The following is a 54,839-nucleotide window of genomic DNA, read 5'->3' as shown; positions in this document are numbered from 1 at the left end:
CGAAGCCGGTCAGGCTGCCGTTGCTGCCGATCACCCGGTGGCAGGGGACGATGACGGCGATGGGGTTGGCGCCGTTGGCCGTACCCACCGCCCGGATCGCCCTGGGTCGGCCGATGGTTCGTGCCAGTTCGGCGTATGTGGTGGTGGTGCCATAGGGAATGTTCACCAGAGCATGCCAGACCTCCTTCTGGAAGGGCGTTCCCCGCGCCGCCAGGCGCAGGTCGAAGCGCTCGCGCTTGTTGGCGAAATATTCGTCCAGTTGCCGCGCGACATCGTCCAGTTGGTTGTCCGCCTCGCGCCAGGTCGGGTTCAGTTCCCAGGGATGGGCGCTGTCCAGGTGCAGCAGGTGCAGCCCTTGCTCGTCGCCCGCCAGCAGCAGTTGGCCGATCGGACTGGGGTGGTAGCGGTAGAACATGAAGCCGGGCTCCTTGCGGGTGAGGGCAGTAAAGATAGCCTGATCCGACGCCTGGGTGTCCTCAACAGAATTTTCACAAACGATTGAAGACAATCCGCGCTCGCAATTATCCATTCGCCTTATGGCCCGGCTCGGGAGAGAATCGCCTCCTCGTTGCCGCCGCTTTGCGTCAACACTCCAATAACCAGAACCTCAGGGACCCTCCTTTTCATGGCTAAAACGGACGCCACGCGCCTGTCGCAACCTACGGTCAAATCACATCTGCTCTACACCTTGCTCTGTGGCCTGGCGATCATGGTCATGCTCAGCCTGGTGCGGCTGGCGCTGCTGGTCTACAACAGCGACATGATCGGCGATACGCCCTCGTCGACCGTGGCGGAGGGCTTCTTCAACGGCCTGCGTTTCGACTTGCGGGTGGTGGTCTACCTGAGCATCCCGCTGCTGCTGGCCATCCTGAGTGCCCGGGCCATGGCCGCGCGGGGCCTGTTCCGTCTGTGGCTGACCCTGACCTCGAGCATCGTGCTGTTCCTCGGTCTGGTGGAGATGGACTTCTACCGCGAGTTCCACCAGCGCCTGAACGGCCTGGTGTTCCAGTACATCAAGGAAGACCCGAAGACCGTCAGCAGCATGATCTGGTACGGTTTCCCGGTGGTGCGCTACCTGCTGGCGTGGGTCGGCGGCACCGTGCTGATGAGCCTGGCATTCAAGGGCATCGACCGTCTGACCCGGCCGCGCGGCCAGTACCAGAGCAACCTCGCCGGCGTGCGCAGCGTGGCGCCCTGGTACGTGCGGGGCGTGGTGTTCTTCATGATCCTGCTGGTGGCGGTGGCCGCCGCGCGTGGCACCCTGCGCCAGGGCCCGCCAATGCGCTGGGGTGATGCGTTCACCACGGACTCGAACTTCGTCAACCAGCTGGGCCTCAATGGCACGCTGACCCTGATCGATGCCGCCAAGAGCCGCATGTCCGAAGACCGCGACAACATCTGGAAGTCCACCCTCGATCCGCAGGTCGCTCTGGAGACTGTCCGCGGCATGCTGCTGACGCCTCATGACACGCTGGTTGACGCCGACAGCGCGGCGGTGCGTCGCGACTTCAACCCGCCGGCCGACAATACGTTGCCGATCAAGAACGTGGTCGTGATCCTGATGGAGAGTTTCGCCGGTCACTCGGTCGGCGCGCTGGGTGCCAAGGGCAACATCACCCCCTATTTCGACAAGCTGGCCGAGGAAGGTCTGCTGTTCGACCGCTTCTTCTCCAACGGCACCCATACCCACCAGGGCATGTTTGCCACCATGGCCTGCTTCCCCAACCTGCCGGGCTTCGAATACCTGATGCAGACCCCGGAAGGCAGCCACAAGCTGTCGGGCCTGCCGGCGCTGCTCAGTGCCCGCGACTTCGATGATGTCTACGTCTACAACGGTGACTTCGCCTGGGACAACCAGTCCGGCTTCTTCGGCAACCAGGGCATGACCACCTTCATCGGCCGTAACGACTTCGTCAATCCGGTGTTCTCCGATCCGACCTGGGGCGTGTCCGACCAGGACATGTTCGACCGCGGTGCCCAGGAGCTGGCTCACAACTACGGCAAGAAGCCGTTCTATGCCTTGCTCCAGACCCTGTCCAACCATACGCCGTACGCGCTGCCGAAGAACCTGCCGGTGGAGCCGGTTACCGGTTTCGGTCGCCTGGACGAGCATTTGACCGCCATGCGCTATTCCGACTGGGCCCTGGGCCAGTTCTTCGAAAAGGCGCGCAAGGAGCCTTATTTCAAGGAAACCCTGTTCGTGATCGTGGGTGACCACGGGTTCGGCAACAGCCAGCAGGTCACCGAAATGGACCTGGGCCGCTTCAACGTGCCGATGCTGATGATTGCGCCCGGCATTCAGGAGAAATTCGGCAAGCGCAACCACACCGTCGGCACCCAGATCGACATCGTGCCGACCATCATGGGCCGCCTGGGCGGTGACACCCGTCACCAGTGCTGGGGGCGCGACCTGCTCAATCTGCCGGAAGGCGACCAGGGCATCGGCATGGTCAAGCCATCTGGCAGTGACCAGAACGTCTTCCTGATCGAGGGTGATCGCATTCTCATCGAGTCGAAGGAGGCGGAGCCGCGCGTGTATCGCTACCAGCTGGGCAGTGAATTCAAGGCCGAGCGGATCGAGCCGGACGACAAGGCGCAGATGGTCAAGAAACTCGAGTCCTTTATCCAGACTGCGACCCAGAGCCTGCTGAACAACACGGCGGGCGTGGTCCACGGCGTTCCGGACTGATCGTCACCGTCTGTAGCGGTTTCACCCGAACCCCGGCCTGGCCGGGGTTTTTCATGCCTGCGCCAGCGTATCGGCCCACTTGAACAATGTGCCGGGTCCAGGGTCAACGGAAGACAGGCTGAAAACACTTTCTACATGCCATCGAGGACACGCCAGATGAAAGAGTGGGTAATCACCTTCGTTGACCAGAAGGGCGAACCTTCTTCCGTGCTGCTCGCTTCCCAGGACCGCCCCAGCATCGAGGATGCTGCCCGGCGGGTCAGGGGGCACCTGTTCCCGATCATGGATGAACTTGATCTCAACGATTTCCAGGACCGCGCCGATTGCCCTACCGCCAAGTGGCTGAAGGAGCAGAACGGGGTGGAAATCACCGCTATCAACGAAAGCTCCTGATTCGCTACCTGGGCTGGCAATGTGCCGCGCCAGCCACTACGCTGCTATGCAAGGCCGTCGGTTTTTCGCACCGGCCTTGACCGTTACTGCGACATCGCTACATCCGCTCTAGCGCCCCTGCGGGGGCATGTGCGTCTGCACTGAGAAGTCTATCCATCGTCATTGAGGAGGACGTTTCATGAGCAACATGTACGAGGACATCAGCAGCGCGGTGTTGCGCCGCATGAAAGAAGGCGGTTTCAACTTCGCCCAAATCCATCCCATCGAGTTTTACGCGGTTTTCCCGGACGAGGACCGGGCGCGCAGGGCAGCAGGCAAATTTCGTGGCGAGTCGTTATGCGCGCAGGTGCATGAAAGTGACGACGGCTGGCAACTGGAACTGAGCAAGATCATGTACGCCACTCATGGCGGCATCGGCGAATTCGAACAGGATTTCGAAGCCGTGGTCGCGCCGCTGGGCGGTGAAGCCCTGGGTTGGGGAGTCAAGCAGGAGCGCCCCGTGACCTGAAGCAATCCCCTGGGGTGGCCTGGCCGCCCCGGGGCCATCACGCTTCGCAATGAAGCGCTTGCCCCACGATAGTCGGCCTGGCTGCACATATCTGGTGCGGCGTCTTTTCAGTCAATCTCCAATCTCCTGATTTATAAGATTTTTTTCCGCTGGCACGGGCTTTGCGATGCTCCTTGGGCACGGGTGACAAGGAGTTCGGCATGATTCGCACGTTCTATGATGAGATGTACGCCGCCGACGGTCAGCTCCGTCCGCATTATCGGGAGTTTGCCCGCTGGCTGGCGGCAACACCGCCTGAACAGCTGGCGCAGCGCCGCCGCGAGGCCGACCTGCTGTTCCATCGCGCCGGCATTACCTTCACGCTGTACGGGGACGAACAGGGCACCGAGCGCCTGATTCCCTTCGACACTATTCCACGGGCCATCCCGGCCAGCGAGTGGCGGGTGGTGGAACGCGGTTGCATCCAGCGGGTGCGGGCGTTGAACCTGTTCCTCGCCGATCTGTACCACGAGCAGCGGATCATCCGCGCCGGCATCATCCCCGCCGAGCAGGTACTGGCCAACGACCAGTACCAACTGGCGATGCAGGGCTTGAACCTGCACCGTGGCATCTACGCACACATTTCCGGCGTCGACCTGGTGCGCGACGGCGATGGCAGCTATTACGTCCTCGAAGACAACCTGCGTACGCCCAGCGGTGTCAGCTACATGCTCGAAGACCGCAAGATGATGATGCGGCTGTTTCCCGAGCTGTTCGCCGCCCAGCGCATCGCGCCCATCGACCACTACCCGAACCTGCTGCTGGACACCCTGAAGAGCGCCAGTCCGCTGGACAACCCCAGTGTCGTGGTCCTCACCCCCGGACGCTTCAACAGCGCTTTTTTCGAGCACGCGTTCCTGGCCCGGGAAATGGGGGTGGAACTGGTGGAGGGAGCCGACCTGTTCGTCCGCGACGAGCGCGTCTTCATGCGCACCACCGGGGGCCCCAAGCCGGTGGATGTGATCTACCGGCGGCTGGATGACGCCTTCCTCGATCCGCTGGCCTTCAACCCCGAGTCCATGCTCGGTGTGCCCGGTCTGCTCTCGGCCTATCGCTGCGGCAACGTGGTGCTGGCCAATGCCATCGGCACGGGTGTAGCCGATGACAAATCGGTCTACCCCTACGTCACCGACATGATCCGTTTCTACCTCGACGAAGAACCCATCCTGAAGAACGTGCCGACCTGGCAGTGCCGCAAGCCCGAGGAGCTGTCCCACGTCCTGGCCAATCTGCCGGAGCTGGTGGTCAAGGAAACCCAGGGTTCGGGCGGCTACGGCATGCTGGTGGGGCCGGCCTCGACCAAGGCCGAGATTGCCGCGTTCGCCGAACGCATCAAGGCGCGCCCGGCGGCCTACATCGCCCAGCCGACCCTGTCGCTGTCCACTTGCCCGACCTTCGTCGAGAACGGCATCGCGCCACGGCACATCGACCTGCGCCCGTTCGTCCTGTCCGGTCGCGAGACCCGTGTGGTACCCGGCGGCCTGACCCGGGTGGCACTGCGCGAAGGCTCGCTGGTGGTGAACTCGTCCCAGGGGGGCGGTACCAAGGACACCTGGGTGGTCGAGGATTGAATCATGCTCAGTAGAACAGCTTCGGATCTGTACTGGATGTCGCGTTATCTGGAACGCGCGGAAAACCTCGCCCGGATGCTCGATGTCAGCTATTCGCTGTCGCTGATGCCGCAGGACGGCCGTGGTGACGGCCTGGACGAAATGGCCCTGGCGCTGCGCATCACCGGCACCCTCGACGACTACCTGGCCCGCCACGGCCAGTTGCACGCCGAACGGCTGTTACACTTCTTCGCCCTGGACCCGGAAAACCCTGCCAGCATCTACAGCTGCCTGGGCGCGGCGCGGGCGGCGGCCCATGCGGTACGCGGGCGGATTACCGCCGACATGTGGGAGAACATCAACGCCACCTGGCTGGAAATCCGTGGCATCGCCGAGCAAGGTCTGGGCCGCTACGGCATGAGCCGCTTCTGCGAGTGGATCAAGGAGCGCTCGCACCTGTTCCGCGGTGCTACCTACGGCACCATCATGCGCAACGATGCATTCCGCTTCATTCGCCTGGGCACCTTCATCGAGCGGGCCGACAACACCCTGCGCCTGCTCGACGCCCGCTACGAAATGTTCGGCGAGGAGGCCGAAACCGTCAGCGACAGCTCCGCCCGTGGTTACTACCAGTGGAGCGCTTTGCTCCGCGCCCTGTCCTCGTTCGAGGCCTATACCGAGATCTACCGCGATGCGCCCACCGCTCGCCATGTAGCCGAATTGCTGCTCCTGCGTGCCGATGTGCCCCGTTCACTGCGTGCCTGCACCGAAGAAATCGACCAGATCCTCGCCAGCCTGCCGGGCAGCAACGGCCGACCGGCCCAGCGCCTGGCGGCGGAAGTGGATGCCCGGCTGCGCTACACCGGCATCGACGAAATCCTCTCCCAGGGCCTGCATCCCTGGCTGAACCATTACATCCCGCTGGTCCGTGAACTGGGCAATGCCATCCACAGTGCTTACCTGGAGGTCGTATGAGACTGACCATTAGCCACGAAACCGCCTACCACTACGAAGACCAGGTGCGCACCAGCATCCAGTACCTGCGCCTGACCCCGCCAGACAACGAGCGCCAGCAGGTATTGCAATGGCAACTGGACCTGCCGCGCCCGGTCCAGGCGCGCCGCGATCCATTCGGCAATATCCTGCATGTGCTCAGCCTGGAGGAACCCCACGCCGACCTGCTGATCGCCGCGCGCGGCGAAGTGGAGATCGACCCCACTCGCGAGGCCGAGCACGAAGCGCAGTCGCCGCTGCCGTTCCTGCGTTTCACCCGCCTGACCGAGGCCGACGAGGCACTGCGTGACTTTGCCGAGCAACGCTGTGGCGCCCGGCGCGACCGCACTGCACTGATCGACCTGATGGGCGGTCTGCACGAGCGCATGGCCTATCGCCCCGGCAGCACCGCCGTGGAAACCAGTGCGGCCCAGGCGTTTGCCGGGGGAGCGGGCGTCTGCCAGGATCACACTCACGCGTTCATTGCCTGCGCCCGCAGCCTGCAGGTGCCGGCGCGCTACGTCTCCGGCTACCTGTTCGACAACGACAACCAGCACATGGCCAGCCATGCCTGGGCCGAAGCCTGGCTGGACGACGCCTGGTACAGCTTCGACGTGACCAACCAGCTTGCCGTACCCGAGCGGCACCTGAAGCTGGCGGTGGGCCTGGATTACCTGGATGCCTGTCCTGTGCGAGGCATGCGCCGTGGCGGCGGATATGAGCAGATGCACGCCAATGTGTTGGTCACCTCGGGGTTCGGTGCCCAGCAGTAGGGCTCAGGACTTGCGCTTGGCCATGTGCGCGAGATAGGCGAGCAGGGCGTCGAGGTCGGCGTCCGGCAGCACGCTCGTGCTGAAGCCGGGCATCCGCGCCTGCGGCCACTGGCGCAGGCTCTGCGGATCACGGATATAGCGGCGCAGGAACTCGGGGCGGAAGTATTCGGTAGGGTTGTGGGGCCGGTTCAGGTCCGGGCCGAACTCGGCATCGCCAGCGCCATTGAGGCGATGACAGGCCAGGCAGTTCTTCTGGAACAGGGCAAAGCCACGGCTGACCGGATCATTCGCCGCCAGCCCCGGCGCCGGACGCAGGGCCGGGAAGCGCTCTGCCACCGGCGCCAGGCGCCGGATGCTGGCAACCTGGAAAGGCCATTGCTCCGGGCTGATATTGCCCGCCTCGGGGTGAGTCCACACCAGGTAGAAGGGGCCGGCGCCGGGTTTGTCCTTGCCCAGTGGTGGCCACGGGTGTGCGGGGTCTTCGATCGCCAGCCAGGCCTTCGCGGGGCCGTTCTTGAGCAACGGTGCCGCAGGCATTTCCGCAGCGAAGCCATCAAGGGCCACCGCCTGCAAATGGTCATCCGGCGTGATGCCTTCGAGCAGGGCGGCCAGGGGCACGGCGCGATAGGTCATGGGTTTCTTGTAGGAGACATCCTGGTCGATGCGGATCGCCTGTGCCTGTGGGTGCTTGAGCAACGCCTCGGTTTGCCACTGTCTGCTGCCGTTGCCGAGGTCGAGGGTCAGTTGTGCCGCCGACAGCGGCAGGCTCAGGACACTGAGCAGCAAGGCGAGGCAAGGGCGCATGGCAAGTCTCCAACCAGTAAGGGTCGGCAGCATACACCAGAGCGGAGAAACGCCGGAAAGACGGGTCTTCAGCCGAACAGACGCGTGAGGTTCGGCAGGATCAGCAGCAAGGTGGTGGCGAACAGGATGAGCCCGGCCTGACGTACTTTGTGTTGTTTGAACATGGCTGACTGCCTTCTTGTTGTTATTCCTGCGAGCGGACGACGTCCCTGTACCGGGTCGCGGTAGCGTCTCTGTCGGACGTGTTTTCCGGACCTGCTGTTATGGGTATACAACCAACATGGCGCCTACGTTACCGCTCTTTTAGAACGCTTTCGTCTCTACTTTAGTCCTGTTAAGGCTTTTGCTTATGAGGCTTTATGCCATGGGTGGAGGACATGGCTGGCTAGACACACTCGTCCAGTACACACACGAATCGAAATGAAATGACCGTTCGTCTGAGCGAGCCCTTGATTGCCGCTCATATTCGCGGCACGCTTCGCCGGTGTTTTTTCACCACTGTCGTTCAGGGCCAAGTCTATGTCGTTACGCATCTGCATCCTGGAAACCGACGTCCTGCGACCTGAGCTGGTCGAGCAGTATCAGGGCTATGGACGGATGTTCGAGCAACTGTTTACCCGCCAGCCGATCGCCGCCGAATTCAGCGTCTACAACGTGATGAATGGGCATTATCCCGCTGCTGACGAAGTCTTCGATGCCTATCTGGTGACCGGCAGCAAGGCCGACTCCTTCGGTGACGATCCCTGGATCCACACCCTCAAGGCGTTTCTGCTGGATCGCTACCAGCGCGGCGACAAGTTGCTGGGGGTGTGCTTCGGCCACCAGTTGCTGGCGCTGTTGTTGGGTGGCAAGAGCGAACGGGCGACCCAGGGTTGGGGCGTTGGCACCCACCGCTATGTGATGGCGGCCAAGGCGCCGTGGATGAGCCCGCAGGTGGAAGAGCTGACCTTGCTGATCAGCCACCAGGACCAGGTGACCGCGCTGCCGGAAAACGCCACCGTCATCGCCTCCAGCGATTTCTGCCCTTACGCGGCGTATCACATCGGTGATCAGGTGCTGTGTTTCCAGGGCCACCCGGAATTCATCCACGATTACTCCCGGGCGCTGCTTGATTTGCGCAAGGAACATCTGGGTGAAGAGGTCCATCGCAAAGGCATCGACAGCCTGGGCGTGGACCACCAGGGCCAGACGGTTGCCGAATGGATGATGCGCTTCGTCGCCCAGCCTAGAGCCAGCCGGAACGCTTGAAACTGCTGTAGAGCGCGGTGCACCCCACCGCGATCACCCCCAGCACGGCGAAATAGCCGTAGTGCCAGCTCAGCTCCGGCATGTTCTGGAAGTTCATGCCGTAGATGCCCGCCACCGCGGTGGGAAACGCCAGGATCGCCGCCCAGGCGGCGAACTTGCGTTGCACGATGCTCTGCCGCGACGACTCCAGCAGCATGCCGATCTCGATGGTCTGGCTGGCGATGTCGCGGATGCCTGCCAGGTCCTCCATCTGCCGGGTGACGTGGATCTGCACGTCGCGAAAGTACGGGCGCATGTTCTTGTCGATGAAGGGGAAGGTCAGGCGCTGCAACTCCTCGCTGACTTCCACCATCGGCGCCACATAGCGGCGCAGCCGCAGAATGTCGCGGCGCAGGCCATGGATGCGGCGGATATCCGCTTCCTGCAGCGAGCCGCTGAGTACGCTTTGCTCCAGCTCCTCGATTTCGCCATGAATGGCTTCGCTCACTGGCTGGTAGTTTTCGGTGACGAAGTCGAGCAGGGCATAGAGCACGAAATCCTCACCGTGCTCGAGCAGCAACGGCCGTGCTTCGCAGCGCTGACGGACCAGGGCGTAGGATTTCGAGTGACCGTTACGGCAGGTGATGATGTAGCCGTTGCCGGCGAAGATATGGGTCTCGATGAACTCCAGCTTGCCCTCGTGGCGCACCGGCGAGTAGGTGACGATGAACAGGGCATCGCCGAACGTCTCCAGCTTGGGCCGGCTGTGCTTCTCCAGGGCATCTTCGATGGCCAGTTCATGCAGGTTGAATTGCCGTTGCAGGTTGGCCAGCTCCTGGGCGTTGGGTTCTTCCAGGCCGATCCAGACAAAATGCCCGGGCTTCCTGGCCCATTCGGCGCCCTCGTCGAGGCTGATATTGGTGATCTTCCTGCCGGCGCTGTACACCGCCGCTGCAACGACTCGACCCATGGTTGTCCATTTCTCCCCGTTAACTGTGACAGACAGCTTGGTCTGACCATGGCGAATCGGCAACTGCTCAGCCGCGGCCGGCCTCGCGATCCAGCAGGTCGATGCACGCCTGCATCTGGCTGCGGCATTGTTCCATCAGTGCAGGAATGTCCTGCTGGCTGAGGCCGACGGTGGGGATCGGCGGCAACGAGCGGATCATCACGCGCTGTCGACGCCAGCCATTGAGATTCAAGCGTCCGGCATAGCGACTGGCGCACACCGGCACGATCGGGACGCCCGCGTCGATGGCCATGTGGAAGGCGCCTTTCTTGAACGGCCTCAGTTGCGCATCGGGGTTGCGCGTGCCTTCCGGGAAGATCCAGATGGAGGTGTCTTTTTCCCGCAGGGTGCGCGTGGTGGTCTGGATGGCGCGGCGCGCCTGCCAGGCATTGCCGCGGTCTACCAGTACATTGCCGCCGAGCCAGAACAGCTGGCCGAACAGTGGAATCCAGCCGAGGCTTTTCTTGCCGATGCACACGGTGCGGGGCGGTACCACATGGCCGAGCACGAACAGGTCGAAGTTGGACTGATGGTTGGCGATGATCACGCAACCGGGTGGCTGGTCGAACAGTGGGCCGACGTCTGCCTCGACCTTCAGCCGCAGCAGCCAACTGGACGGCCAGGCATACAGGCGGGCATAGAGCCGGCTGTTATCGGGGTTGAAGGGGCGGCACAGGCCGATGACCAGACCGATCAGGCCCACCAGGATGAAATGGAGGGCCAGCACCAGCATGCGAGGAAGAAAGAGCATCGTACGACTCACTCGACAAAACGCGAGGCAGTGTACGGTTGTGCACCGACGGCGGCAAACGTCCTGTGTGACGAATGAGCGCAGGAAGGGGCCGGAGCTGTCGCTGCCCGGCCCCTGATGGATTCAGCCGAGGTGTTCCTGGTCGCGGATGATCGCGTCGTCCAGAAGCTCCAGCAGTGCCTTTCGGACTTTGAGCTTGGTGTGTTTGTGGGCGCTCATGTTGATCTTCTTCAACTGCCGTGCGGCGGCCAGGGCAGCCTCGGCCAGTTGCTCGGCAGGCACTACCTTGTCGAGGAAGCCGGCATTGACGGCGCTGGCCGGGTCGAACATCTCGGCGTTGATCACCGAACGCTGGAAGGCGGCGAGGCTCAGGCGGTCACGGGCCAGCTCGATGCCGGCGTGGTGCATGGTCATGCCGATCTGCACTTCGTTCAGGCCGATGCTGAACGGCCCTTCGACGCCGATCCGGTAGTCAGCCGACAACAACAGGAACGCACCCTTGGCCACCGCGTGGCCGGGGCAGGCGACGATGATCGGGAACGGGTGGGAAAGCATGCGCCGGGCCAGGGTCGAGCCGGCGGTGACCAGGGCGACAGCGGCTTGCGGGCTGGCGGTCATCACCTTGAGGTCATAGCCGCCGGACAGGATGCCCGGCTGGCCGGTGATGATGACCACGGCGCGGTCTTCGGCAGCACGGTCCAGGGCTGCGTTGAACGCCGCGACCACATCGGGGGAAATGGCATTGACCTTGCCGTTGTTGAGGGTCAGTGTCGCGATGCCATCTTCGAGGTGGTAGGTAATCAGCTCGCTCATGACAGGGTTCCTTATAAGGATAGAAGTGGCGAAGAAGTGGCAAGACGTTACCCAGCCATTGCAGTCAGGTAAAGCACGAAGACTGACCGACGGGTCACACAAGCGCCTGGCGTCCTTGCGCTGTGGGAAGGGGGAGATAAAAGCCGGTAAAGCGCTCCAGGGATTGGCCGGATCGCCATCTGCCACCGCCTGTTTTCGGGCTTTGGGATAAATATATGAAAATTCTGAAAAAAACCTTTGCCAAGTGAAAAGGTTTCGACTAAATTAGCGCGCCTCGACAGGCTGAACAGCTTGAAGAGATCCGGTGAAGTGTCCGAGCGGTTGAAGGAGCACGCCTGGAAAGTGTGTATACAGGAAACTGTATCAAGGGTTCGAATCCCTTCTTCACCGCCACTTTCGATACAACGAAAAGCCCCTGGAAACGATGAGTTTTCAGGGGCTTTTTGCATTCTGGCGCTGCGGTTATCCACAGCTCCGGCCATTGCGCCTCCGGCTGAACGAAAAGATGGCTGCTGGGTGTCTTTATGCCATTATCTGGGCGGCTGACTTCATCTGACGACGCTGTTCGTCGAGGCGGATGTCAGCCAGAGCGGTTTTTGACAGGCAGGTCGAGATTCGGGGCGTGCGTCATGGCGTGGAGGGCGCGGTGACGAGCAGCGTTCCTGTTGCGAGGCATTGCGCGTCAACGACCGGTGTTCTCCACCCTATAAGAGTCATGCCATGAGCTTTACCGACCAGGACAGGAAAGATCTTCAGCGCGCCAAGAACCTTCTGGAAAATCCGGGGCTGGCCGCCAAGGTCACCAACTTCATCGGTTCTCCAGTGGAAAAGGGTTTGAATCTGCTGCCGGATGACTGGAGCAAGTCAATCGGCGATGTCACCAAAAGCGCATTGCTGAAAGCCTCGGAGGCTGCAATCTTCACCATGAAGGACGTGCCGGGAGAGAGCTCTTCCAATATCTGGCACAAAGTCGGGGTCGCCGTCAGTGGCGGTATCGGCGGGTTCTTCGGTGTGGCGGCGCTCGCGGTCGAGTTGCCCGTCTCGACCACCATCATGCTCCGGTCGATTGCCGATATCGCGAGAAGCGAGGGCGAGTCTATCGCGTCCGAAGAAGCCAAGTTCGCCTGTCTGGAGGTGTTTGCCCTTGGCGGAAACTCGGAGTCCGATGATGCTTCCGAGAGCGGCTACTATGCGGTCCGCTCGGCATTGGCGAAGTCCGTTGCCGATGCCGCAGAGTTTCTGGTGAGCAAGACACTCACCGAAGAAGGGGCCCCGATGCTGATCAAGTTCATCGCGAAGATTGCAGAACGGTTCAGCATTCAAATCACTGAAAAGGCCGCTGCGCAAGCCATTCCCGCTATCGGTGCTGCCGGTGGTGCAGTGATCAATACCCTGTTCATGGACCATTTCCAGGACATGGCCAAAGGGCATTTCACGGTGAGGCGCCTGGAGAGAAAGCACGGCAAGGAAGCCGTTGCGCAACTGTATCGGGATCTGCCGAAACTGGGCTGATACGCTGTGTGCGCCTTCCGCTGAGACGACACCATGATGCGCCAGGCGGCATCATGGTGTTCCTCCTTCATTGTGGCCCGTTGGGGAACCGGTTTCAGAAGTTGACTGAAGCCGACACCCGCGCTGTTCGCGGCGCGCCCTGGAACAGGTAGTTGTCTCCCAGGTATTCGCCGACATCACGCCAGTAGCGGCGGTCGAACAGGTTATCCACGGTCAGGCGCAGCGTGGTGTCGTACCCGGCGATGCGGGTGCGGTAACGGGTGCCCAGGTCGAACACCGTGTAGCCACCTACTTCCACCGTGCCCGCATAGTCGGCGTATTTGCTGGCGCTGTAGCGCACGCCGCCGAGCACTGCCAGGCCGGGAACACCCGGCACGCTGTAGTCGGCCTGCAGCGAGGCGCGCAGGCGGGGGACGTTGAGGGCCTGGTGGTCGTCGTAGGCCTCGGTGCCGCTGCCCTTGACCCGCGCACGAATGGCGGCGGCGCTGGCATTGATCTGCAGATCCGAGGTCACCCAGCCGCTGGCGCCCAGCTCCAGGCCGATGTTCTTCTGCTGGCCTTGCTGCACGTAGGTGAAGTCACCGGCGCTGTCGGGCTTGGCGTACTGGTAGGCCTGGCGCAACTGGAACAGCGCGGCGGTGAAGCTCATGCGCTGCCAGTCGCGCTTGATGCCCAGCTCGATCTGGTGCGAGGTGGTCGGGGCGAGGATCTCGGCGCTGTTCAGGGCGAACCAGGGCGCCGTGCCGCCGGAGGACAGGCCCTTGCTGTAGCTGACGTACAGCGAGGTGTCCTGCCATGGCTTGTAGATCAGCGCGGCGTTGGGCAGCAATTCGTATTGCCGGGTGTGACGGGTCAGGCCGCCATCTTCGCCGAAGGCTTTTTCATCCAGGCGCACCACCCGCGAACCCAGCACGGTCTGCCAGTGTTCGTCGAAGCTGATGCGGTCGCTGAAGAACAGGCCGTACTGACGGCTGTCGAGGCGGCGCTCGCTATGGCCCGGAGTACCGGGTGCCGGGTCGTAGGCTGGTGTGTCCTGATCGATGTTGCCGGTGCCTACCCATTCGTTGAACGTCGGCCGCTGATCCACCGTGCGTCGCTGTGCGCTGCCGCCGACGGTCAGTTCGTGATCCACACCCAGTGCTGCGAAACGCCCGGTCAGGGTCGCTTGTGCTTCGTCGGTGCGACGGGTGTCGTCCGGGCTGCGGAAGTCGTAGATGTCGTAGTCGCCTTCGGCGCTGAAGTAGTTCGGCACCTTGTCGCTGCCGCAACTGGTCGCGCCGTAGCAACCCCAGGCAAACGAGCTGTAGTCATCGATCACCACCCGGCTATGGGATGCACTCAGCGCACCGGTCCAGGCATCGTTGAAGCGGTACTCGAAACGCCCGCCGAGGTTCAGCGAGTCACTTTGCACAGGTTTTGCCCAGTCCTGCCAGGCGAGGCGGTCTTTCGGGTCGATGCCGTGGGGTACCTCGGCATTGCCCAGCAACTGATAGCCGGGTACCGAATACTGCTCGCGGTGCTGGTACTCGACGTCCAGCTGCAGCAGCGCGTCCGGGTTGATCTGCCAGTCGAAGGCCAGGGAGGCGAAGTCGCGCTTGCCGTCGGCGTGGTCGACGTAGCTGCGGATGTCCTCGTGGGCCAGGTTGGCGCGCAGGCCGAACTGGCGCTCGCTGCCGAACCAGCCGCCGAGGTCGGTGGCGAGGTAGCGTTCGCCCTGTTCGTTGCTGGACACCGTTACCGAGCGAACATCCTCGGGGCGCTTGGTCACGTAATTGATCACGCCGCCCGGTTCGGACACGCCGCTTTGCAGCCCCGAAAGCCCCTTGAGCAATTCCACCTGCTGCTTGTTTTCCAGCGCGACGTTCTGCTCGCCCGTGATGGTCTGGCCATTGATCTTGTAGCTGTGCGCCGCATCCAGGCCGAAGCCGCGCACGTTGAAGTTCTCGTAGTAGCCGATAGGCGCATAGCTTTCGCCCACCGACGCATCGCTCTGCAGCACTTCGCTGAGCAGGCGCACCTGGCGGTCTTGCAGCAGTTGTTCGGTGAACACCGAGACCGAGGCCGGGGTGTCCAGCAGCGGTGCGGACGAGAAGCCGGCGACCTGGGCCTGGCGCGGCTGGTAGCCGTCCTGCTGGCTGTCGGAGATGTTGAGCGGGGCGAGGTTGACGTCGCTTTCGGCGAAGGCGGTCGGAGCGCTCAGGGCCAGGCCCAGGCTCAGCAGACTGAAGGGCAGGCGGGGGCGTTGCAGGGACATGCGGCAAAACTCCTTGAGGGCCGGCAGCGGGCGCGCCGTTATGAATCGGCGGTGACCGAGTGCTGGAAGCCCGGTACGGCGACAGGAAGGCGCAAAAAGGGCGCGCAAGTGCGAAGGCTACTGGCATTGCGCCAGAGGGCGCCGGAGCGCGGGCGCAATCTTAGCAGGGGCGACCGCGTTGCGGTGCCCCGATTTGCCATGAGTCTTGCCTGTGGATAAACGAGCGAGGGGCGGCGGGATTCAGTGTTTGGCTTGCACTGGCGTTTGCTGACGGCGCCAGGTGCCGTCCAGTTTCGACCAGGTCTTGCTGTCGGTGACGGCCAGCAGCTTGCGGCCATCCTTGAAGGTGGCCAGGAAGGTCACCTCTTCATCCTTGCCGCCGAGCCAGAGTCCGGCGAGCAGGCCGATGGGGCCGGCCACCAGCGCCCCGGCCATGCCCCAGCCGATGGCGCTGCCGAGATTGCGACTGGATTCCTGGTTGGCGACCTGCATGTCCTTGATACGCGAGAGCGCGATTTTCTCGCCCGGTGAGGGGCTCCTGGCGGTCTTGAGTGTGAGCGATCCATTGCGATACTCCGCTTCACCTTGCAAGAAATCGCCGGACTGAACGGTGAGTCTTGTCATAAGGATGTCCATGTAGTGAGAGGCAGTCGAGCAACCGCTACTGAGCTCTCCAAGGCTGCGGCTAGTCAATCGTCAGGCGACGGAGGGTAGGACATCTGTCAGACGGTTCTGACCTGCATCACTTTCCGTCCAGCCAGCGTCCACAGCAGCAGCGCCAGCGCGCCGATGCCCAGCCCGGCGAAGACGATGCCCGTCCAGCCGAAGGCCTGGAACAGTTGGGTGCCGAGCAGCGAACCCAGCGCGCCGCCAATGAAGTAGCAGGTGATGTAGCCGGCGTTCAGGCGGTTGCGGGCTTCCGGGCGCAGGGCGATCACGGCGTTCTGGTTGCTCACATGCACCAGTTGCACCGCCAGGTCCAGCAGCAGGACACCGATCAGCAAGGCCGTCAGTGACGACGGGGCGAAGGCCAGCGGCACCCAGGCCAGCATCTGCGCCGCCAGGCCGAAGGTGGTGCCCTGTGCGCCCTTGCCTTTGTCCGCCAGGCGACCGCCCCAGTTCGCGGCGAGGGCGCCGGCCGCACCGGCGAGCCCGAACAGCCCGATCACACCGTCGGAATAGTGGTAAGGCTCGGCCTTCAGGAAAAACGCCAGCGGCGTCCAGAACAGCGCGAAGAGGCAGAAGGAAAATGCTCCAAGCAGCGAGCGAAGACGCAACACCGGTTCCTCGGCGAACAGGCGGAATACCGAGCCGATCAGTGCCGGATAGGCCAATCCGGCAGGCTGGTGGCGCTGGGGCAGGGCGCGGGCCAGGGCGATGGCGCTGAGGGCCATCAGGGCGGCGGCCAGCAGATAGATGCTGCGCCAGTCGCCCAGGGTCGCCATGAAACCGGCGGCGGTACGTGCCAGCAGGATGCCCAGCAGCAGTCCGCCCATCAGCGTGCCCACCACACGGCCGCGCTCGCCCGGCTCGCTCAGGCCTGCGGCCATCGGCACCAGCACCTGGGCCACCACCGAGAACAGACCGGTCAGGGTGGTGCCCAGCAACAGCCAGGGCAGACTCGGGGAGAAGGCACTTATCAACAGGCCGAGGGTGCTGATGCCGATCATGGTCACGATCAGCCGGCGTTGTTCGAACAGGTCACCCAGTGGCGCCAGCAGCAGGAGACCGGCGCCGTAGCTCAGCTGTGCGGCAATGACGATCCCGCCGGCACTGGCGGTGCTCAGGCCGAAGTGTTCGGCGATGCTGTGCAGCAACGGCTGGGCGTAATAGTTGCTGGCGACTGCCAGGCCGGTGGCGGTCGCCATCAGCAGGATCAGGGCGCGGCTCAGGGGCGCGTGGGAGGTCATGGCCGTCTCCGGGCAGGGGAAAGGCGTCCAGTATGGGAACTACGCTAGGATGATGCCAATGCATCGTTTTCATCCGATCAATCGTGATAACAGATAGATGAGCATGAACCTGAAACAGATCGAGTACGCCCTGGCGGTGGCCGACACCGGCAGCTTTACTCGCGCCGCCGAGCGCTGCCATGTGGTGCAGTCGGCACTGAGCCATCAGATCGCCCGGCTGGAGGAGCAACTGGGGGCGCAACTGTTCGAGCGGACCTCGCGCCGGGTGCGCCTGACGGCCGCCGGCGAGGCATTCGTGCCCAGTGCCCGCGCCGCGCTCGATGCGGCGCGGCGCATCGGCGACGAAGTGGCGGCGGCCTGTGGCGAGGTGAGGGGACGGCTGTCTATCGGCGAGATCAGTTCGTTGACCGAGCTGGATCTGGTGGACTTGCTTGCCGGCTTTCATCACCAGTATCCGAAAGTGGATATCCGCTGGCTGATGGGCAAGAGCGAACTGATGATTGCCGATGTTCGCGAGCGGCGGCTGGACGTAGCGTTCATCGGCGTCTGGCCCGGCGAGTCGCTGGACGGCGTTGAGTGGCATCTGCTGGCGAAGGAAGAGCTGGTGGCGGTGCTGCCTGCAGCGCATCCGCTGGCGAGCCATGGGCGCTTGACCCTGACGCAACTGGAAGACCAGCCGCTGGTGGATTTCCAGGCCGGCACCGGCGCCCGCCGTCAGACCGATGAAGCCTTTGCTGCCGCCGGCCTGCGTCACCGGGTGCAGTTCGAAGTGGGCACCACCGGCCTGATCGAGAAATTCGTCCAGCGCGGACTGGCTCTGGGGTTGGTGGCCGAGCGCATCGCGGCGGGCTTTTCCGGTGTGACGGTCAGGCCGGTGAGCGATGCGCCGGTGCGTCACCTGTACGCCATCTGGTCGAAGACCCCGACCCCGGCTGCCAGCGCGTTCCTGCAACTGCTGCGGAACACGCTGCAAGCCAGGTTTGGGGGCTGATGCCATCAGGCGGCGAAGCCACCGTCGATGGTCAGGCTGGCGCCAGTGATGTAGGCGGCTTCCGGTCCGGCGAGGTAGGCGACGAAGCTGGCGATCTCTTCTACCTGCCCGTAGCGTCCGACGGCCATGAAGCCCATCAGGCTGTCGGCGAATTCGCCGTGGGCCGGGTTCATATCGGTGTCCACCGGGCCGGGCTGCACGTTGTTGATGGTGATGCCCCGTGGGCCGAGGTCACGGGCCAGGCCGCGGGTCAGGCCCACCAGTGCCGATTTGCTCATGGCGTACGGGCCGCCGCCGGCGAAGGGCATGCGTTCGGCGTTGGTGCTGCCGATATTGATGATGCGTCCGCCCTGACCCATGTGCCGTGCCGCGGCCTGAGTGGCGACGAACACGCTGCGTACGTTCACCGCGAGGGTGCGGTCGAAGTCTTCCAGGCTGAAGTCTTCCAGTGCTCCGACTGCCAGCACGCCGGCGTTGTTGACCAGGATATCCAGGCGACCGAACTGCTCCACCGTCTGCGCCACGGCCCGTTGCACGGCGGCGGCGTCGGCGCTGTCGGCGTGCAGGGCGAGGGCCTGGCCGCCGTTGTCGCGGATCTGTTGTTGCAGGTCAGTGGCCACCGCTTGCGAGCTGACGTAGGTGAAGGCCACGGCGGCGCCTTCTGCAGCCAGGCGTTTGACGATGGCAGCGCCGATGCCGCGCGAGCCGCCCTGGACCAGTGCCACTTTGCCGTTGAGGCCGGATTGATTCGACATGCTGTGTGCTCCCGAAAAGACAAGGCCGGATGCCTTGTTGATGGAGCCAGTATCGGCGCTTGATTAGCGACTGATAATCCACTAATCGCTATAGTCTGAATAAACCAGCGGTTTAGAGTGCACCATGGAAACCTTCAGCAGCATCGAGTGTTTTGTCCGCAGCGCCGAGGTTGGCAGTTTTGCGGAGGCCGCACGGCGCTTGAGCTTGACGCCTGCGGCGGTGGGCAAGAATGTCGCCGGCCTGGAGGCGCGGCTGGGTGTTCGCCTGTTCCAGCGCAGCACCCGCAGCCTGACCCTGACCGAAGCCGGCCAGCGCTTTCTGTTGGAGGTGCGCGACAGCTTCCAGACCATCCAGCACGCGGTCGCCAACCTTGCCAGCGCCGAAGGGCAGCCGGCGGGCACCTTGAAAGTCAGCATGGGCACGGTGTTCGGACGGCTGTATATCCTGCCGCTGCTCGGAGAATTCCTGCGGCGTTTTCCCGCGATCACGCCGGACTGGCACTTCGACAATCGTCAGGTGGACCTCATCGCCCACGGCTTCGATGCCGCCATCGGGGGTGGCTTCGACCTGCCACCGGGCGTGGTCGCGCGCAGGCTGGCGCCGGCACATCGTATCCTTGTGGCCAGCGCCGGGTATCTGCAAGGTTGCAAGCCGATAGGGCAGCCCGAGGACCTTGCCAGCGCCGATGGCATCCTGATCCGCTCGCCGCAGACCGGCCGGGTCCGTTCCTGGCCGCTCACCAGTCGCTGGCAGGAGCAGGCGCCGCTGGCCTTGCGCCTGCGCATGACCATGAGCGACTCGGAGGCCGCCTGCGCGGCGGCAGAGCAGGGCTTGGGCATTGCCCTGGTGAGCATGCCGTTCGCCGTGCCTTATCTACAGCGTGGCAGCCTGATGCGGGTGTTGCCGGACTGGTATGTAGAGGATGGCAACATTTCGCTGTACTACGCCCAGCACAAGTTGCTGCCGGGCAAGACCCGGGCGTTCGTCGATTTCATCATCGAGCAGTTCGCCGAGCAGAGGCTGGCCGAGCGGTTCGATGCGCTGAAGTGATCTGGCCCTGTCGCAGCGGCCAGCGATGAGGCCATTGGCAGCGACACAAGACAGCCGATCACCAGGCGCCAATCACTGCCTGAACCTGTCGCCCATTGCCCAGCACCAGGCTGATCTCATCCCCCTCGACCTTCCCCAGCAACTGCTGGCCAAGCGGCGAACGCGGCGTGATCACCGTGACCAGGCCGGACCCGGTGTCGATCTTCAAGCCAGCCGCCTCAGGGCCGAGAAACAGTAGCTGCTGGTGGCCGTCCTCGTCCTCCAGTTGCACCAGGTTGCTGATCTGGATGCCCCGCGCTTCGTCGTAGTCGCGCAGCGTCAGCTGTCGGTACGCTTTGCACGCCTGACGAATCTCTTCCATGCGTCGGGCCTGGCCGGTGGCGAGGTAGGAGGCTTCCAAACTGAGGGTGTCGTACTTGTTCTCGGCAATGTTCTCTTCCGCCGTCGCCGCCTCGTAGGCGGTCTGTGCGGCGCGCTGGATGACGTCCAGGTCGATGTCCAGGCGCTCGATGATGGCGTGCAGCAGCTCGGTCTTGTTCATTTCAGCGGCAGAATTCAAGGACATTGGCCCGGCTTTTCTCGGTAGGCGCGGTGCGATTCTGTTGCAGCCAGAACTGGCACCGGGGGTTGGACAGGTTGCGCGGGTTCTGCTCGGCGCCGCGTTCGGCATCGTCGATCTGCCGTGCCTGCAGCGCTTGCTGGTACTGCTCGAACATCTGGTTCTGTTCGGGCGACTGTTCTTGCGCACCCGGCAAGCGTGGCGGTGCCGAGGGGCGCGACGGCGCGGGCATGACGCTGGGCGCCAGCGGCTGGCTGATCACGGCGGCCACGGGCTCGCGCACGCTCGGCACGAACTGCCAGATGGCCCACAGGGTCAGGCCGATGGCGATGAAGCCCAGCCACAGGCCAAGGGCCACGCCCGTGGCCAGCGGCAGGATCTTGGGCGAAATCTTCAGTTCACGACGGCGGTTTCGGTAAGACATGACAGCCTCCTGGCCAGGACAGGGTCGGGATTGTCGCATGACGGACCGCCATTTCCATGGTCGTCGTGCTTTTGTTCGTGGCCGATTGTCCGGACAATCAGCCATTATTTTTTGTGGTGGCAACGAGGTAGCTGACGTGAAATCGACCTGGGACATCTTTTGCTGCGTCGTCGACAACTACGGCGATATCGGTGTGACCTGGCGCCTGGCCCGGCAACTGGTGGCCGAGCATGGCCTGGCGGTGCGGCTGTGGGTCGATGAGCCGAAGGCGTTCGTGCGGTTGTGTCCGGAGGCCGACGTGGCCGCGGCGGTTCAGTGGCAGGACGGCGTGGAGGTGCGTCGCTGGGACGCCGAGTGGCAACCGGTGGCAGTGGCTGACGTTGTGATCGGTGCCTTTGCCTGTCAGATTCCGCCGTCCTATATCGACGCCATGGCTGAACGGGCCACGCCGGCGTTGTGGCTTAACCTGGATTATCTCAGCGCCGAAGACTGGGTCGAGGGTTGTCACGGTTTGCCATCGCCGCAATCCAACGGCCTGCGCAAAGTGTTTTTCTTCCCGGGCTTCACTGCCGGCACCGGTGGCTTGCTGCGTGAGGCGGATCTTCTGGCCCGCCGCAAGGGCTTCGAGCGCGATGCGTTTCTCGCCAGGTTTGGCGTTGCACCTGAGGCCGGCGCTCGTCTGCTGTCGCTGTTCGCCTACGAGAATCCGGGATTGGCCAGTTGGCTGCAGGTGCTGTCCGAGGACAGCAGGCCCAATCACCTGCTGGTTCCGGAAGGGCGAATCCTCGGTGATGTCCGTGCCTGGCTGGGGCTGGAAACGTTGGCTGTCGGAGATATCCACAGGCGGGGTGCGCTGACCGTGCAGCTCTTGCCCTTCGTGCGCCAGGACGATTACGACCGGGTGCTGTGGAGCTGCGACTTCAATGCCGTGCGGGGCGAGGACTCCTTCGTTCGTGCACAGTGGGCCGGCCGGCCGCTGCTCTGGCACATCTATGTGCAGGAGGAATATGCCCATTGGGAGAAGCTCGAAGCCTTTCTCGACCTCTACACCCCGGGCCTGTCGGGCGCGGCGGCGGCGGCATTGGTTGAGCTGTGGCGGGCCTGGAACATGGATCGCGACATGGGCGCGGCCTGGAAACAGGTGCTGCTGCACTGGGATGAACTGGATGCCCACGCCAACCGATGGTGCGGGGAACAGGCCGCTCGGCCGGACCTTGCCACGGCGCTGGTACAGTTTTACCGAAATTGGATATGATACGCGGCCTCGATTTTTATAAATCCATCCAGATTCGGATACTTCGTAATGAAAACTGGTAAAGAGCTGAAACCCGGTACCGTACTGCGGATCGACAACGACCCGTGGCTGGTTCAGAAAGCTGAGTTCACCAAGTCGGGCCGTAACAGCGCGATCATGAAGACCAAGCTGAAGAACCTGCTGACCGGCTACAAGACCGAAACCGTATACGGTGCAGACGACAAGCTGGACGACGTGATCCTGGATCGCAAAGAAGCGACCCTGTCGTTCATCAGCGGTGACTCCTACACCTTCATGGACACCTCCGACTACACCATGTACGAACTGAACGCCGAAGACATCGACGCCGTTCTGCCGTACATCGAAGAAGGCATGGAAGACATCTGCGAAGCCGTCTTCTTCGAAGGCCGCCTGGTTTCGGTAGAACTGCCGACCACCATCAGCCGTCAGGTCGTCTACACCGAGAACGCTGCTCGTGGCGACACCTCCGGCAAGGTCATGAAGCCTGCCAAGCTGAAGAACGGTACCGAGATCCAGGTTGCCGACTTCATCCAGATCGACGAGTGGATCGACATCGACACTCGCGACAACAGCTTCAAAGGTCGTTCCAAGAAGTAATCTTCCTGGCGTCCACGAAAAACCCGGCCTCGGCCGGGTTTTTTTGTGCCTGTCAGAAACTCAGACGCTCACATGCAGGCGTACATCGACATTGCCGCGGGTTGCGTTGGAGTAAGGGCAGACCTTGTGCGCGGCATCCACCAGCGCCTGGGCGTCGGCTTGCTCCAGACCTGGCAGGCTGATGCGCAGGTCGATATCGAGGCCGAAGCCGCCTTCGATCTGGCCGATGCCGACATCGGCGGTAATCGAGGTTTCCCCTGGCAGTTGGCGTTTGCTCTGGGCGGCGACGAACTTCAGTGCACCGATGAAGCAGGCCGAGTAACCGGCGGCGAACAGTTGCTCGGGGTTGGTGGCCGCACCACCGGCGCCGCCGAGTTCTTTCGGCGTGGCCAGTTTCACGTCAAGGATGCCGTCGCTGGAGATGGCACGGCCATCGCGGCCGCCGGTGGAGGTTGCGTGTGCGATGTAGAGCGCTTTCATGGTGATGTCCTCGAACTGTGCTTGAGTTGGGCGTCGTGAGGTGGCGCCATCTGGGTAAGACGTAAACTTAGTTCACAAATATTTAGCGCGCAAGATAAATTTTCGAATTTTTCCTGAGCGGCTGTCGCAGCAGCTTCGGCAGTCAGGCCGAGACAGCTGTCCCAGTGCCGCTACAAGGTGTTTTGCAGATGATTGCGCAGTTCCAGCAGTTGCGCCTGCAGCGCCTTCAGGCGCTCGATCGACTGGCCGCTGGCGCCAAGTATGCAGTGGGGAATATTGCGCGCCTGTTGCTGCATGGCCTTGCCGGCATCGGTCAGTTCAACGATCACCACCCGTTCGTCCTCGCGACTGCGGGTGCGCTTGAGCAGGCCTTCAGCCTCGAGACGCTTGAGCAGCGGTGTGAGAGAACCAGGATCGGTCAGCAGGCGCTGGCTGATCTCGCCCACGGTGAGGGCGTCCTGTTCCCACAGCACGAGCATGGCCAGGTACTGTGGATAAGTCAGGCCGAGTGCCTGCAGCAGCGGCTTGTAGACTTTGGTCATCAACAGCGAGGTGGAATGCAGGGCGAAACACACCTGGTTGTCGAGCAGCAGTTCGTCACAAATGTCGGTGGTTTTGGTTTCGGCGTTCATGCAAATCCTTGTTCTTCGATGGCTCTGAAAATGTTAGCACGCAAGTTTTTAGTGCGATTTCCAGCTCAGTTCGCTTTGCAGGGCCAAATCCCAAGGTGGGACCGGGCTGAAACGGCTCTTGAGAAATTCGAGCAGCAAACGGCTCCGAGAGTTCGTTTCATGTTCGAGTCTCAACGCATAGATGCCGCTGGTCTCGGTGGGCGGAAGGCCGTTTTCGCAAAACAGCGGTAACAATTCGCCACGCAGCAGGTATTCACTGATCAGCCACGTTGGCAGGTGCGCCACGCCGAGACCGGCGAGGGCACCGAACAACAGGGTCTCGGCGTTGTTGGCGGTCATGCGCATGCGGGATGGGCGAAACACCCGCATCTGTCCGTCCACTGCGAAGCGCCAGGCGAAGGGTGGAGCGAGGCCGTCCCAGTCCAGTCCGTCGTGTTCCGCCAGTTCCTCCGGGCTCGCGGGTACGCCCCGCTGGCGCAGATAGGCCGGGCTGGCGCAGGCGATGCGTACCATATAGGCCAGCGGCGTCGCCACCAGCCGGGTGTCGGCCAGCGGTCCGGCGCGCAGCACCAGGTCCACTTCGCCCAGGTGGGAGCCGTGCAGGTCGACGAAGCTGTCGATCAGGCGCAGTTGCACGTCGAGCCCGGGATAAGCCACCAGGAAATCGGCGATGGCCGGCGCCAGATGGCGCCGGCCGAAGGCTGCCGGGGCGTCGATGCGAATCAGTCCTTCCGGGGCATTGCTCAGGGACACCGCCTCGGCCCTGGCCAGGCGCAGTTCCTCGATGATGCGTCGCGCCCGTTCGGCGAAGGCGATGCCTGCTGGCGTTGGCCGCACCGCGTGGGTGCTGCGCACGAACAGGCGGCTGCCCACCGCGTTCTCCAGCGTGTCGATGCGCCGCGCTACTGCCGATGGCGTGAGTGGATGACGACGCGACGCTGCGGAAAAACTGCTGGTTTCCAGTACGTCGAGAAACAGGCTGAGCTGTTCGGTAAGGGCGTCGGGGTTCATGGTGATCGTTTGCTTGTGCGAAATAGGCAAAGCCATTGTGCGTTGCTATGCGTTTCCCTGCTAGCCCCGGATCGGTAGCATGCTTGCCATTGAATGACAGGCGAGGCCGGCATGATCGAGTGGTTGATGTATATCGTCCTGGGCGCAGCCCTGGGCACTGTGGGTGGATTGTTCGGTATTGGCGGCGGGCTGATCGCCATTCCGGCGCTGGGCGTGCTGTTCGGCCTGGACCAGCAACTGGCCCAGGGCACCGCCCTGGTGATGGTGGTGCCCAACGTGATGCTGGCGCTGTGGCGTTATCACCAGCGCAACCGGATCGAGCTGCGCCACGCGCTGCCGCTTGCGCTGGCAGGTTTTGTCTTTGCCTGGCTGGGCTCGCTGTGGGCCGTGGGGGTGGACGCGAAAGCCATGCGTATCGGTTTCGTTGCCTTCCTGCTGGCCCTGGCGGCCTGGAACGTGATCCGCATGTTCATGCGCACTTCGCCACCTTCCAGCGAGTTGCGTCACGCCTGGCCGTGGCTGGGAGTGCTGGGCTCCTTCTCCGGGGTGATGGGGGGGCTGTTCGGCGTCGGGGGCGCCGTGGTGGCCACGCCGGTGCTGACCAGCGTGTTCGGTACCACCCAGGTGGTGGCCCAGGGCTTGTCGCTGGCGCTGGCGCTGCCCAGTACTGCGGTCACCCTGGCGACCTACGGTTTCCACCAGCATGTGCAATGGTCCATGGGCATCCCGCTGGCGGTGGGCGGTCTGCTCAGCATCAGTTGGGGGGTGAAACTGGCCCATGCCATGCCGGAGAAAATGCTCCGTTCGCTGTTCTGCGGTTTCCTGGTGGTGTGCGCACTGATGCTGATGTTCAAGATCTGACCTGCGACAAATGACTCGCCGCCCCGGTGCGCCGGGGCTACTGTTGTGGGCTTGCCCAACAGGAATCCGGCATGTCCACATTACAGTCCTTTTCCCTCGCCCAGGCGCGTCGCCTGGCGCTGGCTGCCCAAGGTTTTGGCGGTGTCGCGGCGGCTACGCCTGGCACGGCGCAACTGGCGCGCATGTTACGCCGCCTGGGCGTGGTGCAGATCGACTCGGTCAATGCGCTGGTCCGTTCCCATTACCTGCCGCTGTTCTCCCGCTTGGGTCATTACCCGCCCGCGTTGCTCGACCAGCTTGCCTGGGGGAAAGGGCGACAGCGCAAGCTGTTCGAATACTGGGGCCACGAAGCCTCTCTATTGCCGCTGGAGCTGTACCCATTGCTGCGCTGGCGGATGCAACGGGCACGGCAAGGGCAGGGTATCTACCGCCAGTTGGCAGTGTTCGGTCGCGAGCAGCAGGCCACCATCGCCCGTGTGCTCGCGGCGGTTTCTGAGCAAGGCGCGCTCGGTGCCGGCAGCCTGTCGACCCGTGAGGAGCGGGCTGGCCCGTGGTGGGACTGGAGTGCAGAGAAACATGCGCTGGAATGGCTGTTCGCTGCCGGTGAGGTGACGGTGGCGGGCCGGCGCGGATTCAAGCGGCTCTGCGACCTGCCGCAGCGGGTGCTGCCGGCGTCGCTGTTGAGCGAAGAGGGGCCCACCGAACCCGATGCCCAGCGCGGTCTGCTGTTGCATGCGGCAGCGGCGCTGGGTGTGGCAACCGAAAAAGACCTGCGCGACTACTTCCGCCTGACGCCGGCGGACGCACGTCGAGGGCTGGAGGAACTGACGGAAGAAGGGCGTTTGCAGCGTTGCCGGGTGCAGGGCTGGTCTCAGCCGGCGTACTGCCTGGACACGCCGAAAGTGCCGCGCAAAGTGGCCGCCAGCGCGCTGCTGTCACCCTTCGATTCGCTGGTGTGGGAGCGCGACCGCACCGAGCGATTGTTCGATTTCCGTTACCGACTGGAGATCTACACGCCCGCGCACAAGCGGATATACGGCTATTACGTGCTGCCGTTCCTGCACCAGGAGCGGATTGCCGCCAGGGTCGATCTGCGCGCCGAACGTGCACAGCAGCGACTGGCGGTGCATGCCTTGCACGAAGAAGTCGAGGGGCTGGATGAGGCGGGCGTCGAGGCGCTGGCCGTCAGCCTGTGGCGGCTGGCCGGCTGGCTCGGTCTTGAAACGGTGCAGGTCAACTGCGTCCGGGCCGGGACTGCGCGCCTTCGCGCGGCCCTGGCCCGGGTCGCCCTCATCGGCGAACCTGCTTGAGGGTTTCGGCAATCAGGAAGGCCAGCTCCAGCGACTGGTCGGCGTTCATCCGTGGGTCGCAGTGGGTGTGGTAACGGTCGGAAAGGGCATCTTCGGTGATCGGACGGGCGCCGCCGATGCATTCGGTGACATTCTGCCCGGTCATCTCGATGTGGATGCCACCGGCGTGGGTGCCCTCGGCCTGGTGGACCTGGAAGAACTGCTTCACCTCGCTGAGGATCTGTGCGAAGTCGCGGGTCTTGTAGCCGCTGCTGGCCTTGATGGTGTTGCCGTGCATCGGGTCCGAGCTCCACAGCACCTGGCGCCCCTCGCGCTCGACACTGCGGATCAACTGCGGCAAGTGGTCGCCGACTTTCTCCGCGCCCATGCGCACGATCAGGTTCAGGCGCCCCGGATCGTTGGCCGGGTTGAGGATATCGATCAGGCGGATCAGATCCTCGGTGTTCATGCTCGGGCCGACCTTGACGCCGATCGGGTTGTTCACGCCACGCAGGAATTCCACGTGGGCTCCGTCCAGCTGGCGCGTGCGATCACCGATCCAGAGCATGTGCGCCGAGCAGTCGAACCAGTCGCCGGTCAGGCTGTCCTGGCGGACGAAGGCTTCCTCGTAGTTCAGCAGCAGCGCTTCGTGGGCGGTGAAGAAGCTGGTTTCGCGCACCTGCGCCGAGCTGTCCATGCCGCAGGCGCGCATGAAGGCCAGAGTCTCGTCGATCCGATCGGCCAGTTGGCTGTACTTCTCCGACAGCGCCGAGTTGGCGATGAAGTCCAGGTTCCACTTGTGAACCTGGTGCAGGTCGGCGAAACCGCCCTGGGCAAAGGCGCGCAGCAGGTTGAGGGTGGCGGTGGCCTGGTGATAGGCCTGGAGCAGGCGCTCGGGGTCGGGAACACGGCTCTGCGGGTCGAAGCCGATGCCGTTGACGATATCGCCACGGTAGGCGGGCAGGGAGACACCGTTGATCGTCTCGTCGTTGGCCGAGCGCGGCTTGGCGAACTGCCCGGCCATGCGTCCGACCTTGACCACCGGGCAGCCGGCGGCGAAGGTCATGACGATGGCCATCTGCAGCAACACCTTGAAGGTGTCGCGGATCTTCGCCGCCGAGAACTCGGCGAAGCTTTCCGCGCAGTCGCCGCCTTGCAGCAGGAAGGCGCGGCCCTGTGTCACTTCGGCGAACTGCCGGCGCAGCTCGCGGGCTTCACCGGCGAACACCAGCGGCGGGTAGCTGGCCAGGGTCTGCTCGACCTTGAACAGGTGCGCGGCATCGGGGTAGGTCGGTTGTTGCTGGATCGGCAGGGCGCGCCAGCTATCGGGACTCCAGGGTTGGCTCATCTCAGGCTCTGTCTTGTTATCGCGAACGCGGAAAGGTCTGTCCGCCATGCTATCACCCGCCGCGCGCCTTGTTGCACCCGGCGCATTGGCGGACAATGGCGCCTTTTGCGTGGGCACCCAGGTTGCCGGGAGACAGCATGACAGAGCGGGAAGAGCGGCTGCTGGCGCAGGTGCACGATCAGTTCGGCACCATCAGCGTCTACGAAGTCGAGGATTACCGTTTCCTGGAGTTCGGCGAGGCCATCGAGCAGAGTTGCGTGTTCACCGCCGATCCGAGCTGGCTGGAGTACGACTACACCCGCGCGATGTTCGTTGGCGCACTGTGTCACCCGCAGCCCGAGACAGCGCTGTTCCTCGGTCTTGGTGCCGGCACCCTGACCCAGGCGTGCCTGAAATTCCTGGCGCTGGACGACGTCGAGGCCATCGAGCTGCGCCCCGACGTACCACGGCTGGCCATGGAGTACCTCGGTCTGGATGATGATCCGCGGCTGTATGTGCGGATCGGTGATGCCATGGAGCTGCTGCCCAGTGCCGAGCCTGCGGACCTGATCTTTGTCGATCTGTACACCGATCATGGCCCGGGGGTCGCACACCTTGCGTGGAATTTCCTGGAAAACTGTCAGAAACATCTCAATCCCGGTGGCTGGCTGGTGATCAACCAATGGGCCGGCGACGATGGCCGGCCGCTGGGCGCTGCGTTGCTGCGCGGGCTCTACCACCGGCATTACTGGGAGCTGCCGGTAAAGGAGGGCAATGTGATCCTTCTGGTGCCGGCCGACCTCGACCAGACGCTGGACCAGGCCGGTCTGCGTGCCCGTGCAGAGACGCTGGCGGCGCGTCTGGGTTACTCGTTGCAGTCGCTGATCGAGGTGATCCGCCCGGCCTCCTGAATAAAACGTTTCAGCAGGCAGCCCCGGCGACGGCTGTCACGAGGGCCCTGGAGATCGGCAAGGCATGTCGTTCCAAGGCTTGCGCCTGTCGTTTTCCGAAAAAAACCTCTCACTGGAACGACGAATTCAGGTATAGTGCGCGCCGGTCTTTCAACGGACCTCGTTTAGGTAGTGCAATTCCCCGAAGCCAGCTTCGGCTGCGCGTCCGCCCCGCGGACTCTCCTTGACGTTCTTTTATCTTCAATCGTTTTCGCAAATCCCCGCCGACAAAGCTGCCAGGGTGACCTTCGGGTCTTACAAGGCATGCGCAGCTTTGGAGCATGGGTCTTTGCGGATGCACTTAGAGGCAGACCCATGACCCAGGAAACCGGCGGCTTCGCCGCTCTCGATCTTCATCCAAGTATTGTTGCTGCCGTACTGGCTACTGGCTACGAAGAGCCATCGGCCATTCAGCAACAATCGATCCCGATCATTCTCGCCGGTCATGACATGATCGGCCAGGCGCAGACCGGTACCGGCAAAACCGCCGCCTTCGCCCTGCCCATCCTGAATCGCATCGACCCGAGCAAGCGCGAGCCGCAAGCCCTGATCCTGGCGCCAACCCGTGAGTTGGCGCTGCAAGTAGCTACCGCATTCGAAACCTACGCCAAGCAGATGCCGGGCGTGACCGTGGTAGCCGTATACGGTGGTGCCCCGATGGGCCCACAACTCAAAGCAATCCGCAACGGCGCGCAAATCGTCGTCGCTACTCCTGGCCGTCTGTGCGACCACCTGCGTCGCGACGAGAAAGTCCTCACCACCGTGAACCACCTGGTTCTCGATGAAGCGGACGAAATGCTCAAACTGGGCTTCATGGATGACCTGGAAGTCATCTTCAAGGCCATGCCGGAGAGCCGCCAGACCGTTCTGTTCTCGGCCACCCTGCCTGCCTCGATCCGTGCCATCGCCGAGCGCCACCTGCGCGAGCCGAAGCACGTCAAGATCCAGAGCAAGACCCAGACCGTAACCGCCATCGAGCAGGCGCACCTGATGGTCCATGCCGACCAGAAGGTTTCCGCTGTCCTGCGTCTGCTGGAAGTCGAGGAATTCGACGCCCTGATCGCCTTCGTGCGTACCAAGCAGGCAACCCTCGACCTGGCCAGCGCCCTGGAAGCCAAAGGCTACAAGGCTGCCGCGCTGAACGGCGACATCGCCCAGAACCAGCGTGAGCGCGTGATCGACTCGCTCAAGGATGGTCGCCTGGACATCGTCGTCGCGACCGACGTCGCTGCCCGTGGCTTGGACGTACCGCGTATCACGCACGTGTTCAACGTCGACATGCCGTACGATCCTGAGTCCTACGTTCACCGTATCGGCCGTACCGGCCGTGCCGGTCGCGAAGGCCGTGCCCTGCTGCTGGTCACTCCTCGCGAGCGCCGCATGCTGCAGGTGATCGAGCGTGTGACCGGTCAGAAAGTCGCCGAAGTTCGCCTGCCGAACGCTCAGGCCGTTCTCGATGCCCGCATCAAGAAGCTGACCAACAGCCTGGCGCCGCTGGTTGCCGATGCCGAATCGACCCACGGTGATCTGCTTGATCGCCTGACCGCCGATATCGGTTGCAGCCCGCGTGCCCTGGCCGCTGCGCTGCTGCGCAAAGCCACCAACGGTCAGGCCCTGACCCTGGAAGCCGTCGAGAAGGAACAGCCACTGGTTCCGACCTACACCCCGCGTGAGCGTACCGGTGGTGAGCGTTCGGAGCGTGGTGAGCGTGAGCGTCGTGCGCCAATGCCGCTGGGCGAAGGTCGTGCACGCTGCCGTACTGCCCTGGGTGCTCGAGACGGTATCGCCGCGAAGAACCTGCTGGGCGCCATCCTCAATGAGGGTGGTCTGGCGCGTGAAGCCATTGGTCGTATCCAGGTGCGTGACAGCTTCAGTCTGGTAGAACTGCCGGAAGAAGGTCTGGATCGTCTGCTGGCCAAGCTCAAGGACACCCGTGTTGCCGGCAAGCAGCTGAAGCTGCGCCGTTATCGCGAAGACTGATCCGCGAGTGAATGAAAAAATCCCCGACTGGTTCGGGGATTTTTTTTGGGTTGGTGGTTGTGGTGGTGGTGGTTTTTTGGTGAATATCTGTTATTTTCGGCGACGTTGCCGGCCCGTTCCGCCCTTACGGCGGCTTACTTTTGTCTTGTCAAAAGTAAGCAAAACCGCCCGCTCCCAACATCCGGCCCTACGCTTCGCTTCGGGTCCCCTCCTTCCGGCACCTTTCGGGGCCAGCGCGGCCTACGATTTGCTTCGCAAATCTTCATCTCACGTCTTCGGCTATCGCCGAAGGGTACTTACGCACCCGGCCCCTACAGGCACCTCCACTCGGCCGGCTGAAGTCGCAATTGGCGGCGTCTGAACCGACGCGCATGAAGAGCAAAGGCAAGATCAAAAGCAGAAGCAGATCGACCTGGCGGCACAATTTCTGATTTCGAAGATCCGTCCGTGAGAACGCCGCCCGTAACCTGCGACTTCAGGAGGCCGAGTGGAGGTGTTCGGAAGGGGCTGGGGCGTAGCCCCCTTCGGCGTAGCCGAAGAGCGCGAGTCTTAGATTTGCGCAGCAAATCGTGGCCGCGCGGCCCCTGGAGGACACCGGAGCGAGGGAACCCGGAGCGAAGCGTAGGGCCGTATGTGGGAGCCAGCGGTTTTGCTTACTTTTGACAAGACAAAAGTAAGCCGCCGTAAGGGCGGAACGGGCCGTCAACGTCGCCGAAAATTCAGGATAATCACGCAAAAACGACACCAGGAGCGACACCGTAAACGCCAGCAACGACGCCAACAGCTATGCCGATACTAAGCCCGACACGGATCCCCTGGAACACTCAATCAAACCGATAGATATCCATCCCCAGCGCCCCCAACGTGAACCCCTGATGTTCGATACCGAACCGGCCTCCGGCCGCCCGCGCGAAATACAGCGGCAGCAGGTGCTCGTCACTGGGGTGGTTGCGCACCGCGAACGGCGCCTGGCGACGGTAGTCGAGCAGGGCCGCACTGTCGTCGGCAGCCAGCTTCTCCACCATCCAGTCACGAAACCCCAGGGCCCAGGGCGCTGCGCTGCTGTCCTTGGCGCGCCAGTCCAGTTCCCCCAGGTTGTGGGTAATGCTGCCAGAGCCGATCAACAACACGCCGTCTTCACGCAGCGAGGCGAGGGCACGGCCAACCCGCTCCTGGAACGCCGGACCGAGCAGGCTGGGTAGCGACACCTGGATCACCGGGATATCGGCATCGGGGTACATCAGCGAGAGCGGCACCCAGGCGCCGTGGTCGAACGGCCGTTTCGGGTCCAGCCCGGCGGGCAGGTCGGCCTCGCTCAACAGTGCAGCCACGCGCTCGGCCAGGGCGGGTTCACCGGGGGCCGGGTATTGCACGGCATAGAGTGCCGGCGGAAAACCGCCGAAGTCGTGCCAGGTGGCAGGGCGCGGGCCGCTGGTTATCCACAGGTCGTGGCTCTCCCAATGGGCCGACACGACCACTATGGCATTCGGCCGCGGCAGTTCAGCGGCTAACCGGGCCAGTGCCGGGCCACTTTCGCCCGGCTCCAGGGCCAGCATGGGGGATCCGTGGGAAATGAACAGGCTGGGGAGCATCGCGGAAGTCCTGAGGGTTATGATGGCTACCATCTTCAGGCAGTTCATTGATCTAATTCCAATATAAGTTTTCGCAGTATTTGATCGAATTATTCGAGGTCGTCATGCACGCGGATTTTTGGCACAAGCGCTGGGAGCGCAACCAGATCGGTTTTCATCAGGAGCAGGTCAATCCTTACCTGGAACAGTACTGGCCGACGTTGGCTATCGAGGCCGGGTCGCGGGTCCTGGTGCCGCTGTGCGGCAAGAGCCGGGATCTTGCCTGGCTGGCAGGGCAGGGTTTGCAGGTGTTGGGTGTAGAGCTTTCGCAGCGGGCGGTGGAGGACTTTTTCAGCGAACAGGGGATAGAGGCGGAGCGTCTGGAGCACGGGGCGTTCGTTCGCTATCGCGCCGGGGATGTCGAACTCTGGTGCGGCGATTTCTTTCAGTTGAGTGCCGATGATGTGGCCGACTGTGCCGGTCTCTACGATCGTGCAGCGTTGATTGCTCTGCCGCCCGAGATGCGCGAGCGCTATGTGGCGCACCTGAGCACTATCCTGCCGAGGGGCTGCGCCGGGGTGCTGGTAACCATGGACTACGATCAGTCGCAACTGGAGGGGCCGCCATTCGCGGTACTTGATGACGAAGTGCAGCGGCTGTTCGCACCACGCTGGCGGGTTCACGAAGAAGCCGCCCAGGACATCCTCGGGCAGAGCTGGAAGTTCTTGCAGGCCGGCGTCGGCCGCTTGCTGGAGCGGGTCTACACATTGCGCGACCAATGAAAAAGGGCGACCCGAGGGTCGCCCTTTTCGTTTGCCTTGTCGCTTAACCGCGGCGACGCAGTGCTTCGATGCGGTCTTCCAGCGGCGGGTGGCTCATCAGCAGGCCGGCGAGGCCCTGCTTGAGGCCGCCATTGATGCCGAAGGCGTTCAGGGTGCTTGGCATCTGTACGGGTACGCCCTGTTCCGAGCGCAGGCGCTGCAGCGCACTGATCATCGCGCCGGTGCCGGCCAGGCGGGCGCCGGCGTCGTCGGCGCGGTATTCGCGTTTGCGCGAGAACCACATGACGATGATGCTGGCGAGAATACCCAGGATCAGCTCGGCGACGATGGTGGCGACGTAGTAGGCGATTCCCTGGCCTTCTTCGTTCTTGAAGATCACCTTGTCGACGAAGTTGCCGATGATCCGCGCGAAGAACATCACGAAGGTGTTCACCACGCCCTGCACCAGCGCCAGGGTGACCATGTCGCCGTTGGCGACGTGGCCGATCTCGTGGGCCAGTACTGCGCGGACTTCATCGGGCGAGAAACGCTCCAGCAGGCCCTGGCTTACTGCCACCAGTGCATCGTTGCGGTTCCAGCCGGTGGCGAAGGCGTTGGCCTCGTAGGCCGGGAAGATACCCACTTCCGGCATCTTGATGCCGGCTTCGCGGGAGAGCTCCTCGACGGTCTGCAGCAGCCATTGCTCGTGACGGGTGCGCGGCTGGCTGATGATCTGCGTACCGGTGCTCATCTTCGCCATCCATTTGGAAATGAACAGTGAAATCAGCGAGCCGGCGAAACCGAACACGGCACAGAACACCAGCAGTTGGTCGAGCTTGAGGTCAACCCCGTTTGCCGCCATGAACCCATTGAAGCCGAAAAGGCTCAGGGTGATGCTGGCGACCAGCACGACCGCAAGGTTGGTGGCCACAAACAGCAAAATGCGCATCATGGTTGTTACGTTCTCCTGACGGATAGATATGTAGCGTATGCGGGTATATAAGGTGCGCGCTTTCGGTATTCAACCGGTCGACTATTTCAAACTGTGTACGCGCCGACCGATCAGACACACCGATCCAACCCGCGGCCCAGAGCCGCAGGTAGGAAAGGGTGAAGAGTCGAGGAGGGTCGCCCGCGTCCTTTTCGACGCAGGTATGACTGTAGGCTATTGCTGATAAGTCTTCAGGAAATTTCCAATTCGGCCGATCGCCTGTTCCAGGTCGTCGACCCGCGGGAGGGTGACCACGCGGAAGTGGTCCGGCCATGGCCAGTTGAAGGCGGTACCCTGGACGATCAGCAGTTTCTCCGAGAGCAGCAGGTCGAGGGCGAACTTCTCGTCGTTGAGGATCGGGCAGACTTTCGGGTCGATCCGCGGGAACGCGTAGAGCGCGCCCATTGGCTTGACGCAACTGACCCCGGGAATGTCGTTGAGCAGTTCCCAGGTGCGATTGCGCTGTTCCAGCAGGCGGCCAGGCGGCAGTACCAGATCGTTGATGCTCTGGTAGCCACCGAGTGCGGTCTGGATCGCATGCTGGGCCGGCACGTTGGCGCACAGGCGCATGTTGGCCAGCATGTCGATGCCTTCGATGTAGCTCTGGGCATGCTGCTTCGGCCCGGAGATGATCAGCCAGCCGGAGCGGAAGCCTGCCACGCGGTAGGACTTGGACAGGCCGTTGAAGGTCAGGCACAGCAGGTCGGGGGCCAGCGAGGCGGTGCTGATGTGCACGGCTTCGTCGTAGAGGATCTTGTCGTAGATCTCGTCGGAGAACACCACCAGGTTGTGCTGGCGTGCCAGCTCCAGCATGCCCAGCAGCAGTTCGCGGGAGTACACGGCGCCGGTGGGGTTGTTCGGGTTGATGATCACCATGGCCTTGGTGTTCGGGGTGATCTTGGCCTTGATGTCTTCCAGGTCCGGGAACCAGTCGGCCTGCTCGTCGCACAGGTAGTGCACCGGCCTGCCGCCGGCCAGGCTGACTGCGGCGGTCCACAGCGGGTAGTCTGGTGCCGGGATCAGCACTTCGTCACCGTTGTCGAGCAGTGCCTGCATCGACATCACGATCAGCTCGGAGACGCCGTTGCCGAGGTAGATATCCTCGATGCCGACACCGTCGATCTGCTTCTGCTGGCAGTACTGCATGACCGCCTTGCGCGCGCTGAACAGTCCCTTGGAGTCGCTGTAGCCCTGGGCGGTGGGCAGGTTGCGAATCACATCCTGGAGGATTTCGTCCGGCGCCTCGAAGCCAAAAGGCGCCGGGTTGCCGATGTTCAGCTTGAGGATGCGGTGGCCTTCCTCTTCCAGACGCTTGGCGTGCTTGAGCACCGGGCCGCGAATGTCGTAGCAGACATTGGCGAGCTTGTTCGATTTGCTGACCTGCATGATGTGATCCCGATAAGAAAAGATCGCCGCGTACTACGCTGTGAAAAGGTTTGAACTGCGAGCAACGCGGGTGCCAGACTGGTGTCTGAATTGAGGCGCAATAATACGTCCCACCCGTGCCGGCGAAAAGCTGCAGCACGGGCTTTTTGATTTGCCGAGGCCTGCCGATGGAAAAGTTGGAGAAAACCCTTGAAGAATGGCGTGCGATGCTGGATCCCGCGCAATACCAGGTGTGCCGCCTGAAAGGCACCGAGCGCCCGTTCAGTGGCCAGTACAACTCGACGAAGACCGACGGTGTCTATCATTGCATCTGCTGCGATGCGCCGTTGTTCGACTCCAGGGCCAAGTTCGACTCCGGTTGCGGATGGCCGAGCTTCTACGAGCCGATCGAAGACAGCGCCATGATCGAGATCCGCGACACTTCCCACGGCATGATCCGCACCGAGGTCACCTGCGCCCGCTGCGATGCGCACCTGGGGCATGTGTTTCCCGATGGGCCGCCACCGACCGGCCTGCGCTACTGCATCAATTCGGTGTGTCTGGACCTGAAGGCGCGCTGACCGCGCGTTCATTGAACAAGGAGCGCTGCGCATGGCTGGAGAGTTGCTGACTATCCCTTGCACGACCATCAAGGGCGAACAGAAGACGCTGGCGGACTTCGGGGGCAAGGCGCTGCTGGTGGTCAATACCGCCAGCCAGTGCGGTTTCACGCCCCAATACAAGGGCCTTGAAGTGAGCTGCGCCCCAAAAGTTGGACATTAGGTGCGTAAAGCTACGCGGCCTGGTTTCTGTAAGCCACAGGACTCAGGCCGCCAAGCTTCATTTTGATACGTTCATGGTTGTAATAACGAATGTACTCATCAATCCCAGCACGGAGCTGGTCGATTGTCTTGACGTGTTCCCGGTAGAAATACTCCGCTTTCAACGTGCCAAAAAAGCTCTCCATCGCGGCGTTGTCCAGGCAATTGCCCTTGCGCGACATGCTTTGCTCCAGGCCCGTATCCTTCAAGCGCTGGCGGTAGTCAGGGTATCGGTAGTGCCAACCTTGGTCCGAGTGCAACATCGGTTTGCTGTCAGTCGGGAGTTTCTTCAGTGCACGCTCAAGCATTGTTCCCACCAGGGCATAGCGCGGTCGCGTGTCAGTCTGGTAGGCGACGATTTCCCCGTTGTACAAGTCCAGAATCGGCGAAAGGTAGAGCTTCTCGCCAGCGACCTTGAACTCCGTAACATCTGTCACCCACTTCTGGTTGGGCTGATCAGCCGTAAATTCCCGTTTCAAGATATTGGGTGATGCCTCGTCCATCAGGCCACGGTATGACCTGTATTTCTTGGGTCGCACCGTACATTTGAGGTCCAGTTCGTTCATCAGGCGGCGTACTTTCTTGGTGTTCACCAACTGACCTTCCTGACGCAGAGTCGCGGTGACACGGCGATAGCCATAGCGACCACGGTGATGGTGCTGGATGTCCTGGATCGAGGCTTTCAGCGAGGCACATTTATCCTCAGCTCCGATGGTCTTGAGCTGGTAGTAGTAGGTGGCACGTGCCAAGCCTGCAGCGTCTAGCAGGTCGGCCAGCAAATGACTCGAGTGCAGTTCGGCAATCAGCCGGGCTTTTTCGTGGTGGCTTTCTTCTGCCTGAGTTTGGCCTCGTCTAATTCCTCGAGCTTTTTTAGGTAGGCGTTCTCCGCTTCAAGCTTGCGTATCTTGCGCAGCAGTTGGGCGACCGAGAGCTCCTCGTCAGGTACTACCGAGGTTTCATCGGGCTTGGAGGGCTGCTTGGACATGGTACGAGGCGGTCTCTTCTTCGCTGAAAGCTGGGCTGTAAGCTCGCCACTGTAATACTGCTGCTGCCATCTGCCCAGTTGACTCGAATTACCCAGATTGAACAGCGCTGCGGCAGCACGATGAGACAGTTGTTCATTCAGCATGCGATGAAGCACGGTGAGTTTGAACTGGGCGCTGTGGCGCTGATGAGAGCGTTTGAGGCTGGCCACGCCGTGATGCTGGTAAGCCACGACCCAGCGCCGCAGAAGGGTGGGATCTATTTGAAACTGGCTGGCCACGTGGCGAAACCCCCGGCCTCGCTTGAGGAAGGCCTTGATGGCGGACAGCTTGAACTGCTTGGAATACTTGATCATTTAAAACACCCCGGTGCTGGATGGGTGTCCAACATCCGGGGCGCAGTTCAAAGCGCTGTGGGAGCGCTACCGCGAGCAGGGACTGGTGGTCCTGGGCTTTCCCTGCAACCAGTTCGGCAAGCAGGAACCGGGCGACGAGCGCGCCATTTCGCAGTTCTGCGAGCTGAATTTCGGGGTCAGCTTTCCGCTGTTCCGCAAAATCGAGGTCAATGGCGACGGTGCCCATCCCTTGTTTGTCGAGCTGAAGAAACGCGCGCCGGGCCTGCTGGGCTCGCAGGGCATCAAGTGGAACTTCACCAAGTTCCTGCTCGATCCGAAGACCGGCAAGGTCACCCGCTATGCACCGACCACCAAGCCTGAGGCACTGGACGCGCAGATCAGGGCGTTGCTCGGGTGATCCCCGGCGGCACCCAGTGGTCGATCAGGGCCAGCAGTTCCTCGCGACGGAACGGCTTGGCCAGGTAATCGTTCATTCCCGCCGCCCGGCAGCGCTCGCGCTCCTCGGGCATGGCGTTGGCGGTCAGGGCGACGATCGGGAGGTTGGGCCAGCGCCCGCTCTGGCGGATGCGCCGGCTGGCCTCGTAGCCGTCCATCACCGGCATGTTGCAGTCCATCAGCACCAGTTCGAAGCAAGACTGCTCCAGCTGTTCGAGTGCCTCGGCACCATGGGCGGCCACGCTGACCTCGCAGCCGAGCTTGGCCAGCATGCCCTTGGCCACCAGTTGATTGACCGGGTTGTCCTCCACCAGCAGGATCCGCGCGCGTCGCTCGTTGACGGGGTTGGCGGTCTGCTCGGTCGGAGTGCTGTCGTCGATGCTCAGCAACACCCGCCGCAGCGCCTGGTACAGCGCTCCCCGAGCCAGTGGCCTGGCCTGCTGTTGCAGCGGGGCGAGGCTGGCTGCCTGCTCGCCGGGCAGGAAATTGCCATAGGCGGTCACCAGCAGTATCGGCGCTCTGATGACTGGCCTCAGGGCCAGCAGGCAGTCCAGGTCGTCGGTGATCAACAGGTCGGGACTTGCTCCGGCCAGATCCTCAAGGCAGTCATGACGTTGGTAATTCAGGCCCCAGCGCGGCAGCAGGGTGTGTAACAGTTCGGCCAGGCCGCTGCTGGCATTGCTGATAGCCACTACCTGGCCTTTGAGCGGTTCCGGCAGCGCTGCCGCAGTGTGTGCGGGCAACGGCAGCTCGGCACTGAACTGGCTGCCGAAGCCGGTTTCGGAGCTGATGCTCAGGCGACCCTGCATGGCTTCGCAGAGGTTATTGGTAAGGGTCAGTCCGAGACCGGTACCGCCGTATTGCCGGGTGATACCGGCGCCAGCCTGGGTAAAGGGCTGGAAGATTCGCGTCTGTGCTTCCGGAGGGATGCCGATGCCGGTATCGCAGACGTCGATGCGAACGCCGCCATTGTGGGTGGCCAGACGTACATCGACCCGACCGAAACGAGTGAATTTCAAGGCATTGGACAGCAGGTTGCTGACGATCTGCCGTACCCGGGTCGGGTCACCGAGGACCAGCGAGGGAAATTTCGGGTCGATCAGGCAGGTCAGCTCGACATTGGGCGCGGCATTCTGCGAAAGCAGGTTGGCGGTGTCCTCGACCAGGGCGCCCAGATCGAAGGGAATGCGCTCGAGCTCCAGTTGGCCGGCATCGAATTTCGACAGGTCGAGGATATCGTTGAGCAACTCCACCAATACCTTGCCCGAATCGTGGGCGATGGAGAGTTGCTGACGCTGTTCGGCATTGAGCGGGCTGTCCAGCGACAGTGCGATCATGCCCAGCAGGCCGTTGAGCGGTGTGCGGATCTCGTGGCTCATATTGGCGAGGAACGCGGCACGGGCCTGGGCCATGTCCAGGGCGCGGCGGCGGGCATCTTCCAGTTCCTCGTTGGATTGGCTCAGGCGGATGTTGCTGGCCTTGAGTTCGTTGGTGCGCGCCGAAACGATGTTCTCCAGTTCGCCGAGGTATTCGGTCAGGCGATTCTCGGCGTTGCGTCGCTGCTTGATCTCGGTGGCCATGGTGACGAACTGCTGGTTGGCGACCTTGACCAGGACACCGATCTCATCGTGTTCGTGGCCGACCGGAAAGGGCAGTTTGCCCTGATTGGGATTGCGCGGATCGCTGCTGCTCAGGGCGCTGATCACGCGTACCAGAGGCTTGGTCAGCATGATGTAGATCAGCGCCAGGAGGATGCCGGTGAGCACCAGGCTGCGGACGAAGCCATTGAGCAGCGTGACTTCGGCGCGTTTGAGGAAGCGGTTGCCGAAGGTGAAGGTATCCACGTCCAGATAGAGTGTGCCCAGGTACTCGTCGGGCATATGGCTGAGGAACAGCTTGTTGCGGAACTCGCGGTTGTTGCCAAACAGGAAGTCGCTGAGAACCCGGTAGGCGCTTTCCTGGCGTGGCCGCTTCATATCGGCCAGGACCGTGTCATTGTTGTCGATCAGTTTGGCGCGGATGATGGCAGGGGACTGCAACAGGCCGAGGGTCAGTTCCTGGGCCAGTTCCGAGTCGATGTTGTAGGCGATGCGCGAGGCGGTGTTATGGCTGATATCCAGCAATGCCTGCATCTCGCGGTTGATGGAGGCGTCTTCGCTGGCATAATCGATGCCTATCTGGATGAGACTGAGCAATGTTCCCAGGATGAAGCCGACGAGGACTGTCAGCCGGGCTTGCTTGTACGACAGGCGATTGGTGAACTTGATATCCATGGTCCCCAGCCAGTTCCACATTCCATGCGCTGCGCAAGCATAGCCGATCAACCCCGGCTGCTGGCATGTACTGTCGAACATTCAGCGTGTTGTTCGTTCGCCTGAATCTGATCTGAGGAATTTCCGTGGACTCTCGTTTGACTGCTTTTCTCGAGCGCGCCGAAAGCGTGCTGGCTCGTCTGGAGCCCCTGTTGCCGGCACCGCGCCCGGAAATCGACTGGAGCCGCTGCCTGGCGGCGCGCTGGCAGCGTGACGGCCGCAGCGGCTTCCTGCTGCCGCTGGAGGTGAGTCTGGACATTCGCCTGTCCGACCTGATCGGCGTCGATCTGCAGCGCGAGCAACTGGGGCGCAACACCCGCCAGTTCCTCGACGGCATGCCCGCCAACCACGCCTTGCTATGGGGTTCCCGCGGGACCGGCAAGTCATCGCTAGTGCGGGCGTTGCTGGCCGAATACGCCGCCAGCGGCTTGCGCCTGATCGAGATCGAGCGTGATCACCTGGCGGACCTGCCGCGGGTGGTGGAGCAACTGCATAAGCTGCCCCAGCGTTTCGTACTGTTTTGTGATGACTTGTCGTTCGAAGCGGGCGAGGGCGATTACCGAGTGCTCAAGAGTGTGCTGGACGGCTCGCTGGAACAGGCGCCGGATAACGTGCTGCTGTACGCCACCTCCAACCGTCGGCATCTGGTGCCGGAGAAGCAGAGCGACAATGAAAACTGGAAGATGATCGACGGCGAGCTGCATCCCAACGAGGCGGTGGAGGACAAGATTGCCCTGTCCGACCGTTTCGGTCTGTGGCTGTCGTTCTACCCGTTTACCCAAGAGCATTTCCTCAATGTCGTCGAGCACTGGATCGGCCAATTGGCCAAAGGCCCGGGGCTGGTCTGGGCGCGCGATGAGGAACTGGAGAAAGCCGCGATTCGCTGGGCGACCGGTCGCGGTAACCGAAATGGCCGTTGTGCCTATCAGTTCGCCCGTTACTGGGTCGGACTCAAACTGCTGGAGCAACACACATGATCGATTTGAATGCGGCGGGAGCGGGGCTGGCGGGTTATCGCCTGCTGGCTGCGCAACTGGAGGCCCTGCTTGCCGGTGAGCGTGACTTCATCGCCAACGCCGCACAGTTTTCCGCCTTTCTGTACAGCCAGGTCGATGACCTGAACTGGGCGGGTTTCTACCTGAACCGTGATGGCGAGCTGGTGCTGGGGCCATTTCAGGGCCAGGTGGCCTGTGTGCGGATCCCCTTCGGTCGCGGCGTCTGCGGCGCTGCCGCTGCCAGCCTGCAGACCCAGCGGGTCGAGGATGTTCATGCGTTCCCGGGGCATATCGCCTGTGACAGCGCTTCGAACAGTGAGCTGGTGATTCCGCTGGTCAAGGATGGACGCCTGATCGGCGTGCTCGATCTGGACAGCCCGAAGCTGGCGCGTTTTGGTGTTGAAGATCAAGCGGGATTGGAGAACCTGGCGCGGATTTTCCTGCAGGCCAGTGACTGCTACTTCTAGCCATAAGCTGCAAGCTGCAAGCTGCAAGCTGCAAGCGAAAGCACAGGCAACGCCGCTCAGCTTGCAGCTTGAAGCTTATAGCTTGCAGCTGCTTCATCAGTCGTAGATGACTTTCTTCTTCCAGTTCTCTTCTTCGTCGGTCTTCAGACCTTCGGTCAGGGCGTTGACGTCGTCCGCGGTCGGCTCGATGGTGTCCAGCACCATGGCGTTGGCACGCGCCAGGAGCTTCTCCATATATTCAAGTTGTTCGCGGTACTGTCCCGGTTCCGGCTGCTTGCGCAGGTACTGCACGCCGCGCTCGAAGGCAAGGCGGGCGTGTCCCGGCTGGTTCTGCTGCAGCGCGGCCTGGCCGAGGTTGTTGAAGAACTCGATGTGCAGCACGACCAGGATATGGCGGATTTCCTTGACCCAGTATTTGGCTTCGTTATTGCTGAGGAAGCCTTCCTGGCAGGCACGTACCACCTGGCTGTGCAGCGCTTCGAGGAGGAAGCGGATGTCTTTGGCCCGGGCTTCGGTCTGGATCGGTGTCGGCGGGTTGTTCACCGGCAGCGCTTCACCCTGGGCGATCACGCCTTCAAGCTCGGCAATACGGTTGCGGATTTCGCTGCTGTGCTTCTCCAGCGCCAGTTGGCGTTGATTGAGGTTCAGCTCCAGGCGGGTCAGCAGCAGTTTGAGCGCGGGCGTCATCAACTGGCCGGGGAAGGTTTCGGTGATCTCGCCCACTCGCCGCAAGCGATCAGCCAGCTCCACTTTGAGCCGGGCCCGCTCGAGCTTGTTGTTCTCGACTACGTTATTCAGGTAGCCGATCACGATGAGTAATGCGATACCCGCCACTATAAGCAAGGTAATCATTAGTGGAGTCACCGTTCACGCCTCGTCAGTCAGGTATACCGATTGAGTGTAGTGGCTTCCCATTTGGCCGGATAGGCCTGTTTGGCGGAAGCCGGAAGGGGATTGATGGCAATTTGCCCTGAGTCACATTTGGGAAATTGTTTTGCCCGTCTTTCTGCTATCGGCAGCAGTGCCTGGAAGAATAGGGCGGAAGCCCCGATCCGGGCCTGCAAACGGGTCGAAGTCATTGATTTAAATAAATTTCTATTTGGGGGTTGACGACCCCTCAAAGCATCCATAGAATGCGCGCCACTTGCAGCGTAAAGCACACAGCGAAACGCGGCAGGGAGTGAAAAGTTGTAGCGTGTCCCCTTCGTCTAGTGGCCTAGGACACCGCCCTTTCACGGCGGTAACAGGGGTTCGAGTCCCCTAGGGGACGCCAATGCGGGAATAGCTCAGTTGGTAGAGCACGACCTTGCCAAGGTCGGGGTCGCGAGTTCGAGTCTCGTTTCCCGCTCCAATTTACAAAGGCTTCGCTTAACGGCGGGGCTTGTAAAAAAATCCAGTCTTGAATCCTCAGGGTTCGATTCTGGTCACTGAAACGTGCGAAGCGCGTTTTGGGCAGAGTCCCCTTCGTCTAGTGGCCTAGGACACCGCCCTTTCACGGCGGTAACAGGGGTTCGAGTCCCCTAGGGGACGCCAATATGCGGGAATAGCTCAGTTGGTAGAGCACGACCTTGCCAAGGTCGGGGTCGCGAGTTCGAGTCTCGTTTCCCGCTCCAAATATGGCGCTGGTTGATTCCATGAATCAGCCAGCCAGTAAAAAAGGACCTTCGGGTCCTTTTTTCATTTCTGCGTGAAATAAAAGCCCGGGCTGGTCAGTCCGGGCTTTGTCTTTTCCGGGTGAAAACGAACAGGCAAAAAACGCCGCTTCGATGAGCGGCGTGGGTCATCAGTGCTTGCTGTCGTCAGCGGACATGCTCAGCAACTGCTTTTCCTGATTCCAGTCGAACGGTTCTTCGTTCTGCTCGGCTTCGTAGCGACGCTCCTCCAGCGCCTGGTACATATCCAGTTCTTCATCTGGCATGAAGTGCAGGCAATCACCGCCGAAGAACCACAGCAGGTCGCGTGGTACCAGGTGGGCAATCTGGGGGTAGCGCTGGATGACCTGGCACATCAGGTCCTGACCCAGGTACTGGCTTTCCAGTGGGTCTTGCGGCAGTTGCTCCAGCAGTTCGTCGAAGCGCTCGAGGAACAGGCCGTGGCTTTCTTCCGGCACCTGCTCGGCTTCACCCAGGGCGACGAGGATGCTGCGCAGGTGGTTGAGCAGGGCGAGATGGTAGTCCAGGTGTGCATTGGCCATGCTGGCGATCCTCTAAAGCGGAAAAACGGGCGCGGAGTATACGGCTCCCGTCGCCCGATGTCCCGGCCCGATTGTGCTCAGCGCACTTTCCCGGCGACCGGCAATAGCTCCTCCTTGCTGAACGCGTCGACGTCGATCACCCGTCGACGCGCTGCTTCGGCGTCCCGTAGCTGCTGTGCCTGGGCAGCATCGACGACGCCGGCACGCAGCGCCGCATCGATCAGAGGCTCTCCGGCATGTGGCGTCAGTTCGCCGGTTTTCAGGGCGTGGCGCAACTGTTTGTGCAAAGGCGCGCTATCGGCGAGCAGGCGGCTGGCGTGTTGCAAGGCACCGACCGGGTCTTGCGGGTCGGTTGGTCGGTAGCAACCGGCAAGCAGCGCTTCGAGCGCCGGGTCGCCGGCGGCGCGGCCGATCAGTGCGGCGACTTCCGCATCGAGTTCATCGCTGGGTCCGGCGTGTCGGCGACCGAACGGGAACACCACCAGCCGCAGCGCGCAGCCAAGCAGGCGGCTGGGGAAATTGTCCAGCAGGCTGTCCAGGGCGCGCTCCGCCTGGCCCAGGCTTTCTTCCATGGCCCAACGCAGCAACGGTTGCAGAGCCTCCGGTGAATTCAGGTCGTGATAGCGCTTCAGTGCAGCGGAACTGAGGTAGAGATAGCTGAGTACGTCGCCCAGGCGCGCCGACAACCGTTCGCGCCGCTTCAGTTCGCCGCCCAGCAGCATCATGCACAGGTCTGCCAGCAGGGCGAAGGCCGCCGCCTGGCGGTTGAGTGCGCGGAAGTAACACTGGCTGAGACCATCTCCGGGGGCTTTTTCGAAGTGCCCGAGGCCGAGGCCCAGCACCAGGGTGCTGGCGGCATTGCCGACGGCGAAGCCGATGTGCCTGAGCAGCAGCGTGTCGAATTCCCTGAGCGCCTGGTCGTGATCTTCTCGGCCGGCCAGGGCCATTTCCTTGAGGACAAAGGGATGGCAACGGATCGCGCCCTGGCCGAAGATCATCAGGTTGCGCGAAAGAATGTTGGCGCCTTCGACGGTGATGAAGATAGGCGCGCCTTGCCAGTTGCGGCCCAGGTAATTGTTCGGGCCCATGATGATGCCCTTGCCGCCGTGAATGTCCATCGCATGCTGGATGCATTCGCGGCCGCGTTCGGTCAGGTGGTATTTGAGGATCGCCGAGAGTACCGAGGGTTTTTCACCCAGGTCCACCGCCTTGGCGGTGAGCAGGCGGGCGCTGTCCATCAGCCAGGCATTGCCGCCAATGCGCGCCAGCGACTCCTGGATGCCCTCGAAGGCGGCCAGCGGTACGTTGAACTGCTCGCGGATCTGTGCGTACTGTCCGCTGACCAGGCTGGTGAACTTGGCGGCGCCGGTGCCTACCGCGGGCAGGGAGATCGAGCGACCGACCGACAGGCAGTTCATCAGCATCATCCAGCCCTTGCCAAGCATTTCCTGGCCGCCGATGAGGCAGTCGAGGGGAACGAACACGTCCTTGCCGGAGTTGGGGCCATTCATGAAGGCCGCGCCCAGGGGGTGGTGGCGCTTGCCGATATCGACACCGGGCGTGTCGGTCGGAATCAGCGCCAGGCTGATACCCAGTTCTTCCTGCTCGCCCAGCAGGTGATCGGGGTCGTAGGCCTTGAACGCCAGGCCGAGCAGAGTGGCGACCGGGCCAAGGGTGATGTAGCGCTTTTCCCAGTTGAGGCGCAGGCCGAGCACTTCCTCGCCTTGCCACTGGCCTTTGCAGATGACGCCGGTGTCGGGCATGGCGCCGGCATCCGAGCCCGCCAGTGGGCCGGTCAGGGCGAAGCAGGGGATTTCCTCGCCACGGGCCAGGCGTGGCAGGTAATGGTTGCGTTGTTCGTCGGTGCCGTAATGCAGCAGCAGCTCGGCCGGGCCCAGGGAGTTGGGCACCATCACGGTGGAGGCGAGATCGCCGCTGCGGGTCGCCAGCTTCATCGCCACCTGCGAGTGCGCATAGGCGGAGAAGCCTTTGCCACCGTATTCCTTGGGTATGATCAGGGCGAAGAAACCATTGCTCTTGATGTGCGCCCAGGCTTCGGCGGGCAGGTCCATGTCCTGTCCGATCTGCCAGTCGCTGACCATGGCGCAGAGTGCCTCGGTGGGGCCGTCGATGAAGGCCTGTTCCTCGGCGCTCAGCTCGGCCCGGGGGTAGCCGAGCAGGGTGTTCCAGTCCGGCCGGCCGCTGAAGAGCTCGCCGTCCCACCACACGGTGCCGGCGTCGATGGCTTCGCGCTCGGTGGTGGACATCGGCGGCAGCGTGCGCTGGAACCAGTTGAACATCGGTGCGGTGAACAGCTTGCGGCGCAAGTCAGGCAGCAGCAGGGGCAGGGCGATGGCAGCCACCACCAGCAGAAGCAGGAACGTCAACCACCCCGGGGCCCGCGAGAAGATCCCCATCGCCACGACATACACGGCAATGAGCGCAAGCGCCGGCAGAGCCGGTGTCCGTCGATGCGCCAGCCAGGCCGCTCCCAGTACGAGCACCACTAACCACAACAGCAACATAGTCTTTCCTCCTGGAAACCTTCCACGTATCGGTACATCCCACAGAGCGTAGCCGGCCTCTGTCGAACGGCCTCGTCTGAACAGTGACAGGTGTGTGTCGGGGTAGTTCGGCATGAATGTCCGGCGATTGCCTGGGCGCCGCGCTGGAGTAGACTGGGTGTCCCTTGCAGATAGTCAGGATGTCGTCATGCTCAAGATCTGGGGTCGGAAGAATTCCAGCAATGTCAGGAAGGTGTTGTGGTGCGCAGAGGAACTGGGGCTGGACTACGAGTCGGTGGACGCCGGTGGCGCGTTCGGCGTGGTCAATGAACCCCACTACCGTGCGCTCAATCCCAATGGTTTGGTACCCATGATCGAGGACGACGGGCTGGTGCTCTGGGAGTCCAATGCCATCGTGCGCTATCTGGGGGCGCGCTACGCGGCTGACACGGCCTGGTATCCACGGGATCCTGTCGAGCGCGCCAAGGCCGACAAATGGATGGACTGGACCACCTCGTCGCTCGCCACGCCGTTCCGGCCGTTGTTCTGGGGTATGTTGCGCACGCCGGAAGAGCAGCGCGACTGGGTCGCCATCAATGCCGCCCACAAGACGTGCGCACAGTTGCTGTCGATCGCTGACCAGGCTCTGGCATCGCAGCCTTACCTGTCGGGTCAGGAGCCCGGCATGGGCGATATCCCGTTGGGTTGTTTCGTCTACGCCTGGTTCGAAATGCCTATCGAGCGTCCAGAGATGCGCCACCTGCGCGCCTGGTACGAACGCCTGCGCGAGCGTCCGGCCTATCAGGCCGCGGTAATGACCGCGTTGACCTGACCTTCTTCGGTCAATCCGATAGTTATTATCAATAGACATGACTGTACTTGTGTGGCCTGGGCTTGCACCATGGCCACATTTATCGCGAGGGGCTCGCCTGCTCGCTGCCTGATTCACGAATCCTTCCAACGGTGCACAGACCCGCTATGAGTTCTGCTCTGTCCATTCGGCAGCTAACCAAGACCTACGGCAACGGCTTCCAGGCCCTCAAGGGCATCGATCTGGACGTCGCCGAAGGTGACTTCTTCGCCTTGCTCGGTCCCAATGGTGCCGGCAAGTCCACCACCATCGGCATCCTCTCGACCCTGGTCAACAAGACCAGCGGCAGTGTCAGCGTCTTCGGCCATGACCTGGACCGCCAGCCCGCAGCGCTCAAACGCAGCATTGGCGTGGTGCCGCAGGAGTTCAACTTCAACCAGTTCGAGAAGACCTTCGATATCGTCGTGACCCAGGCCGGGTACTACGGCATTCCGGCGAAGGTGGCCCGTGAGCGCGCCGAGCAGTACCTCACCCAGTTGGGGCTGTGGGAAAAGCGCGATGTGCCTTCGCGCTCGCTGTCCGGTGGCATGAAGCGCCGGTTGATGATTGCCCGGGCGCTCATCCACGAGCCACGCCTGTTGATTCTCGACGAGCCGACCGCAGGTGTGGACATCGAGTTGCGTCGCTCGATGTGGAGTTTCCTGACCGAGCTGAACCAGCAGGGCATCACCATCATTCTCACGACCCACTACCTGGAAGAGGCCGAGCAGTTGTGCCGCAACATCGGCATCATCGACCACGGCACCATCGTCGAGAACACCAGCATGCGGCAGTTGCTGGGCAAGCTGCACGTCGAGACGTTCGTTCTCGATCTGAAGAACGACCTTGCCCAGGCACCGCAACTGGCGGGCTACCCCTGCCGGTTGATCAGCCCGCACAGTCTGGAAGTGCAGGTCGACAAGGAAGTGGGCATCACCGCGCTGTTCGGCCAGTTGGCCTTGCAGAACATCGAGGTGACCAGCCTGCGCAACAAGACCAATCGTCTCGAGGAACTGTTCGTGTCCCTGGTTGAAAAGAATCTGTCCAAGGTGGCGGTATGAGTTCGGAGCTGCGCGCCAATCTGGTCGCCCTCAACACCATCGTCTACCGCGAAGTACGGCGTTTCACGCGGATCTGGCCGCAGACCCTGCTGCCGCCGGCCATCACCATGGTTCTGTACTTCGTGATCTTCGGCAACCTGATTGGCCGGCAGATCGGCGACATGGGTGGCTTCACCTATATGGAGTACATCGTGCCGGGGCTGATCATGATGGCGGTGATCACCAACTCCTACGGCAACGTGGTGTCGAGCTTCTTCGGCAGCAAGTTCCAGCGCTCGATCGAAGAGCTGATGGTGTCGCCGGTATCGCCCCACACGATCCTGATCGGCTACACCCTGGGTGGCGTGTTGCGCGGCCTGGCTGTCGGGGTCATCGTGACGTTCCTGTCGCTGTTCTTCACCCATCTGCAGGTGCACCACCTGGGCGTGACCGTGCTGGTGGTCGTGCTGACTGCCACCATTTTCTCGCTTTTGGGGTTCATCAACGCCGTCTTTGCGCGGAACTTCGACGATATCTCGATCATTCCGACCTTCGTGCTGACGCCGCTGACCTACCTGGGCGGGGTGTTCTACTCGATCAACCTGCTGCCGCCGTTCTGGCAGACGGTGTCCTTGGTCAACCCTGTGCTGCACATGGTCAACTCGTTCCGCTACGGCATCCTTGGCGTATCCGATATTCGTATCGGCGTGGCCATCGGTTTCATGCTGGTGGCGACTGCCGTGCTGTATTTCGGCTGTGTCCGCCTACTGGTCAGCGGTCGAGGAATGCGCAGCTGACTTGGCCTTGCGCCGGCGCCACTGCCGGCCTACCCACCAGCGCCAGTAGAGCATGGTCAGGCAGTAGGCGAGGGCGCCGAGCAGCACGCCGCACACCACCGACCCGAGCAGGAAGGGTTGCCACAGCGTGGACAACTGGTCGGTGATCCATTCGAAGGTGATCTCTTCGGGCAGGGTCCTGGGCGGGATCTGCATCAGCCAGGCGCCCATCTGGTAGGTGCAATAGAACACTGGCGGCATGGTGATGGGATTGGTCAGCCAGACCAGGCTGACCGCAATGGGCATGTTGCCGCGCACCAGAATCGCCAGGCTCGCAGCCAGCAGCATCTGCATCGGGATCGGAATGAAGGCGGCGAAAAGCCCTACCGCCATGGCCCGTGCCACCGAATGGCGGTTCAGGTGCCAGAGGTTGGCGTCATGCAGCAACCGGCCGAGAAATCGTAAGGACTTGTGTTCCCGGATGCTCGTCGGATCGGGCATGTAGCGTTTGAACAGTCGACGCGGCATGGGGGTTCTCGGCGGTCGGAAGTGGGCCAGTATGCACGGATTGGATGTAGTGCCAATTCAGACTTTGTGACAATTAATAAGTGAGCCTTTCCCCGCGTTGATCTAAGCCTGCGGAGTCGTTTTGTTTATCCGGAGTCGAGATGACGCGCACAGGGATGTTGGCGCTTGCATTCGGGCTTTTGTGCCTGAGGTTTCTCCCGGAGCTGCCGTCTGTCGGTTGGCTCCTGTCGTTTGCTGCGCTGGGGCTGTTCTGCCTGTGGCGGCGCTGTTACCCGCTGGCCTTGTTCCTGGGCGGATTGTGCTGGGCTTGTCTGTCTGCGCAGAGCGCGCTGGATGACCGGCTGGCACCGGCACTCGATGGCCGCACCTTGTGGCTCGAAGGTCGGGTGGTCGGCCTGCCGGAGCACGGTGAGCAGCGGGTGCGGTTTGAACTGGCCGATGCGGTCTCGCGCCGCGCCGAGCTGCCACGGCGCTTGCGCCTGAGCTGGCAGGACGGCCCGCCGGTCATGAGTGGCGAGCGCTGGCGTCTGGCGGTCATGCTCAAGCGTCCCCATGGGTTGCTCAACCCCCACTCGATGGACGCACAGGCGGTCATGCTGGCGCGGCGGATCGGTGCCCAGGGCACGGTCAAGGCCGGCGAACGCCTGGCTCCTGCCAGCGGCGCCTGGCGCGACGCCGTGCGGCAGCGGCTGCTGGCGGTCGATGCCCATGGCCGCGGCCCCGCGCTGGCGGCGCTGGTATTGGGTGACGGTGGTGGGTTGCCGCGGGAGGACTGGGATGCCCTGCAGGCGACCGGCACCGTGCACCTGCTGGTGATTTCCGGTCAGCACATCGGCCTGCTGGCCGGCCTTGTCTACGCTCTGGTGGCCGGCCTGGCGAGGCTGGGCTGGTGGCCGCGAGGCTGGCCCTGGCTACTTTGGGCCTGTGGCCTGGCGTTCGGCGCCGCACTTGCCTATGGCCTGCTGGCCGGTTTCCAGGTGCCGGTGCAGCGGGCCTGCGTCATGTTGGGCGTGGTGTTGCTTTGGCGGTTGCGCTATCGCCACCTGGGTGTGAGCTGGCCGCTGCTGATCGCGCTCAATGCCGTGCTGCTGGCCGAGCCGCTGGCCAGTCTGCTGCCAGGTTTCTGGCTGTCTTTTGCCGCTGTGGCGGTCTTGATACTGATTTTCAGTGGACGCTTGGGTGCCTGGTCGGCGTGGCTGGCCTGGGGGCGGGCGCAATGGTGCATTGCCATCGGCCTGCTGCCGGTGCTGATCGCGCTGGGCCTGCCGGTCAGCCTCAGTGCGCCACTGGCCAACCTGTTCGCGGTGCCGTGGATCAGCATCCTGGTCTTGCCGCTGGCGCTACTGGGCACTGTCCTGCTGCCAGTGCCCTTGCTGGGGGAAAGTCTGCTCTGGGTGGCGGGAGCCTTGCTTGGTGTGCTGTTCGACCTGCTCGACGGTCTTGCCGCCTGGCAACCAGCCTGGATGGCTCCGGAACTGCCGGCCTGGGCGTGGTGGCTGGTGGTATTCGGAGCATTCCTGCTGTTATTGCCGTCGGGCCTGCCGATGCGGGTGCTGGGCTGGCCGCTGTTGCTGCTGGCGGGGTTCACGCCCCGCGAGCAGCTTTCACCGGGGCTGGCGGAGGTCTGGCAACTGGATGTGGGGCAGGGACAGGCCTTTCTGGTGCGGACACGCCAGCACGCCATGCTCTATGACGCCGGCCCGGTCAGGGCGAACATCGATCTGGGTGAGCGTGTGGTCTTGCCGACGTTGCACAAGCTGGGGGTCAGCAAGCTGGACCTGATGCTGATCAGCCATGCCCACGCCGATCACGCGGGTGGCGCCCTGGCGGTACAGCGTGGGCTTGCCGTGGCACGCGTGATCGCCGGTGAGCCGCAAGCGTCTCCCGAGGCGCTGGCTGCCGAGCCTTGCACCAGCGGTGCCGGTTGGGAGTGGGATGGCGTGCGTTTTTCGCTCTGGCAGTGGACCGGGGCCGACCATGACGACAGCAACCAGCATTCCTGCGTGTTGCGGGTCGAGGCCTCGGGCGAGACGCTGCTGCTGGCCGGCGATATCGACCGGCACGCCGAACGGGCCTGGCTCTCGGGCGCACAGGCCGGCCCGATCGACTGGTTGCAGTCGCCGCACCATGGCAGCCGAACCTCTTCCAGCATGGTGTTCCTCAGAAGCCTGGCCCCGCGCGGGGTGTTGATTTCCCGTGGTCGCCACAACGGCTTCGGCCATCCTTCGCCTCTGGTCATGGCGCGTTACGCCGCGCTGGGGATTCCGGTCTACGACAGTGCCCTGCTGGGAGCGGTGCGCCTGCGGCTGGGCAGCTTCGGCGAGCCGTGGGTGATGCGCGAGCAGAGGCGTTTCTGGCGCGACCCGACATGACAACCTACGGCAGACACGGCCCCTATGGTAGAGTGCAGAACTTTTTCCAAGGGGGTCCAAAACGTGTGGGAATTGGTCAAGTCCGGTGGTTGGATGATGCTGCCGATCATTCTGAGTTCCATCGCTGCCATGGCTATCGTCGCTGAGCGCCTGTGGACCCTGCGCGCCAGTCGCGTAACGCCGCCGCACCTGCTGGGGCAGGTCTGGCGCTGGATCAAGGACAAGCAGCTCACCACCGAAAAGCTCAAGGCCCTGCGCGCCGATTCGCCGCTGGGCGAGATCCTCGCTGCGGGCCTGGCCAACTCCCGGCATGGTCGCGAGATCATGAAGGAGTGCATCGAAGAGGCTGCCGCCCGGGTGATTCATGAACTGGAGCGCTACATCAATGCCCTCGGCACCATCGCCGCCATGGCGCCGCTGCTCGGCCTGCTGGGTACCGTACTGGGGATGATCGACATCTTCAGCTCCTTCATGGGCTCGGGCATGACTGCCAATGCCGCGGTGCTTGCCGGTGGTATCTCCAAGGCGCTGATCACCACGGCTGCGGGCCTGATGGTGGGTATTCCCGCGGTGTTCTTCCACCGTTTCCTGCAGCGCCGCATCGATGAGCTGGTGGTCGGCATGGAGCAGGAGGCGATCAAGCTGGTGGAAGTGGTGCAGGGTGACCGCGATGTCGATCTGGCCGGAGACAAGGCGTGAAATTCCGGCGCAAGCAACGCGAGAACGTCGACATCAACCTGGCTTCTCTGATCGACGTGGTGTTCATTCTGTTGCTGTTTTTCGTGGTCACCACCACCTTCACCCGCGAAACCCAGTTGCGTGTCGAGCTTCCGGAAGCCTCCAGCGGTGCGCCGGCACCGGATTCCGAGCAGAAACTGGTGGAAATCACCATCAGCGCCGAAGGCGTCTACTCGGTGAACAATCACTTGCTGCCCAAAAGTGATCTGGCCACCCTGGTCGAGGCGCTGCAGAAGGAGTCCGCCGGTGACAACAAGCTGCCGCTGGCGATCAGCGCCGATGGCAAGACTCCGCACCAGGCAGTGGTCACTGCAATGGATGCCGCCGGCAAGCTCGGCTTCAGCCATCTGCGCATGACCACGGTCGAGGCCGCACCGGGGACGCCCTGATGGCCTTTGCCGATCGTTTGCAGGAGGCCTGGTACAAAGGGCACCCGCTGCTTGCGCTGCTGTCGCCGCTCGAAGCCCTCTACCGCCGCGTGGTACGCGGCAAGCGCCGGCGTTTTCTCGCCGGGGAGGGCACTGTCTACCGTGCTCCGGTGCCGGTGCTGGTGGTGGGCAACATCACCGTGGGTGGAACCGGCAAGACGCCGCTGATTCTGTTTTTGATCGAACACTGTCGCCAGCGGGGCCTGCGGGTGGGTGTGGTCAGCCGTGGCTACGGCGCGACACCGCCGCAGTTGCCCTGGCGAGTCCGTGCCGACCAGTCGGCCAGCCACGCCGGGGACGAGCCTCTGCTGATCGTGCAGCGCACCGGCGTGCCGCTGATGATTGATCCGGATCGTTCTCAAGCCGTTCGTGCGCTGCTCGAAGCCGAGCCGCTGGACCTGATCCTGTGTGACGACGGCCTGCAGCACTATCGCCTGGCCCGCGATCTCGAACTGGTGCTGATCGACGCCGCCCGCGGCCTCGGCAACCGTCGCTGTCTGCCGGCAGGGCCACTGCGTGAGCCGGTCGAGCGCCTGGAGGCGGTGGATGCGTTGCTCTACAACGGCGCCGTGGCCGATCGCGAGGACGGATTCGCCTTTACCCTGCAGCCCAGTGCGCTGGTCAACCTGGCCACCGGCGAACGCCGCCCGCTGGATCATTTTCCTGCGGGGCAGGCGCTGCATGCGGTGGCGGGCATCGGTAATCCGCAGCGTTTCTTCAATACCCTGCAAGGGCTAGACTGGCGCCCGGTGCCGCATCCTTTTGCCGATCACGCGCAGTTCAGTGCCGGGGCCCTGAGCTTCAGTCCCGAACTGCCCGTGGTGATGACCGAAAAGGATGCCGTGAAATGCCGCAGTTTCGCCGCGCCTGACTGGTGGTATCTTGCCGTCGACGCCCAGCCGTCGCCGGCCTTCGTGCGCTGGTTCGATGAGCGACTGGCGCGC

General features: G+C 62.8%; 51 protein-coding genes, 5 tRNA genes and 2 pseudogenes (2 of these 58 only partly in view). 34 read left to right on the top strand and 24 right to left on the bottom strand.

The features are described 5' to 3' along the window. Window positions 1-415, bottom strand: partial view of a methylated-DNA--[protein]-cysteine S-methyltransferase gene (locus AC05QJ_RS23990; RefSeq protein ID WP_476743731.1) — the 5' portion only. The gene continues 59 nt to the left of window position 1, outside the view; 415 of the gene's 474 nt are visible here — the first part of the coding sequence; its start codon is at window positions 413-415; the stop codon falls past the left edge of the window. Between the two features lie 210 nt (window positions 416-625). Between AC05QJ_RS23990 and AC05QJ_RS23985 the strand changes: the two genes are divergently transcribed. From AC05QJ_RS23985 to AC05QJ_RS23960, 6 genes are all read left to right on the top strand, one after another. Then, entirely contained in the window at window positions 626-2,689 is a 2,064-nt protein-coding gene (locus AC05QJ_RS23985; RefSeq protein ID WP_476743730.1) for an LTA synthase family protein, read from the top strand. Window positions 2,690-2,845: 156 nt separating this feature from the next. Next, entirely contained in the window at window positions 2,846-3,082 is a 237-nt protein-coding gene (locus AC05QJ_RS23980) for a hypothetical protein (RefSeq protein WP_476743729.1), read from the top strand. 178 nt (window positions 3,083-3,260) lie between these two features. After that, the gene (locus AC05QJ_RS23975) at window positions 3,261-3,590 is read left to right on the top strand and encodes a ribonuclease E inhibitor RraB (protein WP_476743728.1); all 330 of its coding nucleotides are present in this window, start codon (window positions 3,261-3,263) and stop codon (window positions 3,588-3,590) included. A gap of 200 nt (window positions 3,591-3,790) precedes the next feature. Next, on the top strand, window positions 3,791-5,200 hold the full coding sequence (locus tag AC05QJ_RS23970; RefSeq protein WP_476743727.1) for a circularly permuted type 2 ATP-grasp protein: 1,410 nt from the start codon (window positions 3,791-3,793) through the stop codon (window positions 5,198-5,200). A 3-nt stretch (window positions 5,201-5,203) separates the two neighbouring features. Next, window positions 5,204-6,154 carry an alpha-E domain-containing protein gene (locus AC05QJ_RS23965; RefSeq protein WP_476743726.1) on the top strand — a complete coding sequence of 317 codons (951 nt, stop codon included), beginning with the start codon at window positions 5,204-5,206 and terminating at the stop codon, window positions 6,152-6,154. Continuing rightward, on the top strand, window positions 6,151-6,945 hold the full coding sequence (locus AC05QJ_RS23960; RefSeq protein WP_476743725.1) for a transglutaminase family protein: 795 nt from the start codon (window positions 6,151-6,153) through the stop codon (window positions 6,943-6,945). The genes AC05QJ_RS23965 and AC05QJ_RS23960 overlap by 4 nt, the downstream gene beginning before the upstream one ends. A gap of 3 nt (window positions 6,946-6,948) precedes the next feature. Here the strand turns inward: AC05QJ_RS23960 and AC05QJ_RS23955 are convergent, their stop codons facing one another. After that, window positions 6,949-7,749, bottom strand: a complete 801-nt coding sequence (locus AC05QJ_RS23955; RefSeq protein WP_476743724.1) for a c-type cytochrome — start codon at window positions 7,747-7,749, stop codon at window positions 6,949-6,951. Between the two features lie 519 nt (window positions 7,750-8,268). On the opposite strand from AC05QJ_RS23955, the gene AC05QJ_RS23950 reads away from it, so the two are divergent. Next, window positions 8,269-8,997 carry an amidotransferase gene (locus tag AC05QJ_RS23950; protein ID WP_476743723.1) on the top strand — a complete coding sequence of 243 codons (729 nt, stop codon included), beginning with the start codon at window positions 8,269-8,271 and terminating at the stop codon, window positions 8,995-8,997. Here AC05QJ_RS23950 and AC05QJ_RS23945 read toward each other — a convergent pair. From AC05QJ_RS23945 to AC05QJ_RS23935, 3 genes are all read right to left on the bottom strand, one after another. Beyond that, on the bottom strand, window positions 8,975-9,946 hold the full coding sequence (locus AC05QJ_RS23945) for a magnesium and cobalt transport protein CorA (RefSeq protein ID WP_476743722.1): 972 nt from the start codon (window positions 9,944-9,946) through the stop codon (window positions 8,975-8,977). The genes AC05QJ_RS23950 and AC05QJ_RS23945 overlap by 23 nt on opposite strands. Before the next feature lie 67 nt (window positions 9,947-10,013). Continuing rightward, a complete protein-coding gene (locus tag AC05QJ_RS23940; RefSeq protein WP_476743721.1) occupies window positions 10,014-10,736 on the bottom strand; it encodes a lysophospholipid acyltransferase family protein in 723 nt (240 codons plus the stop codon). Between the two features lie 123 nt (window positions 10,737-10,859). Beyond that, entirely contained in the window at window positions 10,860-11,549 is a 690-nt protein-coding gene (locus AC05QJ_RS23935) for a crotonase/enoyl-CoA hydratase family protein (protein WP_476743720.1), read from the bottom strand. 303 nt (window positions 11,550-11,852) lie between these two features. Here AC05QJ_RS23935 and AC05QJ_RS23930 point away from each other — a divergent pair. Then, window positions 11,853-11,942 (top strand) — tRNA-Ser (locus AC05QJ_RS23930). 327 nt (window positions 11,943-12,269) lie between these two features. Next, complete coding sequence (locus AC05QJ_RS23925) at window positions 12,270-13,061, top strand: EcsC family protein (RefSeq protein ID WP_476743719.1); 792 nt, start codon at window positions 12,270-12,272, stop codon at window positions 13,059-13,061. A gap of 94 nt (window positions 13,062-13,155) precedes the next feature. On the opposite strand, the gene AC05QJ_RS23920 is transcribed toward AC05QJ_RS23925, so the two are convergent. The 3 genes from AC05QJ_RS23920 to AC05QJ_RS23910 form a co-directional block, all read right to left on the bottom strand. After that, window positions 13,156-15,315, bottom strand: coding sequence for a TonB-dependent siderophore receptor (locus tag AC05QJ_RS23920; RefSeq protein WP_476743718.1), 2,160 nt, complete (start codon window positions 15,313-15,315; stop codon window positions 13,156-13,158). 240 nt (window positions 15,316-15,555) lie between these two features. Next, the gene (locus tag AC05QJ_RS23915; RefSeq protein ID WP_476743717.1) at window positions 15,556-15,939 is read right to left on the bottom strand and encodes a hypothetical protein; all 384 of its coding nucleotides are present in this window, start codon (window positions 15,937-15,939) and stop codon (window positions 15,556-15,558) included. A 98-nt stretch (window positions 15,940-16,037) separates the two neighbouring features. After that, on the bottom strand, window positions 16,038-17,225 hold the full coding sequence (locus tag AC05QJ_RS23910; RefSeq protein ID WP_476743716.1) for an MFS transporter: 1,188 nt from the start codon (window positions 17,223-17,225) through the stop codon (window positions 16,038-16,040). 103 nt (window positions 17,226-17,328) lie between these two features. On the opposite strand from AC05QJ_RS23910, the gene AC05QJ_RS23905 reads away from it, so the two are divergent. Further along, window positions 17,329-18,216, top strand: coding sequence for a LysR family transcriptional regulator (locus AC05QJ_RS23905; protein WP_476743715.1), 888 nt, complete (start codon window positions 17,329-17,331; stop codon window positions 18,214-18,216). 5 nt (window positions 18,217-18,221) lie between these two features. On the opposite strand, the gene AC05QJ_RS23900 is transcribed toward AC05QJ_RS23905, so the two are convergent. After that, on the bottom strand, window positions 18,222-18,971 hold the full coding sequence (locus tag AC05QJ_RS23900; protein ID WP_476743714.1) for a 3-oxoacyl-ACP reductase family protein: 750 nt from the start codon (window positions 18,969-18,971) through the stop codon (window positions 18,222-18,224). A gap of 124 nt (window positions 18,972-19,095) precedes the next feature. On the opposite strand from AC05QJ_RS23900, the gene AC05QJ_RS23895 reads away from it, so the two are divergent. Beyond that, complete coding sequence (locus tag AC05QJ_RS23895; protein ID WP_476743713.1) at window positions 19,096-20,022, top strand: LysR family transcriptional regulator; 927 nt, start codon at window positions 19,096-19,098, stop codon at window positions 20,020-20,022. Between the two features lie 58 nt (window positions 20,023-20,080). Here AC05QJ_RS23895 and AC05QJ_RS23890 read toward each other — a convergent pair whose 3' ends face one another. Continuing rightward, window positions 20,081-20,563 carry a GreA/GreB family elongation factor gene (locus AC05QJ_RS23890; RefSeq protein WP_476747998.1) on the bottom strand — a complete coding sequence of 161 codons (483 nt, stop codon included), beginning with the start codon at window positions 20,561-20,563 and terminating at the stop codon, window positions 20,081-20,083. A gap of 1 nt (window position 20,564) precedes the next feature. After that, window positions 20,565-21,005, bottom strand: a complete 441-nt coding sequence (locus tag AC05QJ_RS23885; protein WP_476743712.1) for a hypothetical protein — start codon at window positions 21,003-21,005, stop codon at window positions 20,565-20,567. A gap of 136 nt (window positions 21,006-21,141) precedes the next feature. On the opposite strand from AC05QJ_RS23885, the gene earP reads away from it, so the two are divergent. Continuing rightward, complete coding sequence (earP, locus tag AC05QJ_RS23880) at window positions 21,142-22,260, top strand: elongation factor P maturation arginine rhamnosyltransferase EarP (RefSeq protein WP_476743711.1); 1,119 nt, start codon at window positions 21,142-21,144, stop codon at window positions 22,258-22,260. 48 nt (window positions 22,261-22,308) lie between these two features. Continuing rightward, window positions 22,309-22,878 carry an elongation factor P gene (gene efp / locus AC05QJ_RS23875; protein WP_008092676.1) on the top strand — a complete coding sequence of 190 codons (570 nt, stop codon included), beginning with the start codon at window positions 22,309-22,311 and terminating at the stop codon, window positions 22,876-22,878. A gap of 60 nt (window positions 22,879-22,938) precedes the next feature. Here the strand turns inward: efp and AC05QJ_RS23870 are convergent, their stop codons facing one another. The 3 genes from AC05QJ_RS23870 to AC05QJ_RS23860 all read right to left on the bottom strand — a co-directional run bounded on the left by AC05QJ_RS23870 (window position 22,939) and on the right by AC05QJ_RS23860 (window position 25,001). Next, window positions 22,939-23,358, bottom strand: a complete 420-nt coding sequence (locus tag AC05QJ_RS23870; protein WP_476743710.1) for an organic hydroperoxide resistance protein — start codon at window positions 23,356-23,358, stop codon at window positions 22,939-22,941. Between the two features lie 170 nt (window positions 23,359-23,528). Beyond that, window positions 23,529-23,990 carry a MarR family winged helix-turn-helix transcriptional regulator gene (locus AC05QJ_RS23865; RefSeq protein ID WP_476743709.1) on the bottom strand — a complete coding sequence of 154 codons (462 nt, stop codon included), beginning with the start codon at window positions 23,988-23,990 and terminating at the stop codon, window positions 23,529-23,531. Window positions 23,991-24,038: 48 nt separating this feature from the next. Further along, window positions 24,039-25,001: a LysR family transcriptional regulator gene (locus AC05QJ_RS23860; RefSeq protein WP_476743708.1), complete on the bottom strand. Its 963-nt coding sequence runs from the start codon at window positions 24,999-25,001 to the stop codon at window positions 24,039-24,041. Between the two features lie 111 nt (window positions 25,002-25,112). Here AC05QJ_RS23860 and AC05QJ_RS23855 point away from each other — a divergent pair, with 111 nt between their 5' ends. Together AC05QJ_RS23855 and AC05QJ_RS23850 are read left to right on the top strand one after the other, a co-directional pair. Next, entirely contained in the window at window positions 25,113-25,862 is a 750-nt protein-coding gene (locus AC05QJ_RS23855; protein WP_476743707.1) for a sulfite exporter TauE/SafE family protein, read from the top strand. A 71-nt stretch (window positions 25,863-25,933) separates the two neighbouring features. Next, window positions 25,934-27,172, top strand: coding sequence for a winged helix-turn-helix domain-containing protein (locus AC05QJ_RS23850; RefSeq protein ID WP_476743706.1), 1,239 nt, complete (start codon window positions 25,934-25,936; stop codon window positions 27,170-27,172). Here AC05QJ_RS23850 and AC05QJ_RS23845 read toward each other — a convergent pair. Next, window positions 27,153-28,499 carry a class II 3-deoxy-7-phosphoheptulonate synthase gene (locus AC05QJ_RS23845; RefSeq protein ID WP_476743705.1) on the bottom strand — a complete coding sequence of 449 codons (1,347 nt, stop codon included), beginning with the start codon at window positions 28,497-28,499 and terminating at the stop codon, window positions 27,153-27,155. The two genes, AC05QJ_RS23850 and AC05QJ_RS23845, sit on opposite strands and share 20 nt — an antisense overlap. A 137-nt stretch (window positions 28,500-28,636) precedes the next feature. On the opposite strand from AC05QJ_RS23845, the gene AC05QJ_RS23840 reads away from it, so the two are divergent. Further along, entirely contained in the window at window positions 28,637-29,389 is a 753-nt protein-coding gene (locus AC05QJ_RS23840) for a spermidine synthase (RefSeq protein ID WP_476743704.1), read from the top strand. Window positions 29,390-29,743: 354 nt separating this feature from the next. Further along, the gene (locus tag AC05QJ_RS23835; protein WP_476743703.1) at window positions 29,744-31,408 is read left to right on the top strand and encodes a DEAD/DEAH box helicase; all 1,665 of its coding nucleotides are present in this window, start codon (window positions 29,744-29,746) and stop codon (window positions 31,406-31,408) included. An 824-nt stretch (window positions 31,409-32,232) separates the two neighbouring features. Here AC05QJ_RS23835 and AC05QJ_RS23830 read toward each other — a convergent pair. After that, the gene (locus tag AC05QJ_RS23830; protein ID WP_476743702.1) at window positions 32,233-33,000 is read right to left on the bottom strand and encodes a DODA-type extradiol aromatic ring-opening family dioxygenase; all 768 of its coding nucleotides are present in this window, start codon (window positions 32,998-33,000) and stop codon (window positions 32,233-32,235) included. 104 nt (window positions 33,001-33,104) lie between these two features. On the opposite strand from AC05QJ_RS23830, the gene AC05QJ_RS23825 reads away from it, so the two are divergent. Further along, a complete protein-coding gene (locus AC05QJ_RS23825; protein WP_476743701.1) occupies window positions 33,105-33,761 on the top strand; it encodes a thiopurine S-methyltransferase in 657 nt (218 codons plus the stop codon). Between the two features lie 43 nt (window positions 33,762-33,804). On the opposite strand, the gene htpX is transcribed toward AC05QJ_RS23825, so the two are convergent. Together htpX and AC05QJ_RS23815 are read right to left on the bottom strand one after the other, a co-directional pair. After that, window positions 33,805-34,692, bottom strand: coding sequence for a protease HtpX (htpX, locus tag AC05QJ_RS23820; RefSeq protein WP_476743700.1), 888 nt, complete (start codon window positions 34,690-34,692; stop codon window positions 33,805-33,807). Window positions 34,693-34,905: 213 nt separating this feature from the next. Next, a complete protein-coding gene (locus AC05QJ_RS23815) occupies window positions 34,906-36,117 on the bottom strand; it encodes a pyridoxal phosphate-dependent aminotransferase (RefSeq protein ID WP_476743699.1) in 1,212 nt (403 codons plus the stop codon). A gap of 167 nt (window positions 36,118-36,284) precedes the next feature. On the opposite strand from AC05QJ_RS23815, the gene msrB reads away from it, so the two are divergent. Together msrB and AC05QJ_RS23805 are read left to right on the top strand one after the other, a co-directional pair. Then, window positions 36,285-36,677, top strand: coding sequence for a peptide-methionine (R)-S-oxide reductase MsrB (msrB, locus tag AC05QJ_RS23810; RefSeq protein ID WP_476743698.1), 393 nt, complete (start codon window positions 36,285-36,287; stop codon window positions 36,675-36,677). A gap of 31 nt (window positions 36,678-36,708) precedes the next feature. Continuing rightward, window positions 36,709-36,849: pseudogene (locus AC05QJ_RS23805) on the top strand (glutathione peroxidase); the annotation flags it as partial. A 40-nt stretch (window positions 36,850-36,889) separates the two neighbouring features. On the opposite strand, the gene AC05QJ_RS23800 reads toward AC05QJ_RS23805, so the two are convergent. Further along, window positions 36,890-38,256, bottom strand: a protein-coding gene (locus AC05QJ_RS23800; RefSeq protein ID WP_476742730.1) for an IS3 family transposase whose coding sequence is annotated in 2 segments (ribosomal slippage) — window positions 36,890-37,774 and window positions 37,777-38,256 — 1,365 coding nt in all. Because the reading frame shifts where the segments join, the coding sequence is not laid out codon by codon here. A gap of 49 nt (window positions 38,257-38,305) precedes the next feature. Between AC05QJ_RS23800 and AC05QJ_RS23795 the strand changes: the two are divergent. Next, a pseudogene (locus AC05QJ_RS23795) lies at window positions 38,306-38,653 on the top strand (glutathione peroxidase); the annotation flags it as partial. Here the strand turns inward: AC05QJ_RS23795 and AC05QJ_RS23790 are convergent. Then, a complete protein-coding gene (locus AC05QJ_RS23790) occupies window positions 38,634-40,964 on the bottom strand; it encodes a response regulator (protein ID WP_476743697.1) in 2,331 nt (776 codons plus the stop codon). The pseudogene AC05QJ_RS23795 and the gene AC05QJ_RS23790 sit on opposite strands and share 20 nt — an antisense overlap. A gap of 125 nt (window positions 40,965-41,089) precedes the next feature. On the opposite strand from AC05QJ_RS23790, the gene AC05QJ_RS23785 reads away from it, so the two are divergent. After that, window positions 41,090-41,980, top strand: a complete 891-nt coding sequence (locus tag AC05QJ_RS23785; protein ID WP_476743696.1) for an ATP-binding protein — start codon at window positions 41,090-41,092, stop codon at window positions 41,978-41,980. Continuing rightward, complete coding sequence (locus AC05QJ_RS23780; protein WP_476743695.1) at window positions 41,977-42,465, top strand: GAF domain-containing protein; 489 nt, start codon at window positions 41,977-41,979, stop codon at window positions 42,463-42,465. The genes AC05QJ_RS23785 and AC05QJ_RS23780 overlap by 4 nt, the downstream gene beginning before the upstream one ends. Window positions 42,466-42,561: 96 nt before the next feature. On the opposite strand, the gene AC05QJ_RS23775 is transcribed toward AC05QJ_RS23780, so the two are convergent. Then, window positions 42,562-43,329 carry a hypothetical protein gene (locus AC05QJ_RS23775; protein ID WP_476743694.1) on the bottom strand — a complete coding sequence of 256 codons (768 nt, stop codon included), beginning with the start codon at window positions 43,327-43,329 and terminating at the stop codon, window positions 42,562-42,564. 333 nt (window positions 43,330-43,662) lie between these two features. On the opposite strand from AC05QJ_RS23775, the gene AC05QJ_RS23770 reads away from it, so the two are divergent. The 4 genes from AC05QJ_RS23770 (at window position 43,663) to AC05QJ_RS23755 (ending at window position 44,078) form a co-directional block, all read left to right on the top strand. After that, window positions 43,663-43,738: transfer RNA gene (locus AC05QJ_RS23770), tRNA-Glu, on the top strand. A gap of 2 nt (window positions 43,739-43,740) precedes the next feature. After that, window positions 43,741-43,816, top strand: a tRNA-Gly gene (locus AC05QJ_RS23765). Between the two features lie 106 nt (window positions 43,817-43,922). Next, window positions 43,923-43,998, top strand: a tRNA-Glu gene (locus AC05QJ_RS23760). Between the two features lie 4 nt (window positions 43,999-44,002). Continuing rightward, window positions 44,003-44,078, top strand: a tRNA-Gly gene (locus AC05QJ_RS23755). Between the two features lie 170 nt (window positions 44,079-44,248). Here the strand turns inward: AC05QJ_RS23755 and AC05QJ_RS23750 are convergent. Both AC05QJ_RS23750 and AC05QJ_RS23745 read right to left on the bottom strand, forming a co-directional pair. Further along, window positions 44,249-44,659 carry a PA2817 family protein gene (locus AC05QJ_RS23750; RefSeq protein WP_476743693.1) on the bottom strand — a complete coding sequence of 137 codons (411 nt, stop codon included), beginning with the start codon at window positions 44,657-44,659 and terminating at the stop codon, window positions 44,249-44,251. Window positions 44,660-44,736: 77 nt separating this feature from the next. Next, a complete protein-coding gene (locus AC05QJ_RS23745) occupies window positions 44,737-47,184 on the bottom strand; it encodes an acyl-CoA dehydrogenase (protein ID WP_476743692.1) in 2,448 nt (815 codons plus the stop codon). Window positions 47,185-47,371: 187 nt separating this feature from the next. Between AC05QJ_RS23745 and AC05QJ_RS23740 the strand changes: the two genes are divergently transcribed. From AC05QJ_RS23740 to AC05QJ_RS23730, 3 genes are all read left to right on the top strand, one after another. Further along, entirely contained in the window at window positions 47,372-47,995 is a 624-nt protein-coding gene (locus AC05QJ_RS23740; protein WP_476743691.1) for a glutathione S-transferase family protein, read from the top strand. Between the two features lie 146 nt (window positions 47,996-48,141). After that, window positions 48,142-49,074, top strand: coding sequence for an ABC transporter ATP-binding protein (locus AC05QJ_RS23735; RefSeq protein ID WP_476743690.1), 933 nt, complete (start codon window positions 48,142-48,144; stop codon window positions 49,072-49,074). Beyond that, window positions 49,071-49,850, top strand: coding sequence for an ABC transporter permease (locus tag AC05QJ_RS23730; protein WP_476743689.1), 780 nt, complete (start codon window positions 49,071-49,073; stop codon window positions 49,848-49,850). Before AC05QJ_RS23735 ends, AC05QJ_RS23730 begins: the two co-directional genes overlap by 4 nt. Here AC05QJ_RS23730 and AC05QJ_RS23725 read toward each other — a convergent pair. Then, on the bottom strand, window positions 49,818-50,357 hold the full coding sequence (locus AC05QJ_RS23725; RefSeq protein ID WP_476743688.1) for a DUF2062 domain-containing protein: 540 nt from the start codon (window positions 50,355-50,357) through the stop codon (window positions 49,818-49,820). The genes AC05QJ_RS23730 and AC05QJ_RS23725 overlap by 33 nt on opposite strands. 155 nt (window positions 50,358-50,512) lie before the next feature. Here AC05QJ_RS23725 and AC05QJ_RS23720 point away from each other — a divergent pair, with 155 nt between their 5' ends. From AC05QJ_RS23720 to lpxK, 4 genes are all read left to right on the top strand, one after another. Next, a complete protein-coding gene (locus AC05QJ_RS23720; protein ID WP_476743687.1) occupies window positions 50,513-52,729 on the top strand; it encodes a DNA internalization-related competence protein ComEC/Rec2 in 2,217 nt (738 codons plus the stop codon). Window positions 52,730-52,792: 63 nt separating this feature from the next. Continuing rightward, on the top strand, window positions 52,793-53,428 hold the full coding sequence (locus AC05QJ_RS23715) for a MotA/TolQ/ExbB proton channel family protein (protein ID WP_476743686.1): 636 nt from the start codon (window positions 52,793-52,795) through the stop codon (window positions 53,426-53,428). Beyond that, a complete protein-coding gene (locus tag AC05QJ_RS23710) occupies window positions 53,425-53,856 on the top strand; it encodes an ExbD/TolR family protein (protein ID WP_476743685.1) in 432 nt (143 codons plus the stop codon). The genes AC05QJ_RS23715 and AC05QJ_RS23710 overlap by 4 nt, the downstream gene beginning before the upstream one ends. Further along, a protein-coding gene (gene lpxK / locus AC05QJ_RS23705; protein ID WP_476743684.1) for a tetraacyldisaccharide 4'-kinase crosses the window boundary here: on the top strand, window positions 53,856-54,839 show its 5' portion. Its footprint extends 24 nt past the window's final position; only the first 984 of its 1,008 coding nucleotides appear in the window; the start codon lies at window positions 53,856-53,858; its stop codon lies off the right edge, out of view. The genes AC05QJ_RS23710 and lpxK overlap by 1 nt, the downstream gene beginning before the upstream one ends.

This window comes from Pseudomonas sp. TUM25319 (assembly GCF_056388475.1).
The sequence above is the reverse complement of the archived record's forward strand: the minus strand, read 5'-3'. Positions and strand labels throughout refer to the sequence as shown.

Excerpts from the sequence above, each read along its gene's own strand:
- AC05QJ_RS23985 (WP_476743730.1), top strand. The coding sequence starts at position 626 with ATGGCTAAAACGGACGCCACGCGCCTGTCGCAACCTACGGTCAAATCA.
- AC05QJ_RS23980 (WP_476743729.1), top strand. The coding sequence starts at position 2,846 with ATGAAAGAGTGGGTAATCACCTTCGTTGACCAGAAGGGCGAACCTTCT.
- AC05QJ_RS23975 (WP_476743728.1), top strand. The coding sequence starts at position 3,261 with ATGAGCAACATGTACGAGGACATCAGCAGCGCGGTGTTGCGCCGCATG.
- AC05QJ_RS23970 (WP_476743727.1), top strand. The coding sequence starts at position 3,791 with ATGATTCGCACGTTCTATGATGAGATGTACGCCGCCGACGGTCAGCTC.
- AC05QJ_RS23965 (WP_476743726.1), top strand. The coding sequence starts at position 5,204 with ATGCTCAGTAGAACAGCTTCGGATCTGTACTGGATGTCGCGTTATCTG.
- AC05QJ_RS23960 (WP_476743725.1), top strand. The coding sequence starts at position 6,151 with ATGAGACTGACCATTAGCCACGAAACCGCCTACCACTACGAAGACCAG.
- AC05QJ_RS23955 (WP_476743724.1), bottom strand. The coding sequence starts at position 7,749 with ATGCGCCCTTGCCTCGCCTTGCTGCTCAGTGTCCTGAGCCTGCCGCTG.
- AC05QJ_RS23950 (WP_476743723.1), top strand. The coding sequence starts at position 8,269 with ATGTCGTTACGCATCTGCATCCTGGAAACCGACGTCCTGCGACCTGAG.
- AC05QJ_RS23945 (WP_476743722.1), bottom strand. The coding sequence starts at position 9,946 with ATGGGTCGAGTCGTTGCAGCGGCGGTGTACAGCGCCGGCAGGAAGATC.
- AC05QJ_RS23940 (WP_476743721.1), bottom strand. The coding sequence starts at position 10,736 with ATGCTCTTTCTTCCTCGCATGCTGGTGCTGGCCCTCCATTTCATCCTG.
- AC05QJ_RS23935 (WP_476743720.1), bottom strand. The coding sequence starts at position 11,549 with ATGAGCGAGCTGATTACCTACCACCTCGAAGATGGCATCGCGACACTG.
- AC05QJ_RS23925 (WP_476743719.1), top strand. The coding sequence starts at position 12,270 with ATGAGCTTTACCGACCAGGACAGGAAAGATCTTCAGCGCGCCAAGAAC.
- AC05QJ_RS23920 (WP_476743718.1), bottom strand. The coding sequence starts at position 15,315 with ATGTCCCTGCAACGCCCCCGCCTGCCCTTCAGTCTGCTGAGCCTGGGC.
- AC05QJ_RS23915 (WP_476743717.1), bottom strand. The coding sequence starts at position 15,939 with ATGACAAGACTCACCGTTCAGTCCGGCGATTTCTTGCAAGGTGAAGCG.
- AC05QJ_RS23910 (WP_476743716.1), bottom strand. The coding sequence starts at position 17,225 with ATGACCTCCCACGCGCCCCTGAGCCGCGCCCTGATCCTGCTGATGGCG.
- AC05QJ_RS23905 (WP_476743715.1), top strand. The coding sequence starts at position 17,329 with ATGAACCTGAAACAGATCGAGTACGCCCTGGCGGTGGCCGACACCGGC.
- AC05QJ_RS23900 (WP_476743714.1), bottom strand. The coding sequence starts at position 18,971 with ATGTCGAATCAATCCGGCCTCAACGGCAAAGTGGCACTGGTCCAGGGC.
- AC05QJ_RS23895 (WP_476743713.1), top strand. The coding sequence starts at position 19,096 with ATGGAAACCTTCAGCAGCATCGAGTGTTTTGTCCGCAGCGCCGAGGTT.
- AC05QJ_RS23890 (WP_476747998.1), bottom strand. The coding sequence starts at position 20,563 with ATGAACAAGACCGAGCTGCTGCACGCCATCATCGAGCGCCTGGACATC.
- AC05QJ_RS23885 (WP_476743712.1), bottom strand. The coding sequence starts at position 21,005 with ATGTCTTACCGAAACCGCCGTCGTGAACTGAAGATTTCGCCCAAGATC.
- efp (WP_008092676.1), top strand. The coding sequence starts at position 22,309 with ATGAAAACTGGTAAAGAGCTGAAACCCGGTACCGTACTGCGGATCGAC.
- AC05QJ_RS23870 (WP_476743710.1), bottom strand. The coding sequence starts at position 23,358 with ATGAAAGCGCTCTACATCGCACACGCAACCTCCACCGGCGGCCGCGAT.
- AC05QJ_RS23865 (WP_476743709.1), bottom strand. The coding sequence starts at position 23,990 with ATGAACGCCGAAACCAAAACCACCGACATTTGTGACGAACTGCTGCTC.
- AC05QJ_RS23860 (WP_476743708.1), bottom strand. The coding sequence starts at position 25,001 with ATGAACCCCGACGCCCTTACCGAACAGCTCAGCCTGTTTCTCGACGTA.
- AC05QJ_RS23855 (WP_476743707.1), top strand. The coding sequence starts at position 25,113 with ATGATCGAGTGGTTGATGTATATCGTCCTGGGCGCAGCCCTGGGCACT.
- AC05QJ_RS23850 (WP_476743706.1), top strand. The coding sequence starts at position 25,934 with ATGTCCACATTACAGTCCTTTTCCCTCGCCCAGGCGCGTCGCCTGGCG.
- AC05QJ_RS23845 (WP_476743705.1), bottom strand. The coding sequence starts at position 28,499 with ATGAGCCAACCCTGGAGTCCCGATAGCTGGCGCGCCCTGCCGATCCAG.
- AC05QJ_RS23840 (WP_476743704.1), top strand. The coding sequence starts at position 28,637 with ATGACAGAGCGGGAAGAGCGGCTGCTGGCGCAGGTGCACGATCAGTTC.
- AC05QJ_RS23835 (WP_476743703.1), top strand. The coding sequence starts at position 29,744 with ATGACCCAGGAAACCGGCGGCTTCGCCGCTCTCGATCTTCATCCAAGT.
- AC05QJ_RS23830 (WP_476743702.1), bottom strand. The coding sequence starts at position 33,000 with ATGCTCCCCAGCCTGTTCATTTCCCACGGATCCCCCATGCTGGCCCTG.
- AC05QJ_RS23825 (WP_476743701.1), top strand. The coding sequence starts at position 33,105 with ATGCACGCGGATTTTTGGCACAAGCGCTGGGAGCGCAACCAGATCGGT.
- htpX (WP_476743700.1), bottom strand. The coding sequence starts at position 34,692 with ATGATGCGCATTTTGCTGTTTGTGGCCACCAACCTTGCGGTCGTGCTG.
- AC05QJ_RS23815 (WP_476743699.1), bottom strand. The coding sequence starts at position 36,117 with ATGCAGGTCAGCAAATCGAACAAGCTCGCCAATGTCTGCTACGACATT.
- msrB (WP_476743698.1), top strand. The coding sequence starts at position 36,285 with ATGGAAAAGTTGGAGAAAACCCTTGAAGAATGGCGTGCGATGCTGGAT.
- AC05QJ_RS23790 (WP_476743697.1), bottom strand. The coding sequence starts at position 40,964 with ATGGATATCAAGTTCACCAATCGCCTGTCGTACAAGCAAGCCCGGCTG.
- AC05QJ_RS23780 (WP_476743695.1), top strand. The coding sequence starts at position 41,977 with ATGATCGATTTGAATGCGGCGGGAGCGGGGCTGGCGGGTTATCGCCTG.
- AC05QJ_RS23750 (WP_476743693.1), bottom strand. The coding sequence starts at position 44,659 with ATGGCCAATGCACACCTGGACTACCATCTCGCCCTGCTCAACCACCTG.
- AC05QJ_RS23745 (WP_476743692.1), bottom strand. The coding sequence starts at position 47,184 with ATGTTGCTGTTGTGGTTAGTGGTGCTCGTACTGGGAGCGGCCTGGCTG.
- AC05QJ_RS23740 (WP_476743691.1), top strand. The coding sequence starts at position 47,372 with ATGCTCAAGATCTGGGGTCGGAAGAATTCCAGCAATGTCAGGAAGGTG.
- AC05QJ_RS23735 (WP_476743690.1), top strand. The coding sequence starts at position 48,142 with ATGAGTTCTGCTCTGTCCATTCGGCAGCTAACCAAGACCTACGGCAAC.
- AC05QJ_RS23730 (WP_476743689.1), top strand. The coding sequence starts at position 49,071 with ATGAGTTCGGAGCTGCGCGCCAATCTGGTCGCCCTCAACACCATCGTC.
- AC05QJ_RS23725 (WP_476743688.1), bottom strand. The coding sequence starts at position 50,357 with ATGCCGCGTCGACTGTTCAAACGCTACATGCCCGATCCGACGAGCATC.
- AC05QJ_RS23720 (WP_476743687.1), top strand. The coding sequence starts at position 50,513 with ATGTTGGCGCTTGCATTCGGGCTTTTGTGCCTGAGGTTTCTCCCGGAG.